This is a genomic window from [Zimmermannella] faecalis ATCC 13722 (assembly GCF_000381765.1).
Classification (GTDB): Bacteria; Actinomycetota; Actinomycetes; order Actinomycetales; family Microbacteriaceae; genus Gulosibacter; species Gulosibacter faecalis.
Window position 1 is genome coordinate 1 of the sequence record NZ_KB907080.1, and the last position, 56,586, is coordinate 56,586.

The following is a 56,586-nucleotide window of genomic DNA, read 5'->3' on the forward strand; positions in this document are numbered from 1 at the left end:
AGCTGATAGGCCGTGAGCCGATCCGAAACCGATAAATCTTTCCAACCAGAGGAGATGCCTCCCTGGCACATATCCAGTATTAGCCACCGTTTCCGGTGGTTATTCCAGAGTCTCGGGCACGTTGCTCACGTGTTACTCACCCGTTCGCCACTAATCCACCCCAGCAAGCTGGAGCTTCATCGTTCGACTTGCATGTGTTAAGCACGCCGCCAGCGTTCGTCCTGAGCCAGGATCAAACTCTCCGTAAAAAATTACAACACCCACCCACACCACAAAAGCGCAGGCAAGCTGAGTTCAACCCAGACAACAAAACACCAAAATCAATCTGGCGATCATTATCCAAAATATAAAAGGAACCAAAATAACCAACCCCCAAAAGGGCTAGTCACGAGGTAACCAAAAAAATGGCATATGACAATTTAAAGTGCACACTGTTGAGTTCTCAAAGACCGTTCGCTTCTCATTTTCACGACGCATTGCATCGCTGCTACTAAGAGCTCCTCGGTGTCGACTTGCTTGCGTGTCGGACGATGTCTGACTTGGCTCGCGAGCCGATCTGTTGTTAGGTCTGCAACCTTACCCCGGCGCGCCGTGGCGCGCAAGTGGCCCGAGCGTTGTAGTCTGATCGACTGCGTCGCTCTGGCTGCGACCGCTGCCCCCTTCGCGATTCGCACCAGATGGTGTTTCTTTCGCTGCGGTGGCAACAGATGAATACTTTACGGAGATCCCGGGGGTCGCGCAAATCGCTCCAGCATCCCGGGCGTGTCGCCAGTGTTTACCTGGGAAGGCGTGATTTCGACGGAAAACGATCGCGGGGCGGGAGAGCTCGCTGCTCCCCCGCCCCGCGTCGATATCGTCGGAAAACTTACCGAACGATGGCACCCACGAGCGTCTTCTTGCCGCGCCGAATCACCACGGCGCCGCCGGCGAGCAGATGTTGTTCACCGAGCACCGCGTGCTCATCGTCGACCTTCGCCTTGTTGATCGTCACCCCGCCCTGCTTGATCGCACGGCGTGCTGCCGAAAGTGAGCTTTCTGCCTCGGTCGCGACAAGCAGCTCGGCGACCGACTGCCCGAGGGTCGCCTCGACGTGCGGGAGCTCGGCGATTGCCTGACCCAGCACATCCTCACCGAGGGCGGCGAGATCTCCGTTGCCGAAGAGCGCCTCCGACGCGTCGATCGCCGCATCGGTCGCCTCATCGCCGTGCACCAGTCGGGTAACCGCCGATGCGAGCGCGCGCTGCGCCGAGCGGCGGAACGGTTCGTCAGCAACCTGCTGCGCAAACTCCGCGATTTCCTCACGGTTGTAGAACGTGAAGATCTTCAACCGGTCGACGACGTCGCGGTCATCGGTGTTGAGCCAGAACTGGTAGAACGCGTACGGCGACGTGAGCTCGGCATTGATCCAGATGGCGTTGCCCTCGGACTTGCCGAACTTCGTTCCGTCGGAGTTCGTGATGAGCGGGGTACCGAGCGCGTGTGCCGGCTTACCCTCCGCGCGACGAATCAGGTCGACGCCGCCGACGAGGTTGCCCCACTGGTCGGAGCCACCCGTCTGCAGCTCGAGCCCGTACCGGCGATTGAGCTCGAGGAAGTCAAACGCCTGCAGAATCTGGTAGCTGAACTCCGTGTACGAGATGCCCGCCTCGGAGTTGAGCCGCGCCGACACCGCATCCTTCTTCAGCATTGACCCGACGCGGAAGTACTTGCCGAGATCGCGAAGGAAGTCGAGCGCACTGAGGTCACCCGTCCAGTCGAGGTTGTTCGCCATGCGCGCGGCGAACTCGCCTTCGAACGACAGGTAGCCCTCGATCTGGTCGCGCAGACCGTTCACCCACTCGGCAACCGTCTCGCGCGAGTTCAGCGTGCGCTCCGACGTCGGGCGCGGGTCACCGATGAGGCCCGTGGACCCGCCAACGAGGCCGATCGGGTGGTTGCCGGCGAGCTGGATGCGCCGAAGCAGCAACAGCTGCACGAGGTGGCCGAGGTGCAAACTCGGTGCGGTCGGGTCGAAACCGCAGTAATACGTGATCGGGCCCTGGTTCATCCGTTCGCGGAGCGCGTCGAGGTCGGTGTGGACGTGGAGGTAACCGCGCCACTCGAGCTCGTCGAGGATGTGGTCGAACGACGGGTCGTTCTGCTGCCAGGAGAGATCACGTTTGGTCACGGCGCTAACGCTACCAACTTCGCCGCCCCACGAGGAAACGACGAGCGCCCCGGATCCGAGGATTCGGGGCGCCGCGACGGATGGGCTACGCGAGCCGCAACCGCAGCTTCTCGAGCTGCGCCCGCACGGACTCAGGTGCCGTACCGTTCACGCCGTTGCGCGACGCAACCGAGCCGTCGATCGTGAGCACCTCGCGCACCTCGGGAGTGAGGTGCGCCGAGACGCCCGCGAAGTCGGCGTCGCTGAGACCGTCGAGATCAACGCCCCGCGACTCCGCGAGCTTCACGAGGCTGCCCGAAATTTCGTGGGCGTCGCGGAACGGCACGTGCCGCTTCACGAGCCACTCGGCAACATCGGTCGCGAGCGAGAAGCCCTGCGGCGCGAGTTCGCGCATCCGCTCACCGTGGAAGACCATCGTGCGCACCATGCCGGTGAACGCTGGCAGCAGCACCTCGAGCTGCTCGAACGAGTCGAACAGCGGCTCTTTGTCTTCCTGCAGATCGCGGTTATACGCGAGCGGCATCGCCTTGAACGTCGACAGCAGGCCCGTGAGGTTGCCGATGAGTCGGCCCGACTTGCCGCGCGCGAGCTCGGCGATGTCGGGGTTCTTCTTCTGCGGCATGATGCTCGAACCCGTCGAGTACGAGTCGTCGAGCGTGAGGAACTCGAACTCCCGCGTGTTCCAGAGGATGACCTCCTCGGCGAACCGCGACACGTCGACCCCCACCTGCGCGAGCACGAACGCGGCCTCGCTCACGAGGTCGCGCGCTGCCGTGCCGTCGATCGAGTTCTCGACCGCCGCCGAGAAGCCGAGCTCGGTCGCAACCGCGTCGGCGTCGAGCCCCAGCGTCGAGCCCGCGAGCGCGCCCGACCCGTACGGCGAGTCGGCGAGCCGCTCCCCCAGGTCGTCGAGACGCGAAAGGTCGCGCACGAGCGGCCACGCGTGGGCGAGCAGGTGGTGTGCGAGCAGCACCGGCTGCGCGTGCTGCAGGTGCGTGCGCCCCGGCATGATGACGTCGAGGTTCGCCTCGGCCTGCCCCGAAATCGCCTCGACGAGGTCGCGCAGCAGCTGCCGCAGCTTCGCCGATTCGTCGCGGATGTACATGCGCACGAACGTCGCGATCTGGTCGTTTCGGCTCCGGCCGGCACGAAGCTTGCCGCCGAGCTCGTGCCCCGCGACCTCCATGAGGCCACGCTCGAGCGCCGAGTGCACATCCTCATCTGCCTCGGCGGCGACGAAGCGGCCGTCGGTGACGCGCGCCTCGAGCTCGTCGAGCGCCGCGTGCATGTCGGCGTTCTCTTGCTCGGTCAGGTACCCCGCTGCCGCGAGCGCGTTCGCGTGCGCCCGCGAGCCCGCGAGGTCGTAGTGCGCGAGTTTCCAGTCGAACTGCGTCGACTTCGACAGCCGCGCGAGCTCGGGCGACGGGCCGCCGGCGAAGCGGCCACCCCAGAGGGCGCCGTCTTCGCCGGCCCGTGACGTCGAGTCGCTCATGCCCTACAGCTCGGGCTGGTCGCGGCGGGCAGCGATCTTCGAGGGCAGCGAGTGCAGCTCGATGAAGCCGCGCGCGGCGTCCTGGTTGAAGGTGTTGCCGGTGTCGTACGTCGCGAGCGAGTAGTCGTAGAGCGATTCGTCGGAGCGGCGACCCGTCACGACGGCACGGCCCTGGTGGAGGGTCATGCGCACCTCGCCCGTGACCTTCTCCTGCGTGTGATCGATGAACGTGTCGAGCGCGCGCTTGAGGCCGCCGAACCAGAGGCCGTCGTACACGAGGTTGCCCCACTCGATCTCAACGCCCCGCTTGTAGCGGTGCACGTCGCGCTCGAGCGCGAGGTCTTCGAGGTGCGTGTGCGCCTCGATGAGCGCGATCGCGCCGGGAGCCTCGTAGATCTCACGCGACTTGATGCCAACGAGACGGTCTTCGACCATGTCGAGGCGGCCAACGCCGTGCTGGCCGGCGAGCTCGTTCATGCGCTCGACAATCTGGAGCATGCTGAGGCGCTCACCGTTGATCGAGACGGGCGTGCCCGACTCGAACGCGAGCGTCACCTCGGTGGCCTCGCGCGGGGTCGTCGGGTCCTGCGTGTACTCGTAGAGGTCTTCGATCGGGCCGTTCCACGGGTCCTCAAGGAACCCGGTCTCGACCGCGCGGCCCCAGACGTTCTGGTCGACCGAGTAGGGCGACGCCTTCGACTGGCGAATCGGGAGGTTGTGCTCGCCGGCGTACTCGATCGCGACGTCGCGCGTGAGCGACAGGTCGCGGATCGGCGCGATCGACGTGAGCTCGGGCGCGACGGCCGCGACTGCGGCCTCAAAGCGCACCTGGTCGTTGCCCATACCGGTGCAGCCGTGCGCGATCGAGTTCGCGCCGAGCTCGCGAGCGGTGCGCGCGAGGTGGCGGGCGATGAGTGGACGCGAGAGTGCTGACACGAGCGGGTAGCGACGCTGGTACATCGCGTTCGCCTTGAGGGCAGGCACGAGGTAGTCGTCGGCGAACTCGTCGCGGGCGTCGATGACGACGGCCTCGACGGCGCCGCAGTCAAGCGCACGCTGGCGAATCTGCTCGAGGTCCTCGCCCGCCTGCCCGACGTCGATCGCCAGCGCGATGACCTCTCGGCCGGTGCGCTCCTTGATCCACGGGATGGCGACGGAGGTGTCAAGGCCTCCCGAGTACGCGAGCACAATACGCTCAGTCATGTTGCTCCTTCTGGATGGGGTGGTCTGGCATAAGTCTAGGCGCCGGGCAGTGATCTGCCCGGCGCCAAATCGGCAGCTAGGCCGGAAGCTCGACGCCGCGCGCCTGCGCAAGCAGCCACACGAGCAGCGCCTTCTGGGCGTGGAGGCGGTTCTCGGCCTCGTCCCAGATCGCCGACTGCGGGCCGTCGATCACGTCGGCGTCGACCTCGTAGCCGCGATCGGCAGGGAGGCAGTGGAGGAAGATCGCGTTGTCCTTCGCGTGACCCATGAGCTCCGCGGTCACGCGGTACGACTCGAATGCGGCAACGCGCTCGGCACGCTCCTCCTCAAGCCCCATCGACACCCAGGTGTCGGTGACGACGACGTCGGCGCCCGCGACGAGCGCCGCCGCGTCGGTGCCGACCTCGACCGAACCGCCCTGCTCGGCCGCGATCTCGCGCGCCCGGGCGACGACGTCCTCGCGGGGCAGGTAGCCCTCGGGCGACGCGACCGCGACGTGCATGCCGGCGAGCGCGCAGGCAAGCAGGTACGAGTGGCCCATGTTGCTCGCGCCGTCGCCGACAAACACGAGCTTTTGCCCGGCCGTCGCGCCGCGGTGCTCACGAATCGTGAGCAGGTCGGCGAGCAGCTGGCACGGGTGGAAATCGTCACTCAGCGCGTTCACGATCGGCACTCGCGCGCCCTCAGCCATCTCTTCCAGGCCCGACTGCGCGTACGTGCGCCACACGATCGCCGAGACCATGCGCTCAAGCACGCGCGCCGTATCCGACGGGGTCTCCTTGCCACCGAGCTGGCTCGACGCCGTCGTGAAGATGAGCGGGCTGCCGCCGAGCTCCGAAACCCCGACGTGGAACGACACACGCGTGCGGGTCGAGCTCTTGTCGAAGATCACGGCCACCGACTGGGGCCCCTCGAGCGGGCGCGCGAGGAATCGGTCACGCTTGAGCTTCGCCGCGAGGTCGAGAATCGTCGACTGCTCGGCGGCGGTGACATCGTCGTCGCGAAGGAAGTGGCGGATCATAGGGAGCCTTTCGGGTTGGGTGGCGCGGCTACGAGGAGACCTCGGTGCCGAACCCGTCGGTGGTGAAGATTTCGAGGAGCGTCGAGTGAGCGACGCGGCCATCAATGATCGTCGCACGGGAGACCCCGCCGTCGACCGCCTCGAGGCAGGCCTGCGCCTTCGGGATCATGCCCGACTCGAGCGACGGCAGCAGTTCGCGCAGCTCGTCGCTCGTGATCGTCGACGTGAACGACGAACGGTCGGGCCAGTTGCGGTACAGCCCCTCAACGTCGGTGAGCATCACGAGCTTGCGCGCGCCGAGCGCTACCGCGAGCGCGGCGGCGGCGCGGTCAGCGTTGATGTTCAGCGCCTTGCGGGGCTGGTCGACGTCGCTCGCAATTGTCGACACGACCGGGATGCGCCCCGCGGCAATGTCGGCCGCGACAACCTGCGGGTTCACGGCGACGATCTCGCCGACGTGGCCGAGGTCGACCGGGTTACCGGCCGCGTCGGTCGTCTTGCGGCGCGCCTGGAACAGCCCCGCATCTTCCCCCGACGTGCCGGTCGCGACCGGCGCGACGTCGTTGATCGCGGACACGAGCTCGCGGGCCACCTGTCCACCGAGCACCATGCGCACGACCTCCATCGCCTCACCGGAGGTGTACCGGTACCCGGCGCGGAACTCCGACTCGATACCGAGGCGGTCGAGCATCCGAGAGATGTGCGGGCCGCCGCCGTGCACGACGATGGGCTTCACGCCGGCGTAGCGCAGGAACGCGATGTCCTGCGCAAACGCCTCGATGAGCTCGGGGTCGATCATCGCGTTGCCGCCGAACTTCACGACGACGATCTCGCCGCGATACTGCTGCATCCACGGGAGCGCCTCGATGAGCGTCTCGACCTTCGCGGTCGACGCGGCGAGCCACGGGAGGGTGCTGGAAGCCATGCTGCCTTTTCTGCCTACGACGAGTAGGCGCTGTTCTCGTGCACGTAGTCGTGCGTGAGGTCGTTCGTGAGGATGCTCGCCGAGGCGTCGCCCGCGTGCAGGTCGATGCGCACCTCGGTCGCGCGCGGCGTGAGGTCGACCGTGTCGACCGGTGCGTCGGGCGTACCCGCGCGGCACACCATGATGCCGTTCATTGAGACATCGATCACCTGCGGCTCGAACTTCGCGTCGGTCGTGCCGATCGCGGCGAGCACGCGGCCCCAGTTCGGGTCGTTGCCGAAAATCGCGGCCTTGAAGAGGTTCGAGCGGCTCACCGCGCGCGAGACCGCGACGGCCTCGTTTTCGGTCGCGGCCCCGACCGTCGTGATCGTGATGTCATGGCTCGCTCCCTCGGCGTCAGCCTGCAGCTGCCGCGCGAGGTCCTGGCAGAGGTCGACGAGGAGCGCCGTGAACTCGGCCGTGTCGGGCGTCACTCCGCTCGCACCCGACGCGAGCAGCGCGACGGTGTCGTTCGTCGACATCGCGCCGTCGGAGTCGAGGCGATCGAAGCTGAGGCGGGTCGCCTCGCGCAGGGCGGCATCGAGTGCCGGCGACTCGAGGTCGGCGTCGGTCGTCACGACGACGAGCATCGTTGCGAGGCCGGGCGCGAGCATGCCCGCGCCTTTGGCGATCGCGCCGATCGCGTATCCATCACCCTCGCGTAGCGCCGTCTTCGGCACCGAGTCGGTCGTGAGAATGCCTGCGGCCGCGTTCGCCGACGCGGCCTCGTCGCTCGCGAGCTCGGCCACCGCGGCGTCGACTCCCCGCAGCACCCCGGCGCGGAACGTCTCGTCGCCCGAGCCGATGAGTCCCGTCGAGCACACGATGATGTCGTCGGGCTGCAGCTGCAGCCGTTCGGCGGCGCGCTCCGCGGTGAGCCGCGTCGTGTCGGCGCCGAACTCGCCCGTGAAGCAATTCGCGCCACCCGAGTTGAGCACGATTGCCGAGGCCGCACCGTCAGCGACGATGCGGCGCGACCACGTGACCGGGTGCGCCTCGCAGCGGTTGCTCGTGAACACCGCCGCGGCCGCCGCCGACGGGCCGTCGTTTACGACGACGACGACATCGCGACCGCCGCTCGCCTTCAGGCCGGCTTCAACCCCGGCGGCACGGAATCCTTTTGGCGCGGTAATGGTCACGGGGCAACTCCGTTCACGGGCAGGGCGGTCGCCTCGTCGAGGCCGAGCGCGAGATTGGCAGACTGGATCGCGGCGCCGGCGGTGCCCTTGCCGAGGTTGTCGATTGCGCTGATCGCAACGAGCCGGCCGGCGCGCTCGTCGATGCCGACGGCGAGCTGCGTGCGATTCGAACCGAGCACATCGCCCGTGCGCGGGTAGCGGCCGTCGGTGAGGTACTCGATGAAGCCCTCGTCGCCGTAGGCCTCGCGGTACACGTCGTCGATGCGGGACTGGTCAACACCCTCGGCGAGCGCGCCCGAGACCGTCGCGAGAATCCCGCGGGCCGTCGGCACGAGCACGGGCGTGAACGCGAGGCGCACGTCGAGGCCGGATGCGCGGCGGAGGTTCTGCCGGATCTCGGGGTTGTGGCGGTGGCCACCAAAGGCGTTGTACGGGGCGATGTTGCCCATGAGTTCGCTGCCGAGCATGCCCACCGACGCCTTCTTGCCAGCGCCGGATGGGCCGACCGCGAGCACCGCGGCGAGGTCGATCGCCCCAACGAGGCCAGCGCGCAGCGCCGGGGCGAGCGCGAGCGTCACGGCCGTGACGTTGCAGCCCGGCACCGCGATGCGCGAGGCGCCCGGCAGGTTGGCGCGCTGTTTGCTGCCATCGTCGAGTACCAACTCGGGCATGCCGTAGGTCCAGGTGCCCGCGAACTCGCCCGGGTAGTAGTCGACCCAGTCTTGTTCCCGCTCGAGGCGGTGGTCGGCGCCCGCGTCAACGACGAGCGAGGTGTCGTCGCCGAGCTCAGACGAAATCGCCGCGGACTTGCCGTGCGGCAGCGCCAGGAACACGACGTCGTGGCCGCGCAGGTGCTCGGCGTCGGTCGGCTGCAGCTCGAGGTCGCCGTACGAGAAGAGGTGCGGGTGAACCGCACGCAACGACTGACCCGCCTGCTGGTGCGCCGTGACCGTGCGCACGTCGAACTCGGGGTGATTCGCGAGCAGCCGGAGGAGCTCGCCTCCGCCATACCCACTGGCCCCAGCGACCGCTACCGAATACGTCATAGTCGTCATCCTACGCGGGGCGGCGCCTAGGCTAGGGAGCGATGACTTCCTCGGTAATTAGCGACGCGCGCGCCCGAGAACTGCGCCGCGACTTCCCCATTCTTCACGAGCAGGTGCACGGCGACCCGCTCGTCTATCTCGACTTCGGGGCGACCGCGCAGCGCTCGAGCGCCGTGCTCGAGGCGGAGCGCGAGTTCCTCGAGCACCGCAACGCCGCCGTCCACCGCGGCGCCCACGAGCTCGCGGCACTCTCGACGAGCGACTACGAGGAGTCCCGCGACATCGTCGCGCGCTTCGTCGGCGCCGACGCCGACGAGATCGCCTGGCAGGCCGGCGCGACCGATGCGCTCAACACGGTTGCCCTCGGCATCGCGGCGGCGTCACGCGGACGGGGCGGCGACGACTCGGTGCCGCTACGGCTCGGCCCCGGCGACGAGATCGTCGTAACCGAGGCCGAACACCACGCGAACCTCGTGCCCTGGCAGGAGCTCGCGCTCGCGACGGGCGCGACGCTGCGCTGGATTCCCGCGAACGAGCGGGGCACCTGGTCGATCGATGACGCCCGCGCCGTCGTCGGCCCCGCGACCCGGGTGCTCGCGTTCGCGCACGTCTCGAACGTCACGGGCATGATCGCCCCGGTCGCCGAGCTCGTCGAGCTCGCCGCTTCGGTCGGAGCGATCACCGTGCTCGACGCGTGCCAGTCGGTGCCGCACCGCCCCGTCGACTTGCACGAGCTCGGCGTCGACTTCGCCGCGTTCTCGAGCCACAAGATGACCGGCCCGAACGGACTCGGCGTACTCTACGGCCGCCGCGAGCGCCTCGCGCAGCTCCCGCCCGCCCGCACGGGCGGCTCGATGATCGAGGTCGTCACGATGGAGGCGACCACCTTCATGGATCCGCCGACCCGCTTCGAGGCCGGCACGCAGGCCGTGCCGCAGGTCGTCGGCCTCGCCGCCGCGTGCCGCTACCTCGACCGCGTCGGCATGGCGTCGATTCGCGACCACGAGGAAGCGCTGGGCGCGCTCATGGTCGAACGCCTCGGCGCGCTCGAGGGCGTGCGGGTGCTCGGCGACGACGCGTCGGTGGCCCGCTCGGGCCTCGCCGCCTTCACGGTCGACGGCGTGCACTCGCACGACGTGTCGCAGTTCCTCGACGCGCGCGGCATCGCCGTGCGCGGCGGACACCACTGCGCCCAGCCGCTGCACCGCCGGCTCGGACTCACCGCATCGACCCGCGCCTCGACCTACCTCACGACTACGACCGACGAGATCGACGCGCTGATCGACGCCCTCGGCGACGTACGCGCCTACTTCGGGGCCAATCGATGAGCGGGCTCGACTCGCTGTACCAAGACCTCATTCTCGACGCGTCGAAACGGCGCACGGGTGAGGGGGAGATCGAGCCGTTCGATGCCGAGCACTTCGAGAAAAACCCGTCGTGCGGCGACGAGCTCCGCCTGCGGGTGCGAGTCGAGGACGGCCGCGTGGCCGAGGTCGGTTGGGTCGGCGACGGCTGCTCGATCTCGATGGCGTCGGCCGCGATCATGGTCGAGCAGCTCACCGGTGCCTCGGTCGAGCGCGCCCGCGAGGGCGTCGAGGTGCTCCGCGGCATGCTCCGCTCGCGCGGGAACGCGACGCTCACCGACGACGAAGAAGAGCTGCTCGGCGACGCGATTGCATTCGAGGGCGTCGGCAAGTACGTCATGCGTGTGAAGTGCGCGATGCTCGCGTGGGTCGCGCTCGAAGCCGCCCTCCGCGAGGCCGGGTAGGCCAACGCTGCTGGAAACCCCAAAATGGGTGGGGCATAACCGACCTGGTCGGTTATGCCCCACCCATTTTGGGGTTTGCGTCCGTTTCGGGACGGAAGGCGGCCTATGCGCGAATCGTCGCACCGAAGCGGGTCGCAGCCTCGGCGGCGCCGGCTTCCTTCGCCTCGGTCGCCTCGGCGGCCGTGAGCGTGCGGTCGTCGGCGCGGAACCGCAGCGCGAACGTGAGGGACTTCTCGCCCTCCTCGAGCCCGCGGCCGCGGTAGTCGTCGACGAGGCGGATGTGCTCGAGCAACTCCCCCGCCCCGGCGATGACCGCGTCGCGCACGTCGGCCGCCGCGATCCCGGCGTCGACCACGAGCGAGAGGTCCTGCGTCGCGGCCGGGAAGCCGACAATCGTGCCGGCCGAGACGTGACGCTCGGAGTGCGCGAGCAGGGCGTCGACGTCGAGCTCGACCGCGCCGACGACCCGCGGCAGGTCGTGCGACTCGGCAACCTCGGGGTGCAGCTCACCGGCGAAGCCGATCGAGTGTTCGGCGCCCGCCGCATCAACGACGAACACCTCGGCGCAGCGGCCGGGGTGGAACGCCCCGTGCGTGCCCTGTCGCACCCGCAGTGTCGCCGCGGTCGCGAGCGCGACCCGGTCAAGCACCTCGAGCGCGTCCTGCCACCCGAACGCCACGGCGTCGAGGCCGGGCTGCTTCTCGGTGCGCTCACCGACGAGCATGACGGCAAGCGAGTACGGCTGCGGCGGGATCCCGTCGTTCAGCTCTGCGAGCTTCTCGTCGCTCGGGCGCTCCGCGACCGGCGGCAGCTCGGCAACGCCGTACTCTCGGCCAGGCTCGGGACGGAACACGCGTCCGAGCTCGTAGACCGCAACGTTCGGGCGACCGCGCGACACGTTGCGGTGCGCGACGCCGGCGAGCCCGGGCAGAATGCTCCGGCGCAGCCAGGCGGTCTTCGCGTCCATCGCGTTCGCGAGCTTCACCGACGGCAGCGGCGTGCCGTCGGGCGACGAGAACAGCGTGTTCTCGGCCTCGGTGACGAACGGGTACGAGAGCACCTCGACCGCGCCGGCCGCGGCGAGCACGTCGCTGAGCTGGCGGCGAAGCGCCTGCTCGCGGCTCGGGCCGTGACCGCTCGTCGCCTGCGGCACAACCGAGGGAATCCGGTCGAACCCGCGCAGGCGGCCGACCTCCTCGACGAGCGTGACGGGCTCGGTGAGGTCGCCGCGCCAGGTCGGCGGCGTGACCGTGAGCACGTCGTCGCCCTCGACGTCGCAGCCGACGGCGAGGAGCGCGTCGACAATCTCGGCCCGCGAGTAGTCGATGCCCATGAGCTGGCTCGGCAGCGACAGCGGCAGGTCGATCGACTCGGGCTGTTCGGGTGTGCCGAGCAGCGAGCCGGCCGCGGCGAGCGTGCCGCCGGCGAGGTCGACGAGCAGCTCGGCGACGCGCGCTGCCGCGAGCTGGGTCACGGCCGGGTCGACGCCGCGCTCGAAGCGGCGTGACGCCTCCGACGGCAGCTTGTGCCGGCGGGCCGTGCGCGCGATCGACACCGAGGCGAACGTCGCGGCCTCGATGAACACGTTGGTCGTCTCGTTCGTGAGCTCGGTCTCGGCGCCACCCATGACGCCCGCGAGACCGATCGGCCCGCGGTCGTCGGTGATGAGGATGTCCTCGTCGCTGAGCTCGCGATCGCGACCGTCGAGCGTCGTGAGCCGCTCGCCCGCCGTCGCGCGACGCACGTGGATGCCACCGCGCAGCTGGTCGAGGTCGTAGCCGTGAATCGGCTGGCCGAGCTCGAGCATGACGTAGTTCGTGATGTCGATGAGCAGCCCGAGCGAGCGGATGCCCGCGAGCCGAAGGCGGCCCGACAGCCAGCTCGGCGTGGGGCGGGTGCCGTCGACGCCCGTGACGACGATGCCGGCGAAGACCTCGCTGAGCGGCTGATCACGCACGGCGCGCTCGTCGGCGACGGTCACCGGCACGCGCACGTCGGTGGGCGACGGAGCGAGCGCGGCGCTCGCGATCGCCGCGAGCTCGTCGCGCAGCGCCGGGTCGTGGAAGTCGGCGTCGGTCGCGTGCGAGTACTCGCGGGCGAGGCCGCGCATCGACATCGCGTAGCCGCGGTCGGGCGTCACGTTGACCTCGACCGCAACGTCGTCGAGACCGAACAGCGGCAGTGCGGGCTCACCGATCTCGCCGCCGAGACCGAGCTTGTTCAGCACGATGATGCCGTCGTGGTCGTCACCGAGGCCGAGCTCGCGCTGCGACGCCATCATGCCGTCGGACGTGTGCCCGTAGGTCTTGCGGGCGGCGATGTGGAAGTCGCCGGGCAGCACCGAGCCGGGCAGCGTCACCACGACGCGGTCGCCGACCTCGAAGTTGTGGGCGCCGCAGACGATGCCGCGCACGTCGGCACCGCCGTCGGCCGCGGGCTGCCCGTCGGGGGCGACCCGCACCTGGCACCAGTTGATCGTCTTGCCGTTCTTCTGCGGCTCGGGCGTGCGCTCGAGCACCTCGCCGACGACGATGGGGCCCGACAGCTCGCCGCCGTGGATTGCCTCGTCTTCGAGCCCGACGCGCACGAACGCGTCGAGCACGTCCTGCGGCGTCGCCTCGTCGGCAACCTCGACGTACTCGCGCAGCCATGAAAGGGGAATACGCATCCCTAAATCACCATTCCAAACTGTTCGCTGAAGCGCACGTCGCCCTCGACGATGTCGTGCATGTCGGTGAGGTCATTGCGGAACATGAGCGTGCGTTCGACGCCCATGCCGAACGCGAAGCCGCGGAATTCCTCGGGGTCGAGCCCCGCCGCGCGCAGCACGTTCGGATGCACCATGCCGCAGCCGCCCCACTCGATCCACCGGGGTCCGCCCTTCGCGAGCGGGTGCCAGATGTCCATCTCGGCGCTCGGCTCGGTGAAGGGGAAGTAGTTGTTGCGCAGGCGGATCTTCGCCTCGTCGCCGAACATCTGGCGCGCGAAGTGTTCAAGCGTGCCGCGCAGGTGGGCCATCGACAGATCGCGGTCGATCGCAATGCCCTCGAACTGCGTGAACACGGGCGTGTGCGTCGCGTCGAGCTCGTCGGTGCGGTACGTGCGGCCGGGCGCGAGCACGTAGAGCGGCGCGCCCCGCTCGAGCAGCGAGCGCATCTGCAGCGGCGACGTGTGCGTGCGCATGAGCAGGTGGCGGTCGACGGGGTCGACGAAGAACGTGTCCTGCAGCGCCCGCGCGGGGTGATCGGCGTCGAAGTTGAGCGAGTCGAAGTTGTACCACTCGCTCTCGAGCTCGGGCCCGTCAACGATGTCCCAGCCCATGCCCATGAAGATGTCACTCACGCGGTCGCGGAGCATCGTGAGCGGGTGGCGCGCACCCGAACGCTCGCGCGCGTGGAAGGCCGTCACATCGACGCGCTCCGCCTCGAGCCGCTCGGCAGCCTCGGCCGCAGCGACCTCGGCCTCGCGCGCCGCAAACGCCTGGTTCACGCGCCCACGCGCCTGCCCGATGAGCTGGCCCGCTGCCTTCTTCTGGTCGTTCGGCACGTCGCGCATCGACGCGTTGAGCGTCGCGAGCGCCGAGCCCTCGCCGAGGTGCGCCGAGCGAACCTGCTTCAGCGCGGCCGCGTCGGCAGCCGCCGCGATCGCCTCGAGGGCCGCGGTCTCGGCGGAGCCGACCGCTTCTGGGGTAATCGGATGTTCTTGACTCACCCGGCAATCCTATAGGCCCGCGGGCCGCACGCACGGGCGCGTCCGGGCGAGCATGAGCGGATGCGCAGCCCAGCCAGGCGCGCATCGTCCGGCCGCGCTACCTGGGCGCCTTGCCCTCGGCCGCGCGACCGGTCATGCCGTCGGCTTGACCGATCGAGAGCAGCGACGTGTCGACGCCGATCTGGCCCGGGGGCGGCGTCTGCTTCGGGCCGCCGCGCTTGTTGCCCTTGCGCTTCGCGCCGACGGCCTGCTGTGCATTGCCGCGGGCGAGGCGTCGCGCGAACCAGCTCAGCGTGAGGTTCACAGCGAGGTAGATCACGAGCGTGACGAAGAAGAACGAGAACGAGTACTTGCCCGAACCGAAGTAGTCCTTCATCGTCGTCGAGGTTCGCAGCAGCTCGGGGTACGCAACGATGTACGCGAGCGAGGTGTCCTTCAGCAGCACGACGAGCTGGGCGACAATGATCGGCAGCATCTGCTTGAACGCCTGCGGGAATTCGATGAGGAACCGCGTCTGCAGGCGCGTCATTCCGAGCGACAGCGCCGCCTCGGCCTGGCCGCGCGGGAGCGACGCGATGCCGCTTCGCAGCGCCTCGCCGATGATCGCGCCGTTGTAGATCGCGAGCGCGCCGACGACGGCGGGGTACGCCCCGACCGAAAGGCCGAGCATGATGAACAGCATCATGAGCAGCACGGGCATGCCGCGCAGGAACTCGAGGGCGACCGTGACGGGAATGCGGATCCAGGGCGAGCGGGCCATGCGGCCGAGCGCGAGCAGCACGCCGAAGATGAGCGCGAGCACGGCGGCGAGGCCGGCGGCCCGCAGTGTTCCGAGCACGAGGCCGCGCCAGAGCAGGCCCTCCCAGACCTCGCCGGCGTCGTCGGGGTCGACGAAGATGTCCCAGCGCGAGGCGTCCCAGAGACCGTCGAGCACGGCGCCGCTCGCGGTCGTGCGAGGTTGGCCGAGCGTGAAGATGAACCAGCCGAGGAGGATGACGATGACGGCGCTGACGATCGCCGAGATGAGCCGCGAGGTGCGGCGGGTCTTCGGGCCGGGGGCGTCGTAGAGAACTGAGGCGCTCATCGCAGCACCGCCACCTTTCGCTCGATGTACCCGGCCGCGAGCCCGAGTGGAATGGTGATGACGAGGTAGAAGAGCGCGATGCCCGCGAGCAGCGGTACGACCTGGTCACCGTTCTGATTGGCGAGCACCTTCGAGACCGCGACGAGTTCGACGACGCGGAAGCCCGAGGCGACCGACGTGTTCTTCGTGAGCGCGATAAAGACGTTGATGAGCGGCGGCACGACCATGCGCATCGCCTGCGGCATGACGATCGACACGACCGTCTGCGAGAAGTTGAGTCCGAGCGAGCGAGCCGCTTCGGCCTGCCCGAGCGGCACGCCGTTGATACCCGAGCGCAACGCCTCGGCGACGAACGGCGAGGTGTACACCGAGAGCGCGATCACGGCGCCGAGGAACGACGGTACCCCGAGCTGCAGCACCGGCAGCACGATGATGATGAGGAAGAACACGAGCGTGAGCGGCGTATTGCGCACGAGCTCGGTGTAGGCGGTCGCGGTCACCCGCAGCGCGCCGATCGGCGAGATGCGCATGAAAGCGATCAGCATGCCGATGAGCGAGGCGCCGATGCCGCCGTAAATCAGCAGCAGGAGCGTCTGGCTGAAGCCTTCGAGCACGTAGCCGAAGTTCGAGAGTATGGCTTCCATCGATTCCCGTTCGGAGCTTCTCGGTGGTGGATGCGCGGGGCGGCGCCAGTGCCGTGTTCGGCGCCGCCCCGTGCAGATCAGGCTCCGGGTCGCAGTCGCGTCAGCGAGGTCGCGACCCGGATGCTTGGGCTAGTAGCGGTCGACGGCCGGGGGCTCGGGCGTCGGCAGGATGTCGCCGACGGTCGAGGTCCAGGCTTCCTCCCAGGCGCCATCGCCGTACGCCTCTTCGAGCGTGTCGTTGATGAAGCCGCGGAAGTCATCGTCGCCCTTTTCGAGGCCGATGCCGTAGGGCTCCTCGGTGAAGGTGCCCTCGGTGACCTCGAACTCGCCCTCGTTCTGGTCGACGAGGCCGGCGAGGATCACGTTGTCGGTCGTGAGCGCGTCGGCCTCACCGGTGCGGATGGGCTCGAGGCAGTCGGAGTACTTGTCGACGGTGATGACGTTGTCCGTGTACTCACGGATGTTGTCTTCCGAGGTCGACCCGGTGACGGTGCAGATCGTCGCGTCGCCAACCGACTCGGGGTCGGCGCCGTCGATGCCGAGCGGGTTACCCGTCGGCACGAGGAACGACTGGCCGGCAACGTAGTACGGGCCCGCGAAGTCGATGACTTCCTTGCGCTCGTCGTTGATCGTGTAGGTCGCGATGACGAGGTCAACCTGACCCTGCTCGATGAACGGCTCGCGGTTCTGCGAAACCGTTTCCTTCCACTCGATGTTGCTCGGGTCGATGCCGAGCTTCGCGGCGATCAGCTTGCCGATCTCAATGTCGAAGCCCTCGGGGGTGCCGTCGGGGCCCTGCAGACCGAACAGCGGCTGGTCGAACTTCACGCCGATCGTGATCTTGCCGGCCGCGTTGAGTTCGGCCATCGTCGTGCCCTCGTCGAACGTGACGTCGGTCTCAACCTCGGGTTCGCTGCCACCGCCCGAGCATCCCGTCAGCACGAGTGCTGCCGTTGCCAAACCGGCGAATGCGGTAAATGCCTTCTTGAATCTCACTGGTACTCCTTTGTCAGTCACGTCGGTGAGGTCGTGATTCGAGTGAGGGGATTGCGATAGTGCGAAATTGAGTTTGTGGTTGGCGCAGCCTCTGTGCTGCGCCCGCGATTACGGCAGGATTTTCGAAAGGAAGTCTTTCGCGCGATCCGACTTCGGCGCCGTAAAGAATTCGTCGGGCGACGCCTCTTCGACGATCGCGCCGTCGGCCATGAACACGACTCGGTCGGCCGCCTTTCGGGCGAAGCCCATCTCGTGCGTCACCACGACCATGGTCATGCCCTCTTTCGCGAGGGCGACCATGACGTCGAGCACCTCGTTGATCATCTCGGGGTCGAGCGCACTCGTGGGCTCGTCGAGGAGGATCAGCTTCGGGTTCATTGCGAGCGAGCGGGCGATCGCGACGCGCTGCTGCTGTCCGCCCGAGAGCTGCGCGGGCATCTTCTGCATGTGGTCTTGCACACCGACGCGGGTGAGCAGTTCCTTCGCGCGCTTCTCGGCCTCGGCCTTCGAGGTCTTGCGCACCTTGATCTGCGCGAGGGTGACGTTCTCGAGCACGGTCTTGTGCGCGAAGAGGTTAAACGACTGGAACACCATGCCGACGTCGCTGCGCAGCTTCGCGAGCCCCGCGCCCTCTTCGGGCAGCTTAACGCCGTCGATGAGAATTTCGCCCTCTTGAATAGTTTCGAGGCGATTAATGGTGCGGCACAGCGTGGACTTTCCGGAGCCCGACGGCCCGATCACCACGACAACTTCGCCACGGTTCACGGTGGTGTTGATGTCTTTGAGTACGTGGTTTTCGCCGTACCACTTATTGACGCCGCGCATTTGCACCAGTGCTTCGCGCGGTGCTTCGTTGTTCTTCGTTGAACCCGAGGTCATGGCACAACACTACGGCCTCAGGGTTGCCCAACGGGAATCGGCCGCCTGCCGTTATCGACTTGTGACCGCAGTTGCGCAGACGTTTGCGGAATTCCGATTACAAAGTGTCAGCGGCCGCGCTGCGAAAACGCGGTTTCGTAGAGGCAGACGCTCGCGGCGGTAGCCAAGTTCATCGATTCGGCCCGACCGTAGATCGGCACGATCAGCGTGTCGTCGCACTGCGCGAGCACCTCGTCGGGCAGGCCGTGCGCCTCGTTACCGAAGACCCAGGCCGTCGGCTCCGCGAGCAACTCGCGCGCCTCGACGAGGTCGCGACCCGAGATGTCAGCCGCGAGCACGCGCATCCCCGCCTGCTTCGCCCGCACCGCGGCGTCGTCAAAGTCGGCCTCGACGGCGATCGGCAGGTGGAAGATCGACCCAGTGCTCGCGCGCACGACCTTGGGGTTGTAGAGGTCGACCGTGCGGCCCGTCAGCACAACGGCATCGGCGCCAGCGGCGTCGGCGACGCGGATGATCGTGCCGAGGTTGCCGGGGTCGCGCACCTCTTCGAGAATCGCCACGAGTTTCGGGGCACCCTCAAACACGCGCTTCAGCGCGGTCGGGAACTGCCTGGCGACCGCAACGATGCCCTGGGGGCTGCGCGTGTCGCTCATCGCGGCCACCGCCTCTTCGCTCGCGAACACGACCTCGTGGCCGGTCTCGCGAATGAGGTCGGCGACGTCACCATGCCGCTCGAGGGCGGTCGGCGTCGCGAACAGTTCGGTGACGAGGTCTGGGCGCGCGAGCAGCGCCTCGCGCACCGCCTGCGGCCCCTCGATAACAAACTCGCCCCGCTCGGTGCGGGCGTTCTTCTGTGAGAGGCGACGCACGTCGCGCACGCGCTGGTTCTTGGCCGATTCGATCATGCGGGGCTCCTTCGAGAAGAACGTGGGTACGGGGTAAGCGGGTGGGATGCGCGAAGGGCGGCCGACCGGGTGGGGTCGACCGCCCTTCGGCGATGCGATGCGCGAACTACGCGGCGGTCTTCGGCGCCGAGGTGTTCTCGGGCAGCGCGGCCTTGGCCGACGCGACGAGCGCGGCGAAGGTCGCGGGCTCGTTCACCGCGAGGTCGGCGAGGATGCGGCGGTCAACACCGATACCAGCCAGGTTGAGCCCCTGGATGAACCGGTTGTAGGTGAGGCCGTTCGCACGGGCCGCGGCGTTGATGCGCTGGATCCAGAGGCGACGGAAGTCACCCTTGCGGTCCTTGCGGTGGTCGTAGTTGTAGACAAACGAGTGGATGACCTGCTCTTTTGCCTTGCGGTACAGGCGCGACCGCTGGCCACGGTACCCCGAGGCGCGGTCGAGGATAGTACGACGCTTCTTCTGGGCGTTGACTGCCCGCTTCACACGTGCCATTGCAGTGTTCTCCTAAGTTCTAAGTTCGGAACGGGCGGGCTTACTTGCCCAGCAGCTTCTTGACGACCTTCGCGTCCTGCGGAGCGAGGACCTGGTCCTTGTTGAGGCGAGCCTTGCGCTTGGCCGACTTCACCTCGAGGTTGTGGCGCATGCCCGCCTGCTGCTTCCGGACCTTGCCGGTTCCGGTGAGCTTAAAGCGCTTCTTCGACCCCGAGTGGGTCTTCTGCTTCGGCATCAGTTCTCCTTGGTTTCCGTTGCTGCGGCCTCGGCGGAGTCGTTCGACTTCTCCTCGGCTGCGGCGTTCTTGGCGGCGCGAGCGGCCTGCTTCTGCTGGGTACGGCGAGCGTTCTGCTCTGCCTTCGCCTCGGACTTGTTCTTGACCGGGGCGACGATCATGACCATGTTCCGGCCGTCCTGCTTGGGACGGTTTTCGGCGGTGCCGAACTCGGCGACATCCTCAGAGAACTTCTGCAGCAGCTTGATACCGAGCTCGGGACGCGACTGCTCGCGACCGCGGAACTGGATCATCGCCTTGACCTTGTCCCCAGACTCAAGGAAGCCGATGGCCCGCTTGAGCTTGGTTTCGTAGTCGTGATCGTCGATCTTGAGACGGAAACGGACCTCCTTGAGGACCGTGTTCGCCTGATTGCGCCGGGCTTCTTTCGCCTTCTGCGCGTTCTCGTACTTGAACTTGCCGTAGTCCATGATCTTGGCCACGGGTGGGTTGCTGTTCGGAGAGACCTCGACGAGGTCGAGGTCTGCTTCCTGCGCAAGGCGCAGCGCGATCTCAATCTTGACGACACCGACCTGTTCGCCGCCGGGCCCGACAAGCCGGACCTCGTTCACACGAATTCGGTCGTTGGTGCGTGGTTCGCTGATGGATGGCTCCTCTGTTCGCGTGTGAATAACTTCACGGTTGGGTGAAACTTCAGATCGTCTCACCAGTGCACACCGCGATCACACACGGCCACTCCCCTCACGAATCGCTGCGCTACTGCGCGGTGCTCGCGGCGTTCGCATCGCAATGCGTTCGCACGGGGCTAGTGGGAAACCCGGTAACCTTGGGCGGTATGCGCGGGTGGGACGAATCCTCTTGTCTCAGAGTCTGCCAGGCAGACACCAGCGAATAGCTTATCAGCAGTTTTGTTCGGAAGGAACCCCAGGTGACCGATTCAACCTCCCCCGCAACGCCCGACGCGCACGAGGGCCACGAGCACCTCGACGCTGCGCTTCCCACGACGGGCCTGCAGGAGGAACTCGACACCCAGGTGCGCGACATCGCCGAGGTCCCGGCGGTCGAACTCATCACGACCGTCGCGGTGCACCTCATGAGCGCCGCCGCCGTGCACCTCGGCCTCGCCGAGGAAGAGGAGCCCACGGTCGACCTCGACGAGGCGCGCAAGGTGATTCAGGCGCTCGCGGGCCTGCTCACCGCATCCCTCCCCTACCTCGGCGACCAGCACGCGCGCCCGCTGCGCGACGGCCTGCGCTCGCTGCAGCTCGCGTTCCGCGAGGCATCGCCGCGGCCCGACGCCGTCGGCAAGGGCCCGGGCGAGGACCTCACCGGCCCCGTCTTCGCGTAGCGATTAGCAGGGGCCGGACGCGCGCCCGTCGGATCAGCCGAACGCGCGCGCCTCAGCCCGCAGGCGCCACTGGCCGTGCGCCTCGAGCAGCAGACAGCCGACCGCGGCGATGATCCCGACGCCGATGAGCACGGGGGCGTCGGGCCACGCGAACCCGAAGAACCAGACGGTGAGGGGGAAGAACAGCGCGGCGATGAACACCGCGATGCTGCCGAGCATGACGAGCGCGAGCAGCGGCTTGAACGGTCGGCACACGAGGCCGAGCACCCACAGGCTCGTCACCGCGAGCACGAGCGCATTCGCGGTCTGCTGCTCCGCGAGGTCTTGTTCGAAGTGCCGCCCAAGCAGCGTTGACGCGATCAGGGCGAGCGTGATGACGATGCCGGCGGGCACCGCGAACTGGAGCGCCCGGCTGAAGAACCCGGGAACGTAGCGACGCGAGTTCGGCAGCAGCGCGAGCACGAACGCGGGCCAGCCGATCGAGATGCCGTCGAGCAGCGCCATCTGTCGTGGCTCGAACGGATACGGCCAGGCGAGGGCGCCGAACACGAGCGCGATGAGCACGGCCCACGACGTCTTCGAGAGGTAGAGCTTCGCGAGGCGCTCGATGTTCGCGATGGCCTGGCGGCCCTCGACGACGATGCTCGGCATGGCCTGGAACTGGTTGTCGAGCAGCGTCATGCGCGACACGGCGCGCGAGGCGCCCGAGCCGTGGCCCATCGCGATGCCGAGGTCGGAATCCTTCAGCGCGAGCACGTCGTTCACGCCGTCGCCGGTCATCGCGACGACGCGACCCTGCGCCTGCATCGAGTGCACCATGTGGCGCTTCTGCGCCGGCGTCACCCGCCCGAACACGCGGTTGTTCGCCATGATCTCGCCGAGCTCGGCCGGGTCGTCGGGCAGCGTGCGCGCGTCAATGCCGTGATCGTCGTCGCCGATGAGGCCGACGCGGCGGGCGACCGCGGTCACCGTTCGGGGGTCATCGCCCGAGATCACCCGCAGCGAAACGCCCTCATCGGTGAAGTACCGCACGGTGTCGGCGGCGTCTTCGCGCACCCGCTCTCGGAGCGCGATGATCGCAACGCCGACTCGGTCGTCGCGCAGCACGTAGTCGCGTGCCTCGGCCGCCGTGAGGGGCGCTTCGCTGTGGCAGAGCGCGAGCACGCGCTGGCCCTCGTCACTCAGCGTCGCGACGCGGTCGAGCAGATCGGCGTCGGTAGTAGGGCGCAGGATGATGTCGGGCGCGCCGAGAATCCACGTGCCCGCCGCGTCCTCTTCGGTGATCGAGATCGCCGACCACTTGCGCTGCGAGGTGAAGGGCACCTCGCGCTCGACGGTCGCCGCGAGGTGCGCCGGATATTCGGTCGCAAGGCAGTTTGCGGAGTCGTTTGCGTCGTCGCCCGCGGCGATCGTCGCGAGGGCCCGCTGCCAGCCGTTCGCTGCCTGCGGGGCCGGATGCGCGGAGTCGTACGCGACGCCGCCCTCGGTGAGCGTGCCGGTCTTGTCGAAGCAGAGCACGTCGACCCGAGCGAGGCCCTCGACGGCGTGGAGCTCCTGCACGAGCACCTTCCGGCGCCCAAGTTTGAGCGCGCCGGCGGCGAACGCGACCGAGGTCATGAGCAGCAGCCCAAGCGGCACCATCGCGATCGCGGCCGCGACCGCACCGACGGCGGCATCGCGCCACGCGCCCGACTCGATCGCGTACTCCCAGCCGCCGAACGCCATGACCTGGCCGTTGATCGACACGAGCATCGCCGGCAGCAGCAGCCAGGCGACGATGCGGAGCACACGGTTGATGCCCGAGCGGATCTCGGAGTTCACGAGCGAGAACCGCTTCGCCTCGGCCGTGAGCTTCGCCGCGAAGGAGTGCGCACCGACCCGGGTGACGCGCGCGTGGCCAGAGCCCGCGACAACGAAGGCGCCTGAGAGCAGTTCCTCGCCCGCGGCCTTGTCGACCGCATCCTCCTCGCCCGTGAGGAGCGACTCGTCGAGCTGCAGCCCGGAGCTCGTGAGCACGATCGCGTCGGCCGGCACCTGATCACCCGAGCGCACAACGATCACGTCGTCGACGACGAGGTCCTCGCGCGAGAGGTCGGCCAGCTCACCGTCGCGCATCGCCCGCGCGTGCGGCGCGTTGAGTACGCGCAGGTTGTCGAGCTGGCGCTTCGCCGAGTACTCCTGCCAGATGCCGATGATCGAGTTCGCGACGGCCGAGAAGCCGAAAATCGCATCTTGCCACCGACCGAGCACCGCGAGCAGCGCGAACGACGCGACCACGATGCCGTTGAAGAGCGTGAAGACGTGCGTGCGCAGAATCGCCCACATCGACCGGCTCGACGTCGACGGCAGCTCGTTGCGTCCGTGCTCAGCGCGCGAGCGCTCGACCTCTGCCGTGGTGAGCCCCTCGAGGCGGGTCGGGGCGACGGTTGCGGTGGCGGGCTGCTCCACGGAGTCCTCGGTGTTCGTCAGATCGCGCAGGGGCGATGGCGTCGTGTTCGGGGTCACTCGGCGAGATTAACGACGCCGGAGTCGGCGGAACAATCCTGCCTTCGGTGGTCGAGTATCCGCCGAAGGTATCGAATCTTCTGGCGCGGGGGTCGCCGCGGCCCGCAGCGGGGTGAGTTCGAGGGTGTCGACACACTCGACGAGCTCGGGCCGCTCGGCGACGCTCGCCTGCACCCGCGCGATGACGCCCTGCACGGTCGTCTCGTCGACGTCGTGCGGGAACACGAGCCCGAGGCGAACCTCGGGGCCGGCGAGTCGCGACTCGACGTCGCCCGGAACGAGATCGACGCTCACGAGCTCGGGATTCGCCGCGAGCACGGCGTTCGCGAACCCGATGACCCGCTCGTCTTGCCACGGCAGCTCGTACGGGACGTCGCGGGCGATCGCCCAGACGCCGGGGCGGCGAATTGCCGTCTCGGTCTCGCTGCCGGGGTCGAGAATGATGAGCTCGCTGCCCTCATCGACCACGGCGAGCGCGGCCTGCCGCGAGCCGACCGGTACGGGGCGCGCCTCGGCGTTCCAGGCCTGCATCGCCGCGACCGACGTGAACATCGGGACGATGCCGCGGCCATCGGGCGCGCGCACCGTCACGATCGAGAGGTCAGCCTGTTTGTCGACCTTGACGCCGGCCTCGTTCTCGCCCTCTTCGCCAAGTTCGGCGACGAGCGGGATGAGCAGGCGCGTATCGCGCAGGGCGTCGACGACCGCGGTGACCGGCACGCGGCGGGTGCGGAAGTCCTCGAGCGCCTGCGCGAGGGCCTCGGGCGCCGTGCCGTCGTCGTTCGACCACTGGTTCTCACTAAAGCTGCGGCCGGCCCATGGCTGGCCCGCGGAGTCGGTCAGGTGACCCCGCAGGTGCTCGGGAAGCTCGGGCACGACGCGGCTCAGTCGCTCGCGACGTCGAGTGCCTGGCGAAGCGTGAACGCGCCCGAGTAGAGCGCCTTGCCAACGATCGCGCCCTCGAGGCCGAGCGGCACGAGCTCGCGCAGCGCGGCGATATCGTCGAGGTTCGCGACGCCGCCCGACGCGATGACGGGACGGTCGGTGCGCTCCATAATCTGCTTGAGCAGCTCGAGGTTCGGACCCTTCAGCGTGCCGTCCTTCGTAACGTCGGTCACGACGTAGCGCGCGCAGCTTGCGTCTTCGAGGCGGTCGAGCACGGTCCAGAGGTCGCCCCCCTCGCGGGTCCAGCCCCGAGCCGCGAGCGTCGTGCCGCGCACGTCGAGGCCGACCGCGATGAGCTCGCCGTAGCGGCTGATGACGCTCGCCGCCCACTCGGGGTTCTCGAGCGCTGCGGTGCCGAGGTTGACGCGCTTCACGCCCATGTCGACGGCGCGCTCGAGCGAGGCGTCGTCGCGAATGCCGCCGGAAAGCTCAACCTGCACCTTGTCGCGCAGTGAACGAATGACGCGGCGAATGACGGCGCGGTTCTCGCCGCGGCCGAACGCCGCGTCGAGGTCGACGAGGTGAATCCATTCGGCGCCCTGTTCGGCGAAGTCGGCGGCGGCATCAACCGGGTCGCCATACGTGGTGGCCGAGTCAGACTCGCCCTGCACGAGGCGTACGGCCTTGCCATCGGCGATGTCGACGGCGGGGAACAGCGTCAGCTCCGGCTGCGCACTGAATTCACTCAATTGACTTCCTTGGTCACTCAATAATTTCGGGCCACAGCGGGCCCGTTCGCGCTGACCAGCCTAGGGGATATCCGCCGACCGTTCCGAAAGCGGGCCCGCCACGCGTTCCGGCGGTCGCTGGCGATGCTAGAGCGTGCCGAGCCAGTTGCGCAGCAGCTGGATGCCAGCCTCGCCAGACTTCTCGGGGTGGAACTGGGTCGCCGAGAGCGGCCCGTTCTCGACCGCCGCGAGAAAGCGCTCGCCGTAGGTCGCGTACGTGACCCGAGGCGGTGCCGCGCTCGGCACGAGCTGGGGAATGTCGAGCTCGGTCGCGGCGTACGAGTGCACGAAGTAGAAGCGCTCGGCCTCGATGCCCGCGAACAGGCGCGTTCCCTCGGGCGCATCCACGGTGTTCCAGCCCATGTGCGGGAGCCGGGGAGCGCGCAGCTCGCGCACAACGCCCGGCCACTCGGCGAGGCCCGGCGTGCCGGCCGCCGTGTCGGGCGCATCCTCGTTCCACCAGAACTCGTCAGCGTTGTGGGCGTGGATGCGCTCGGTGGCCTCGGGCTCGGCGGCGTCAGTCGCGCCCTCCGTCGTCTCGCCTGCCTCGGGGAGATCGATTCCCTCGACGCCGCGTTCGAACATCACCTGCATGCCGACGCAGATGCCGAGCACGGCACGACCGCCGGCGAGGCGACTGCCGATAATGCGGGGGCCGTCGGCGCGTGCGAGGCCCTCCATGACGCTCGCAAAGCTGCCGACGCCGGGCACGAGTAGGCCGTCGGCCGCGACCGCGCGGTCGCGGTCGGCCGTGAGCTCGACGTCGGCGCCAGCACGCTCGAGTGCCTTGACCGCGGAGTGGACGTTGCCGAAGCCGTAGTCGAACACGACGACGCTCGGCCGCGCACCCATCACAGGGCACCCTTGGTCGACGGAATGCCGTCAACCTCGGGGTCGAGGCGCTTCGCGGCGCGGAACGCGCGGGCGAACGCCTTGAACTCGGCCTCGGCGATGTGGTGCGGGTCGCGCCCGCCGAGCACGCGCAGGTGCACCGTCAGTGCCGCGTGGAACGTGATCGCCTCGAACGCGTGCCGCACCATGGAGCCCGTGAAGTGCCCGCCGATGCGGTGCAGCTCGAAGCCCTCGGGCTCGCCCGAGTGCACGAGGTAGGGGCGCCCCGAGATGTCGACGACGCACTGCGCGAGCGCCTCGTCGAGCGGTACGAGCGCGTCGCCGTAGCGGGCGATGCCGCGCTTGTCGCCGAGCGCCTCGCGGATCGCCTCGCCGAGCACGATCGCGGTGTCTTCGATCGTGTGGTGCTCGTCGATGTGCACGTCGCCCGAGCTTTCAACCGTGAGGTCGGTGAGCGAATGCTTCGCGAACGCCGTGAGCATGTGGTCGTAGAACGGTACGCCAGTCGAGATCGTCGACGCGCCGGTGCCGTCGAGGTTGACGCTGAGGCGGATCGACGACTCGCTCGTCGTACGTTCGACGGTGGCGGTACGGGGCGCGGTCATGCGCGGACTCCTTCGGTGAGCTGCAGTTCGGGTCGCTGCGCCGTGATCTCGGCGAGCGCGGTGAGAAAGGCGTCGGTCTCGGCCTCGGTGCCCGCAGTGACGCGCACGCAGTCGGCCGGGCCGGTGTTGCGAATGAGGATGCCGCGGGCGGCGAACTCGTCGAACATCGCGGCCGGGTCGGCCACCCCCGCGAAAAGCACAAAGTTCGCGTCGGAGGGATACGGCCGGTAGCCGAGGCGCTCGACCTCGGTGACGATGCGGTCGCGCTGCGTGCGGATGCGGTCGACCTGCGCGAGCATCGTGTCGCGGTGCTCGAGGGCCGCGATCGCGGCCGCCTGCGTGAGCGCCGAGAGGTGGTAGGGCAGGCGAACGAGCCGCACGGCGTCGGCCACGGCCGGGTCGGCCGCGAAGTAGCCGAGCCGCACCCCGGCGAACGCGAACGCCTTCGACATCGTGCGCGACACGACGAGGCGCGGGCGCCCCTCGAGCAGCTCGAGCGCCGAGGGCGTGCCGTCGTGGCGGAACTCGGCGTACGCCTCGTCGACGATCACGATGCCGCTGGTTGCGTCGTAGGCGGCAGCGATGGTCTCGAGGTCGAGCGGGGTGCCGGTCGGGTTGTTCGGGGTGCACAGGAGCACGACGTCGGGCGACCCAGCCTCGATTGCTGTGCGCACCGCATCCGGAGTGAGTTCGAATCGCGCATCGCGCGGGGCCGCGACCCACTCGCTTCCGACTCCCTGGGTGAGCAGCGGATACATCGAGTAGGTCGGCGCGAAGCTCATGACCTTGCGGCCGGCGCCCGCGAACGCCTGCAGCAGCTGCTGCAGCACCTCGTTCGACCCGTTCGCGGCCCAGATGTGCTCGGGCGTGAGCCCGTGACCGAGGTACTCGGCGAGGCCCGCCCGCAGTTCAGCGAACTCCCGGTCGGGGTAGCGGTTGAGCCCCGGCAGCTGCCGCGAGATGCGCTCGATGATCGACAGCGCGACCTCCTCGGGCACCGAGAAGGGGTTCTCGTTCACGTTGATCGTGATCGGCAGCGGCTCCTGCGGCGCGCCATAGGGCGAGAGTCCGCGCAGGTCGTCGCGAATGGGGAGGTCGTCGATGGAGGTCACCCGGCCATCCTAGATCGGCCCGTCGCTCGCGGGCGCGCCGGATGACCGTGCGCGACGCCACAGGCGCACCGCGGGCACGGCACCCATTCGGAGCGGATGCCGTGCCCGGCACGGTTGGTGGTGGTGCGTGGGCCCCGGGACGCAGCCGTGTCCGCGTCCCGGGGAGCTTGAGTGGCGCAATGTCCGGTTACCCGGAAGGCCTCTGGATGCCCTAGAGGTTCGGCAGCGCGAGCTGCTGGCCCGCCTGCAGCGACGAGCTGTCGAGCAGGTTGAGGCGCATGATCTCGTGCACGACGTCGCGCACGTCGTGGTCGCCCGCGATGCTTTCGGCGATGCTCCAGAGCGTCTCGCCGGCGAGCACGGTGTGCGTTTCGAAACTTTCAGCGGATGCGCTGGCCTGGTGTCCGGCAATTGCGGCCGGTACCTGCGCGATGCCGACGCCGACGCCGAGCGCGACGGGGGCGAGCAGGAGCGCCGTGAGGAGACGTCGACCACGCACGGTGAGACGCATGCGGGGCTGGCGAGTGGCGCCGGTGCTTGCGGTGAGTGCAGTCATGATGATCGATTCCTTTCGATTCGCACGCGGTTCGCATGCGAACATCTGTTCCGAATATAGATTCGAGAAAACCGGAAAGCAAACACTTTTTCGAAGAATCGCTCGACACGCTCGAAAAGGTGTTTGAGTCGGGCGCTGCTGCCACGTACTCTGGCTGCAACGGAACACAGCTGACCACGAGCCTGCGACATGGATTCGTGCACACCAGGAGGACCCGATGGCCATGCGACGCAAGTCCCTCTCCGAACGGCAGCGAAAGGTGCTCTCGTTCATCGCGCAGTTTCAGTACCGCCACGGGTATGCCCCGAGCATCCGGGAAATCGGCGACGAGGTCGGCCTCGGCAGCTCGTCGTCGGTCGCGTATCAGCTGACGCAGCTCGAGAACCGCGGGTACATTCGACGCTCGCAGAACCAGGCGCGCACGATCGAGCTGCTCGTCGAGATGGATGTGCCCGAGGAGCCCGGTGCCCTCTTCTCCCCCGGCCCCGCCGTGAACGTGCCGCTCGTTGGCCGCATCGCCGCCGGCGTGCCGATCACGGCCGAACAGCAGGTTGAAGAGATCTTCCCGCTGCCGCGCCAGGTTGTCGGCGATGGCGAGCTGTTCCTCCTGCTCGTCTCGGGCGATTCGATGATCGACGCGGCGATCTGCGACGGCGACTGGGTCGTCGTGCGCCAGCAGCCCACCGCGAACAACGGCGACATCGTCGCGGCGATGCTCGACGGCGAGGCGACCGTGAAGGTTTTCCGCCAGCGCGACGGCCACACGTGGCTGCTCCCCCGCAACTCGAACTACGAGCCGATCCTCGGCGACGAGGCCCAGGTGCTCGGCAAGGTCGTAGCCGTGCTCCGCTCGGTCTAGCGCCGCACCGACGCCAACGAGTTCGCCCCGGCGTTCGCATGAGTGCGAACGCCGGGGCGAACTCGTTACCGGTCGGGCCTAGTTGTCGGGCTCGTGCCGCGGCAGCGCGAGCACTCGCTCGGGCGCTTCGTCGCCGCGGCCCTTCGGCTTGTGCCGCACGGGCGGCTTCTTGCCCTCGGGCGCCGACCGACCCGCGACGCGATACGGCTCGAACATGCCCATCTGGTCGGGATGCACGCGGGCGCGCAGGTGCGTGCCGTCGGTGTCGTGCGTCTCGCGGAGCACACCGCCCTGATCGTGCAGGAGCGAGACGAGGTCGCCGCGACCGTAGGGCAGCACGAGCTCCACCTCGATTTCGCGCACCGGCAGCATCTCGGCGATGCGCTCCTGCAGCTCTTCGATACCCTCGCCCGTGCGCGCGGAGACGAACACCGAGTTCGGCTCGAGTGTGCGGAGCGCAAGCCGGGTGTCGTGGTCGACGAGGTCGGCCTTGTTGAAGGCGATCAGCTCGGGAATGTCGCGAGAGTCGATCTCGGCGATCACCTCGCGCACCGTGCGGATCTGCCCCGCGGGGTCGGGGTGGCTCGCGTCGACGACGTGCACGAGCACGTCGGAGTCGGCGACCTCCTCGAGCGTCGAACGGAACGCCTCGACGAGCTGGTGCGGCAGGTTGCGCACGAATCCGACCGTGTCGGCGAGCGTGTACGGCCGCCCCTCGGGAGTTTCCGTGCGGCGCACGGTCGCGTCGAGCGTCGCGAACAGCTGGTTCTCGACGAGCACGCCGGCGCGCGTGATGCGGTTGAGCAACGACGACTTGCCGGCGTTCGTGTATCCCGCGATCGCGACCGACGGCACGAGATTGCGGCCACGCTCGGCGCGCTTCGTGTCGCGTGAGGTCTTCATACCGGCGATCTGCCGCCGGAGCTTCGACATGCGGGTGTGGATGCGGCGGCGGTCGAGCTCGATCTTCGTCTCACCGGGGCCGCGCGAACCCATACCGGCGCCGGCCGAACCCACCTGGCCACCGGCCTGGCGCGACATCGATTCACCCCAACCGCGCAGGCGCGGGAGCATGTACTCGAGCTGCGCGAGCTCGACCTGCGCCTTACCCTCGCGGCTCTTTGCGTGCTGGCTAAAGATGTCGAGAATGACGGCAGTGCGGTCGATGACCTTCACCTTGACACGGTCTTCGAGCGCGCGGCGCTGCGACGGTGCGAGCTCGGTGTCGGCAACGACGGTGTCGGCACCCGCCTCGCGCACGATGTCGGCGAGCTCGTCGACCTTGCCGCGGCCGAGATACGTCGCCGCGTCGGGATTCGGGCGGCGCTGCAGCACGCCGTCGAGCACGACGGCGCCGGCCGTCTCACAGAGGGCCGCGAGCTCGCGCATCGAGTTCTCGGCGTCGTCGATCGTGCCGGCGCGGTACACGCCGATGAGCACGACCTTCTCGAGGCGAACCTGGCGGTACTCGACCTCGGTGACGTCTTCGAGCTCGGTCGACAGCCCGTCGAGGTGCTGCAGCGAGCGCCGTTCCTCGCGCTCGAGCTGCAGGCCGTCGGCATCCGACGACGAGGTTGTCGTCGCGTCCTGGAGCGACGTCGCGCGGCGGTCGTCGCGGAACATCGTCGTACGGGCGCGATTGGGTTCGCCGCTCGCGAGCACGCGATCGAGGAGTGACTCGGTGGGGTCGGTGCCGGCAAGGCGCGCGATTACCGCATCAGCCTCGGGGGCAGGGTCGGCCTGCGGCGGACGTCGGAACGCCGCCGTCTCGTGGTCGCCCGCGGCCGCATCGTCGCGGTCGAATTCGGGACTCGTTGCGCCGTTGGCGCCGGAAACATCGTCGTGCATGCTCCTGCCAGCATAGGCGCTGCGCTACGTTCGAGATATGTCTGAGCACTACTTCGCCGAGCAGCCCACAGCGAACGCCGAGCAGCGCGACATCGAGGTCACCCTGCGCGGGCACGCCGTGACGGTCGCGACCGCGAACGCCGTGTTCTCGGCCGACCGGCTCGACAAGGCCACGCGCATCCTGCTCGACGAGGTGCCCGAGCCGCCCGCGACCGGCGCGGCCCTCGACATCGGCTGCGGCTGGGGGCCCATCAGCCTGAGCCTCGGGCTCGCCGCGCCCGACCTCGACGTGTGGGCGCTCGACGTGAACGAGCGCGCCCTCGAGCTCACCGCGACGAACGCGCGCCGGCTCGGGCTCGAGCGCGTGCGCGCCGTCCGGGCGGCCGACGTGCCGACCGACCTCGAATTCGACGTCATCTGGTCGAATCCGCCGATTCGCATCGGCAAGGCGGCGCTCGACGCCCTCATGTTCGAGTGGCTCCCGCGGCTTGCCCCGGGCGGCCAGGCGTGGCTCGTCGTCGGCAAGAATCTCGGCGCCGACTCGCTGCAGCGCCGCCTCGCCGACGGACTCGGCGACGGCTACACGGTGTCGCGACCGACGACGCAGGGCGGGTTCCGCATCCTGCTCGTCGAACGCGACGCGTAGCCGGAACCCGTAGGGAACACCGCCGCCCTGGCTCCTAGGTTGTGAGCACGGATTCGAGGCGGGCGTAGCTCGCCTCCATGCCGTCGACCATGCCCGTGGCGAGCACTGTGTCGCGCAGTTCGTTGTTCGGGTACTCGATCATGAGCGTGAGCAGCGTGGCGCCGTCTTCCTCATAGAACGTGAGGTCGTTCACCGTGCCCTCGCCGGGCATTCCGACCATGCGCTCGGTTGTGACGAGGCGGTGCTGCGGGTCGATGAACAGCAGCTCGCCCTCGAAACCGAACGGCTCGCCTTCCGTGTCGCCGACCGGCTTCCACGAGGTGAGGTACTTCGCGCCGACCGTGGTCGTGAACTCGACCTCGTCAACCTCCCAGCCGTCGGGCCCGTACATCCACTTTCGAATGAGTTCCGGCTCGGTGTACGCGCGCCACACTGCCGAGGCGGGGCCGTTGATGAGGCGCTGCACACGCACGAGCGTGTCGCTGAGCAGCTCGTGCTGCGTGCCCTTGCCTGTGAAAAACTCGCGGAGGTCGTGGAGCACCGTGTCGAGCTGGTTGAACGCGAGCGTCGATCCTTCGATGGCACCCATCGCAACGACCTGCTCGAGCGCTTCGACCGACTCGAAGTACGTTACGTTCGTGAACTTCGTGCCGGTGCCAATCGGCGCGAATTCGTATGTGACGCGCATCTGGGGCATCTCGGTGTTGACGTTGCCGCTGTCGTCGGTGAACGAATCGAGCACGGTGAAGCTCGTGCCCTCGTTCACTTCGACAAACTCCCACTGCCCCGCCGCGAGCTCTCCGTTCGGACCGGTCATGTGATAGCGGGCGCGCCCTCCGGGCTGGAGGTCGAACTCGGTGAAGGTGGCGGGCCAGGTCGGCGGGCCGAAAAAGCGGCTGAGTTGCTCGGGTGTCGTGAAGGCAGCCCAGACGCGGGCGACCGGGGCGTCAAATTCCGCCTCGAGCGTCGTCGTGAGTGCCTCGGCGTCGGTGATGAAGTTGGTGACGGGCATTGCGGATCCTTTGTTCAGCGTCGGCGGTGACGCGCGTTGGGTTCAGGATGCGGTGGTTTCAGGATGCGGTCGAGTCGGGCGCCTCGGCGAGCAGCGCGTCGAGGCGGTCGATGCGGTCGCGCCACATTCGCTCGTACTCGGCGAGCAGGGCACGGGTGTTCGCGATCAGGTCGGGGTTCGCTCGGATGCGTCGTTCGCGCCCCTCGGCGCGCTTGATGATGAGTTCGGCCGATTCGAGCACCGCGACGTGCTTCTGCACGGCCGCGAACGACATCGAGTACTCCCCCGCGAGCTGCGAGACCGACTGCTCCTCGGCGAGGGTGCGCCGAAGAATGTCACGCCGGGTCTGCTGCGACAGTGCGTGGAAAATGCGATCGAGGTGCGCATCGTCGAGAGCGGAATATACAACCATTTGGTTTCACATTAGGTTGTGTCCCGTCGGCCCACAAGCGCCGGTTGCTGGCAATGCCCTGTACGACGGCAGTCAAGCGGAGCCGCTGCGGCCGCCGCGCCTCGTGCGTCCTGCAGCACTCAAAGCAACAATCGCAGGAGGGCGCTCGAGAACTCGAGCTGATAAGGCAGCTCCGCGAGCTCCTCCTCAGCCAACACGAGACCACGCTCCGAGGCCGCCCGAGCAATCCGACCCCGGTCAGGGAATTCTCCGACCTCTGCGTCCCCCTCGGCGCGCAGCGCTCCAACGGCATGCTCGACCGCCTCCGGCAGGGTGAGTGGTTCTCCGAGCGACGAAACGGTGAACCCTCGAGTCTCATCAACATCAGCGCGGTCACCCGATGCGAAGGCGAGGAACTCGGTAATGCTCACACTGAGCAACTCCCCCTCAACCTGTCGCCCCAATTCACACCTCGCACCAAGTGCAATTGGCTTGTCACCTACCGGCATCGAACAACCCAGACCACGCTAAACGCCATTGCCCACCTCGGCCCCAATTGATGACGGCTCTCCTGCCGAGGGCATTCTCGACCAATTCATTAGCTCACCAATCCAATGTCCGGGTTCACGACATAAGCGACAACTTGAACGCGACACCCGGGTCGGAACATCGGCGACACTTCCGCATCCGATACACGCAGATGCAGTGGGAAACCCGGCCACCCTCATCGCGAACTGACGGCAACTTGCGGCGATTTCAGCGGAATCGTTGCGAATTGCCGTCAGTTAGCGGAGGTAGGGATGGGTCGAGGGGCGAGTGGCAGGGGCGAAAACGCAATGAGGCGGGACCCGAACTGTCGCTCATGTCCCGACCCATCACGACCTTGCCATTCCACGATTCGAACCGCTGTCAACTTGGCACACAATTCAAGTTTCGAATTTCCGGCCGGACGGAAGCAGTTGCAGTTATGGAATTTCCGCGGGCGCGGTGGGCCCGTTGGTGCGCTTACGCAGTGGTGCGACGGCGCAGCAGGAGCAGCGCGCCAACACCGATCACCGCTGCGGCGGCGAGCCCAAGCGGCAGCACCTGCGCGCCAGTGGAGGCGAGCGAGTCGCCCGCGTCATTCTTGCCGTTCGCCGGCTGCGTTGCTGCCACGTCGTCGGTGGTTTCCGGAGCGTCGCTCGCGCCCGCGGTGGCGGTCGGCTCGGCAGTGTCGGTCGGCGGCGCGGGTGCAGTCGGTGCCGAGCCCGCCTCGACGGCGAGCGGCACGCGCACGACCGTGCCGGCCTCGGCCACGGTGAGCTCGATCGTCCAGTCGCCGGCGGCCACCTCGGGCACTTCGAACGAGACCTGCGCCGCGCCATCGGCGGCCGCGAACATACCGACCTCGACGCGCTCACCATCGGCCGACACGATTTCCGCCGTCACTGACGTCGCGAGCGGCGTGCCGGCCGACGTGAGGTCGAGGTCGCCGAGCGTGAACTCGACCTGCGCGCCGGGCGCGAGCGGCGCATCCGGGGTCCCGCTCACCTGCGCGGTGCGGCGCGCGAAGTCGGGCAGGAACGGCTCGCCGTCGATCGACGCCTCGAACGCGTCGCGGAGCATGTCGAGGTCGATCCGGCCCGTGTCGGTGCTCGACACCGCGTCTTGGAACACGGGGAAGCCCGTCGTGCCGCTCGCGAGGAAGCCGTACGTGATGATGCCGTACGTCGCGTCGGGGTCGATCGGCGCGCCCTCGTAGTAGAGATCGACGACCTTGTTCCCGACCTCAGCCTCGGGGTCGTACGTGTAGGTGAGGTTGCTCGAGAACGAGATGTGGCTGTAGCTGCCGTCGTCGTGGAACTGCTGCTCGATGAGCGTGCGCACCTGCTCGCCCGTGAGCTCAACGACGAACTGGTTGTTCACGAACGGCATGACCGACTGGAGCTCCGAGTAGCTCACGACCCCGTCGGCGCCGGCCATGAGGTCGGCGCGCACGCCGCCCGCGTTGCCCATGCCGATGTCGGCGCCGTACTGCTCCCCCTGCTCGAGCATGAGGTCGGTGATGAGGTTGCCGAGGGCCGACTCGCCGGGGTAGGTCGTGTCGTCGGCCGCCACGCCCTCGCGGGTGATGTCGGCGCCGATCGTGCCCACCTGCACCTCGCCGAGCACGGCGGCCTCGTCGAGCGCGGCGGTGACGATGTCGTCCACCTCGGCGACGACGGGATACGTCGCAATGAGCTCGTCGACCGGGGTGTCGGTGCGCGGGCGCAGCTCACTCGTGAAGTCGACGACCTCGCCCGAGGCCGGGTCGTACGTGACCTCGATCACCGCGATGTTGTTCATGTACTCGCCGGTCTGCACGACGGGTCGGGTCGCGCCGGTCTCCTCGACCGTGTCGACCCAGTTGTAGACGCGGTGCGTGTGCGCGTTGAGCACGACGTCGACGTCAGCGGTGAGCTCGGTGTCGATGTCCTGCATCAGGCCCGGGTTCGCGCGGGCGGAGTCCCAGGTCGCGCCGTCGGGCTCGCCCGCGGTCGCGCCGTCGTGGAAGTCGGCTACGAGAATGTCGACGTCGTCCTTGATCTGCTCGGCGACGCGGTTGACTGCCTCGACCTCGTCGCCGACCGTGAGGCCGTCGATCGCGTCGGCCGACACGAGGGTCGCGAGATCTGCCGGCGCGGTGCCGATGACGCCGATGCGCAGGCCGCCGCGCTCGATGATGCGGTACTCGTCGAGCACCGTGTCGCCGTTGGCGTCGTAGAGGTTCGCGGCGAGCAGCGGCTGGCCGAGGTACTCCTCGATGCGGGCGACGTCGTCCATGCCCTTGTCGAACTCGTGGTTGCCCGCGGCCGTCGCGTCGACGCCGATCGCGTTCAACACGTCCATGATCGGCTCGTCGTCGGCGATCGACGACGCGAACAGGCTTGCGCCCTGGTTGTCACCGGCGCTGATGAGCACGGAGTCGGGGTTCTCGGCACGCGCCTCCTCGATCGTGCCGGCCCACGGCACCGTCATGCCGCCGATGCGGCCGTGCACGTCGTTGATCGAAATGAGCTGCACCGTGACGGTGCCGTCGTCATTCACGGTCGTGGCGGCGGGATGCTCGGCGGCCTGCGAGATCGCGGGGAAGCTTCCCGCGAGCAGGGCGGCCGCGAACAGGCCCGAAGCGAACTTGGCTGAGGTGCGCACGGATTCTCCTTTTCGGCGTGGTGATTCCGTCACCGTAGCCGCCGTCGGGCAACGGGATATGGCGCACCGGTAAACGGTGAGGCGCTCCCGCTCCCCAGAGCCGGGCGGATACGCGGGTCGGCCGAGTGCGCAGGCTATGCCGAGAGGTCGACCACGCCGTCGAAGACGAGTTCGGCGGCGCCCGCGAGGCCGACGTGTTCGCCCTCTTCGGTGGGGAAAATCCGCACCTGGAGCGTGCCGCCGGGCACCTCGACCTGCCAGAAGTTCGGGGCGCCGGAGCCAGCCCAGTGCCGCACCGCGAGCGCGGTCGCGACGATGCCGGTGCCGCACGAGAGGGTCTCGCCGACGCCGCGCTCGTACACGCGCATCCGCACCCGGCCGACGCCGTCGCGCACGAGCGGATCGCTCGGCACGACGAACTCGACGTTCGCGCCCGCGACCGGCTCGGGGTCGAGCTCGGGGCGACGCGTGAGGTCGAGCTGCTCGAGTTCGTCGGCGCCCGCGAGCGCGACGACGACGTGCGGGTTGCCGACGTCGATGCCGAGGCCGGGCCGTGCGACGTCGAGGCGGCTCGCGTCGACGACGGGCTCGCCGCCCGCGAGTCGCCAGCGGCCGAGGTCGAGCTGGAACCCGCCGGTGCCGGTGCGCTGCACATCCTTCACCCCGGCGCGGGTCGCGATCGCGAGGGTCTCACCCGGCTCGAGCTGCGCGAACCCGCGCTCGGTCAGGAACCGCGCGTAGGCGCGCACGCCGTTGCCGCACATCTCGGCGACCGAGCCGTCGGCGTTGTAGTAGTCCATGAACCACTCGGCCTCGGGTGCGTCGGCGAGCACCGCGGCGCCCTCGGGCAGCCGTTCGCTGCGCACCGCGCGGATGTAGCCGTCGGCGCCGACGCCGAAGTGGCGGTCGCACAGTCGCGCGATTTCGTCGGCGGTGAGCTGCAGCGCGCCGTCTGGGTCGGCGACGATGACGAAGTCGTTTCCGGTCGCCTGGGCCTTCGTGAATTCGATGCGCGTCATGCGGTCATTCTCTCGTATTCGGTTGGAACGTCGTGGGTCAAGCTGGCTCACCGATGCCCGCGTGCGCGAGCACCTGGGCGGCGGCGCCCGGCGCGGTGGCGTCGAGGCGCAGCGCTGAGTCGTAGCGGCGGAACCACGAGACCTGGCGACGCGCATACTTGCGCGTGAGCGCCTGGGCCCGCGAAATCGCCTCGGCCCGCGTTAGCTCGCCGCGCAGCTGGGCCGCGGCCTGCGCGTAGCCGATCGCCTTGCCCGCCGTCGTGTCGTCGCGCAGACCCTGTGCCACGAGCTCGGCCGTCTCGTCGAGAAGCCCATCGCGCCACATGTCGTCGACGCGCGCGTCGAGTCGCTGCACGAGCTCCGCTCGCGGCGTCTCGGCGAGCACCATCGCGGTCGGGCGCCACCAGGAGTCCTGCTCGGGCAGTTGCGCCGAGAACTTCTCGCCCGTCACCTTGATCGCCTCGAGGGCTCGCACGACGCGGCGCCCGTTCTTCGGGTCGATGCGCGCGGCGGCCTCGGGGTCAAACTCCTGCAGCCGCCGAAACAGCATTCCTGGCCCCCACTGCTCGAGCTCGGCCTCGAGCTCGGCGCGCACCTCGGGGTCGCGCCCCGGGAACGAGAGGTCGAAGACGACCGACGCGATGTAGAGCCCCGAGCCGCCGATGAGAATCGGCACGGCGCCGCGGCTGCGAACCGCCTCGATCGTCTCGCGGGCGAGCGGCTGATACCAGGCGACCGTCGCGGGCTCGGTGACGTCGAGCACGTCGAACAGGTGGTGCGGAATCCCCCGGCGCTGCAGCGGCGGGAGCTTCGCCGTGCCGATGTCCATTCCGCGATACAGCTGCATCGCGTCGGCGTTCACGATCTCGGCCGGGCGTCTCGACCGCGCGAGCAGCTCGGCGACCTCGAGCGAGAGCCCCGTTTTCCCGGTGCCCGTCGCCCCGCCGATCACGATGAGCTCGGCGGGCTCGCGGTTCGCTACTGCCACTTCGATGGCGACGACGGTGCGCCGACGCGAATGGTCGGCAGGCCGAGGTTCACGGCGCGGCCACCGCCGGGCGTCTCGATGCCGGTGCCGCACGAGGCCGACTGCGCGGCATCCCACGCGTCGCCGGCGCGCGTGCGGCGGATGCGCAGTGGCGCGTCGCTGTCGGCGAGCAGGTAGCTCGGGGCGCCGTGCGTGATCTCGACCGTGACGACGTCGCCTGGGCGCGGGGCGAGCTGGCCCTCGGGCAGGGCGAAGTGCACGAGTCGGTTGTCTTCGGCGCGGCCCGTGAGTCGGTGGGTCGCGCCGTCTTTCTTGCCCTCATCGACCGAGACGAGCACCTGCTGCGTCGTGCCGACGAGCTTCTCGTTCTCTTCGAGGGAGATGCGGTGCTGCAGCGCGACGAGGCGCTCGAAGCGCTCCTGCACGACCTCCTTCGGCACCTGGTTCGGCATCGTCGCGGCGGGCGTGCCCTCGCGGATCGAGTACTGGAAAGTGAATGCGCTCGAGAATCGCGATGCCTCGACGACCCGCATCGTCTCTTCGAAGTCCTCGTCGGTCTCACCCGGGAATCCGACGATGATGTCGGTCGTGATTGCCGCGTGCGGCATGCGGTCGCGCACTCGGTCGAGGATGCCGAGGAACTTCTTCGACCGGTACGATCGGCGCATCTCGCGCAGGATTCGGTCGGAACCCGACTGCAGCGGCATGTGGAGCTGCGGCATGACGTTCGGGGTCTCGGCCATCGCGTCGATGACGTCGTCGGTGAACGCGGCGGGGTGCGGGCTCGTGAAGCGCACGCGCTCGAGGCCCTCGATTTCGCCGGTGGCGCGCAGCAGCTTCGAGAACGCCTGCCGGTCGCGGAAGTCGACGCCGTACGAGTTCACGTTCTGGCCGAGCAGCGTCACCTCGATCGCACCCTGGTCAACGAGGGCGCGCACCTCACGCAGCACGTCGCCGGGGCGGCGATCCTTCTCTTTGCCGCGCAGCGCGGGCACGATGCAGAAGGTACAGGTGTTGTTGCAGCCGACCGAGATCGACACCCAGCCCGAGTACGTCGAGTCGCGCTTCGTCGGCAGGGTCGAGGGGAACGTCTCAAGTGATTCGAGCAGCTCGACCTGCGCCTCTTCGTTGTGGCGGGCGCGTTCGAGCAGCACCGGCAGCGAGCCCATGTTGTGGGTACCGAAGACGACGTCGACCTGCGGCGCGCGCTCGACGATCTGCTGCTGCTCCATCTGTGCGAGACAGCCGCCGACCGCGATCTGCATCCCCTCGTGCTCGCGCTTGCGGCTCGCGAGCTGGCCCAAGTTGCCGTAGAGCTTGTTCGCCGCGTTCTCGCGCACGGCGCACGTGTTGATGACGATGACGTCGGCGTCATCGGACTCCGCCTCGACGTAGCCGGCGGCGAGCAGCGAGCCGGTGATGCGCTCGGAGTCGTGCACGTTCATCTGACAACCGAGCGTGCGCACGTAGAAGCTCCGCTGCGAGCCATCGGCATTGCGGGAGGCGTCGGACGGAGCGATTGCGGTGGCCGTTTCAGTCATGATTCGGCAATTCTACCGGCGGGTGCAGCCTTCTTTGGGCGCCCCACCGCAGACCCTCACCAGCAGATACAGAAGGGATGCCCGGCCGGGTCGGCATAGACACGGAACCCCTCGGGCTCGGTCACCTCTTCGTGCGCCTGCAGCAGGCGCGCGCCGAGCGCGAGCACCTCCGCCTCGGCCGCGGCGACCTCTCGTTGCTCGACGTAGATGTCGAGGTGGGCCTGCAGCTGTTGACGGCCGGGGTCATCGCTCGGCCAGTCGGGCGCGACGTGGTCGGGGGCGTGCTGCACCGCGACGACCGTGCGACCATCGACCGCGACGGTGAGCCAGTCATCCCAGTCGAACTCGTCGCGCACTTCGCCACCGAACACGGCGGCCCAAAACTCCGCCTCGGCCCAGTAGTCGACGGCATCGAGCGCGACGTAGTGCTGCGTGATCTTCATGGCCGAGAAACTAGCCCTCGGGGCTGGATGCGCGGTGCACGGCTCGCCCAGCCTCGCGGCACGCTGAGCCCGTAGTTTTGACGGCATGGCCGCATCGCTCCGCACTCTGCTTGACCAGCTCGGCAACTCCCGCTCCACGCTCTTCGGCGTCACCTCATCGGCCGCGCTCGCCGCCCTCGCGCTCGTCGAGCCACGGGGCGCATCCTCGACCCGAAAGCTGCTCTACCGCGGCGCGATCGGCGCCGTGGCCGCCTGGTCGGCCATCGCCGCGGCTCGCACCGAATCCTCGCGGCCCATGACCGGCAAGACCCTGGCTTCCGTGGCCGGGGCCGTCGGTGTCGCATCCGCGGCCCTCTCGCCGGTCTCCGAACGGCTCGACGCGAAGCTCGTCGACGCCCTGGCCCGCGGCCGAGTGACCCGGCCTCGCCTCGTGCTCGCCGCGGCGACGGCGGCGCTCAGCGTTGCCGTGTGGTGGTTCGACCGACGCTCGGTCAGCGCCGAGGCCACGCCCGAGCGTTAGCCGCGCGCGGATTCCACGAGGCACTCGACGAACGCGGTCGCGGCCGAGGATTCGCCGCCGCTCGGCGCCGTCACCGCGACGAGTCGCGAGCGCAGCTCGGTGTCGATCGGCACGGCGCGAATCGACGCCGGCAGCTGTTCTCGCACGGTCTCGGGCAACACGGTCAGCCCCTCGCCCGCGGCGACGAAACCGAGCGCGGTCTCTTCGTGCACGACCTTGTGGGCGTAGCGAAGCTGCGCGCGAGCCGCCGCGAGGGCCGCGTGCACGAGGTCGACGAACCCCGCCATCAGGTGGCGCGGGTAGCCGATGAGCGGATGCGCCACCACCTCGGCCGGCGTCACCAGGTCGGCGGCCGCGAGCGCGTGGTCGCGAGGGACACAAACGACGAGGCGTTCGGAGCGCAGCGGGGTCGAGGCGTAGAGCGCGCTCTCGGCGGGGTCGCGCACGACGCCGACGTCGAGCTGCCCCTCCTGCACGCGCTCGATCTGCTCAGACGTGGTGAGCGGCTGGAGCCGCGGTTCGACGTGCGGTCGCAGCTCGCGGAAGCGCCGCAGCCCAGCCGGCAACACGGTGTAGCTCGCCGAGCTGACGAAGCCGATCGACACGCGTCCGCGCATCCCGAGCCGCACCTCGTCGAGCCCGGTCAGGGCTTCGTCGAGCAGCGGCAGCACCTGTGCGAGCCGTTGCTGCAGCTCGAGCCCGGCGGCGGTGAGTTCGACGCGTCGCGTCGACCGGTCGAGCAGCGACACCCCGAGGTCGTCCTCGAGCTTGCGCAGTTGCACGCTCAGCGGCGGCTGCGACATGTGCAGGCGTTCGGCGGCGCGGCCGAAGTGGAGCTCCTCTGCGAGCACCGAGAAGTAGCGAAGCTGCCGCAATTCCATTGCAGCACGATAGCCGAACGCTATGAATAACCGTGACATAGGTATTGGACATCGAACTTATCGGCGGCTGTACTTGACCCACGAGCCGCGACGGCCACGCCCGGTGGTCGCGATGGGCCGAGACAGGTGGGCACACACGATGACAGAGCTGGACTCGACGCAGGTGCTGATTATTGGCGCAGGCTTGATGGGGTCGGCCGCGGCGCATCAGCTCGCGGCCCGCGGCACCGAGGTGGCGGTCGTCGAGCGCGACACCGCGCCGAGCGAGCACGGCAGCTCACACGGCTCGGCGCGCATCTTCCGCTACGCCTATCCCGACCCCTTTTATACCGGCCTCGTCGACCAGGCTCGCGCCCGGTTCTCGGAGCTCGAGCGCCTCGCGGGCCAGCAGCTCATCACGCCCGGCGGCGCCCTCGACTTCGGCGCGCGACGCGACCCGCGCCAGCTCGCCGGGGTGCTCGACGAGGTCGGCATCGAACACGAGCTCCTCCCCGCAGCGGTCGCGGCCGAGCGCTGGCCGGGCATCAACTTCGACACCGACGTGCTCTGGCAGCCGGGCGGCGGCGTCATCGATGCCGAGTCGACCGTGCTCGCGCAGCTGCGCCTGGCCACCGAGGCTGGCGCCCGCGTGCACGAACACTGGGAGGCCGCGAGCGTGCGCCGCGACGGCACCGGCTACGTCGTCACGTCGACGACGGGTGACACGATCCGCGCCGCACAGGTCGTCGTTGCCGCGGGCGCGTGGCTGTCGAAGCTGCTCGCCGAGACCGACCTGCCGAGCGCGTTCGTCGACCGGCTCCCCCGGCCAGTCGTGACGCAGGAGAACGCCTACCACTTCGCCTACCGGGATCCGGCCGACCCGGGCGAGCCCACGCCGGGCAGCGCGACAAGCTGGCCGACGTTCATCCACAAGTCGGAGCACATCCTCACCTACAGCCTGCCGGGTGGCCGCGACGCCGACTTCCGCGGCCAAAAGCTCGCCGAGTTTCTCGGCGGCACCCCGATCGCCGACGGCAGCGCGCAGACGGGCACGATCGACCCCGCGAACCGCGAGCGCATCATCGAGTACGTGCGCGAGCAAGTGCCGGGCCTCGTGCCCCAGCCCTACGCCGAGACGACGTGCCTGTTCACAATGCTGCCTGAGGAAGACTTCCTGCTCGACGCCGCCGAGGGCCTCGTGATCGCTTCGCCGTGTTCCGGTCACGGCGCGAAGTTCGCCCCGCTCATCGGTGAGTTCATCGCCGAGCTCGTCGCGGGCGCGGCCGCGCATCCGCGGTTCGCCGTGACCTCGCCGGCCTGGACGGCGGCCCGATGAGCACGCCCACCGCCGACCTCCTCGCCGAGCTCGCCGACATCGGCCGCGACCCCGTTCGCGGCGGCTACACGCGCCCCGGCCTCGGCGAGGCCGAACTCGAGCTGCGCGCCTGGTTCATGGAACAGGCCGCCCGACGCGGCCTCGAGGTCGAGCTCGACCGGAACGGGATCGTCTGGGCCTGGTGGCTCCCCGAAGGCAGCGACCGCAGCGGTGCCGTGATCACCGGCAGCCACCTCGACTCGGTGCCGGGCGGCGGCGCGTACGACGGCCCGCTCGGCGTCGTCAGCGCGCTGCGCGCTTTCGACCTCCTGCGCGAGGGGGCCGAGTTCCCGACCCGGCCACTCGCGCTCGTCGTGTTTCCCGAGGAGGAAGGCTCGCGCTTCGGCGTGCCCTGCCTCGGCAGCCGGCTCGTCACCGGCGCGCTGACGCCCGAGCGCGCACGCAGCCTCACAGACGCGGATGGTGCGACCTTCCCCGAGGCGGCTCGCACCGCGGGCATCGACCCCGACACGATCGGCCCCGACCCGGAGCGCTTCGCGGACATCCACGCGTTCGTCGAACTCCACGTCGAGCAGGGCCGCGGGCTCGAGGACCTCGGTCAGCCCGTCGCGATCGGCCGCTCGATCCTCGCGCACGGCCGCTGGCACGTCGAGATCCACGGCCGAGGCGACCACGCCGGCACGACGCGAATGCAGGATCGCCACGACCCGATGGTGGCGCTCGCCGACGCGATTCTCGCGGTGCGCGAGGCCGCCGAACAGGTCGACGAGGCGCGCGGCACCGTTGGCCGCCTGCGCGCGATCCCCGGCGGCACGAACGTCATCGCCTCGAGGGCCGACCTCTGGTTTGACCTGCGCCACCGCGACGAATCGGTCGTGCGCGAGCTTCTCGCCCGCATCACCGAGCGCATCCGCGCCGCGGGTGAGCGCGAGGGCTGCACCGTCGAGGTGCACGAGGAGTCGTTCAGCGGCGAGGTTCGGTTCGACCCACAGCTGCGCACCCGACTCGAGGCGGCGCTCCCGGACGCGCCCGTGCTCGACACCGGCGCGGGCCACGACGCCGGCGTGCTCGCGAGCGTCATTCCGACCGGGATGCTCTACGTGCGTAACCCCTCGGGCACCTCGCACGCCCCCGACGAGGGCGCCTCGGACGACGATGCCGAGGCCGGCTCGGTCGCGCTCGCGACCGCACTGGAGGCCCTCATGCGCTAGCCGCGCCACTCCCGCAAGCGCACCGGGACGACCTTTCGCCAGATCGGCAAAAGGTCGTCCCGATGCGCTTTTCTTTTCCCTGATCAGAACGTATTTTCATCCATCATTGTGATCATTTCGTTACCATTTCGAGTTGGTCATAACTTGCTGTTCCACGCAAACTATCTTCAAGTATTCACGCACAGCAAAGGCGGATTGGTCATGGAGACAACGTCAGCGATCAACACCATGTGGGTCCTCGTGACATGCGTGTTCATGGTGCTCATGGTGCCGGGGCTCGCGCTCTACTACGGCGGCATGTCCCGCACGAAGAACGTGCTCAACAGCATCATGATCGTGCTCGGCGGCTTCGCCGTCGGCGCGGTACTGTTCGTGCTGTTCGGCTACAGCCTGATCCTCGGCAATTCGGTCGGCGGCCTCGGCATCATCGGCGACGCGACCGAGGCCCTCGGCATCCAGTCGATCCTCGCGGGCACTCCCGACGAGGGCGTCGCCTCGGCGGTCGCGACGGCCGCGTTCCACCTCATGTTTGCTGGCCTCGCCACCGCGATCGTCGCCGGCGCGATCGAGGGCCGCATGAAGTTCGGCGCCTGGCTGCTCTTCGCCGGCCTCTGGGTCACCCTCGGCTACTTCCCCGTCGCCCACTGGGTGTTCTCGTTCAGCTCCGATGACGGCAGCCACATCGGCGGCTGGATCGTCAACAACCTCGGCGTGCACGACTTCGCCGGTGGCATCGCGGTGCACACGAACGCCGGCGCCGCGGCCCTCGCCCTCTCGATCGTGCTCGGCCGCCGCAAGGGCTTCCCGACCCCCGGGCGTCCCGGCAACGTGCCGTTCATCGTGCTCGGCGCCTGGCTGCTCGCGTTTGGCTGGATGGGCTTCAACGCCGGTTCGACCGGGGCGATGAACGAGTTCGCCGCGCTCGCGATCCTCAACTCCCTCGCCGCGCTCTGCGCCGGCCTCCTCGTCTGGCTCGTCATCGAGCGCAGCCACCGCGGCGCTACCACGACCGCTGGCGCCGTAACCGGCCTGCTGGGTGGCCTCGTCGCCGTCACGCCGGGTGCGGACATCCTCTCCCCCGTCGGCGCACTCATCGTCGGTGGTGTCGGCGCCGCGGTCGCCTACTGGGCGGTCGGCCTCAAGGCGCGCTTCGGCTACGACGACGCGCTCGACGCCGTCGGCGTGCACCTCGTGCCCGGCCTCGTCGGCAGCGCCCTGCTCGCGTTCCTCGCCGACCCGGCCGCCGGCGGCGGCGCGAACACCGAGTTCGTCGGCATCCTCTACGGCGGCAGCTGGTCGTTCCTCGGCTCGCAGCTCATCGGCATGGCCTCGGTCGCGATCTACACCTTCGTCATCTCCTACCTCATCGCCACCGTGCTGAAGCGCACCATCGGCCTGCGCGTACCCGACGCGACCGAGATCTCGGGCCTCGACCAGCCCATCCACGCCGAAACCGCCTACGTCGGCAGCGACGAGCGCTAAGCCGCCGGCCCGACCCTTCAAGCAAAGGACACCCCAGTGAAACTCATCACCGCAATTCTGCAGCCGAGCGTGCTCGTTCCCGTCAAGCTCGCCCTCGCCGAACAGGGCGTCAAGGGCGTCACCGTCACCGACGCCCGCGGCCGCGGCACGCAAGAGGGCAAGACCGAGTTCTTCCGTGGCCAGACCTACACCGTCGAGTTCGTCGACAAGGTGCGCCTCGAGATCGTCGTCACCGACGAGACCGTCGACGCCGTCGTCGCGAACGTTGCCGACGCCGCCAAGACGGGCGAGATCGGCGACGGGAAGATCTGGGTCACCGACGTGCTCTCGGTGGTGCGCGTGCGCACCGGCGAGACCGGCGACGACGCCATCAACTAGCCGACCGCATCCCGCACCGCCGCCAAACTCGCCACCGCGAAACTCGCACCAACAACACCAGGAGATTTCCCCGATGACCTCGTCAACCCGCATCGACATGCTCTACCTCAACGAACCCGACATGATCGCCGCCGGCGTCACCGACATCAACGCGTGCATCGACGTCATGGAAGAGGTGCTCGTGCTCGTCGCCAAGGGCGCGTACCGCATGGCGGGCAACACCGCGAACTCGCACGGCGCGATGATCACGTTCCCCGAGAGCTCCCCGTTCCCCGAGATGCCGACTGACGCGGCCGACCGTCGCTTCATGGCCATGGATGCGTACCTCGGCGGGCGCTTCGACGTCGCCGGAGTGAAGTGGTACGGCTCGAACATCGACAACCGGGAGCAGGGCCTGCCCCGGTCGATCCACCTCATCGTGCTCAACGACCCCACCACGGGCGCGCCGTTCGCGATCATGTCGGGCAACCTCGAAAGCGCCTACCGAACGGCCGCCGTGCCCGGCGCCGCCGCCCGCAAACTCGCGCCCGAGCACGCCGAGTCGATCGGCCTGATCGGCCCCGGTGCCATGAACAAGTCGGCCCTCGACACCTTCGTGAAGGTGCGCCCGAGCCTCACGACCGTGCGCATCCAGGGCCGCCGCCGCGTCACCTCGGAGCGCTTTGCCGACTTCGTGCGCGAGAACTTCCCGCAGTTCACGACGATCGAGGTCGTCGACACCGCCGAGGAGGCCGTGCGCGACTCCGACATCGTGAGCGTCGCGGTGACCGGTCTCGTCGGTTCCGAGAACTACCCGTACATCAACGGCGACTGGATCAAGCCGGGCGCGTTCCTCAGCCTCCCCGCGAACCTGAAGATGGACAAGGACTACACGCTGAGCGGCAAGGCCCGTCTCGTCGCCGACGCGAAGGCGATCTACGAGGCGTGGGCCGAGGAGTACCCGGCACCCTCGCACGAGACCGCGTTTGGCATGATCGGGCTCTACTGGCAAGACCTGATCGACCTCGGCGAGCTCGACGAGGCGCGGGTCGTGAACATCGGCGATGTGCTCGAGGGCACCGCCGAGGGCCGGGAGTTCCCCGAGCAGCCGGTGCTGTTTAGCGTCGGCGGCATGGGGGTTGAAGACGTCGCGTGGGGCAAGACGGTGTACGAGAACGCCTGCAAGCAGGGTCTCGGCACCAAGCTCAATCTGTGGGATGCGCCGCACCTCGCGTAGCTGCGGAGCCTCGCGCGACCGATGCTGCCGTCCCGACCGCACCTCGGGGCGGCGGCATTGTTTTCGGGAGCCGCGGGCCGTACAGTTGCCGATTATGAAGATCTCCTAGTGTCCCGGTTCGCGTGCGGCGCCCCGATTGGCGGCTGGCCCGGCGAACCTTCTCGTTCGACGCATCGCGTCGACGTGTCGCGCGATCGTTGCGCGGAAGGCACAGGAAATTGGCACACACAACCACACTTCATTCGGCGCGCCGCCGGGGCGCTCATCTGCAGGCGCGCGAGCTCACGGTACTTCGTGGCGAGCGGCGCGTGCTCGACCGCTTCGATATTCGAGTCAGCCCCGGCGAGCGGGCGGGACTCATCGGCGCGAACGGCGCTGGCAAGTCGACGCTGCTCTCGACGCTCGCGGGGGATTTCGAGCCGACTGATGGCGAGGTGACCTCCCCCGCCGAGCTCGGCTTTCTGCGGCAGGAGCTCGAGCTGCCCGGCGACACGACCATCGACGACGTCGTCGCGGGGGCCGTCGCGCCGATCCGCCAGCTCGAACACGAGCTCGAGGTCGCGGGTGCGGCGCTCGCTGACGGCGGCGCCGCGGTCGCCGACGAATACGCGCGGCTGCTCGATGCGGCCGAGCAACGTGGGCTCTGGGAGCTCGACGCACGCATCGAGGCCGTGCTCGCCGGGTTGCAGCTCGGCGGGCTCGACCGCGACCGTCCGATCGCGGAGCTTTCGGGCGGGCAAGGGCACCGGCTCGCGCTCGCGGCGCTGCTGCTCGAGCAGCCGACGGCGCTGCTTCTCGACGAGCCGACGAACCACCTCGACGACGCGGCCCTCGAGTTTCTCGCCGAGCAGCTGCGACGGTGGCGCGGACCGGTGCTGTTCGCGTCGCACGACCGGAGTTTTCTCGACGACGTGGCGAACGTCATCGTCGACCTCGACGAGTCACCCGCGCAGGAGGGCATCGCCCACGGCATGGTGCGCGGTCGGCGCTACCGCGGTAACGTGCACGACTACCTCGCGGCGCGGCGGCGCGACCTCGAGCAGTGGCGGCGAAACTACGACGACGAGCTCGCCGAACGAGCACGGCTCGAGCGGGTGATTGGCGTGGATGCGCGCAACATCTTTCACACGACAAAGCCCCGCAGCGAGTCGCGCATGGCCGCGAAGTTCGAGGCCGACCGCGCGGCGAAGACGGTTGGTTCGCGGCTCCGGCAGGCGCGCTCCGCCCTCGCCGAGCTCGACCGTCATCCGGTGCCCGTGCCGCCGCGGCCGCTCGAGTTCGGCGGCTTCGCGCGCGGTCGGGCGCTCGGGAGCGGCACCGCCGCGCAGCTCACGGAGGCCGCGGTCGAGCGGCGACTCGGGCCCGTCTCGCTCGAGTTGGTCGCGGGCAGCCGCACGCTCGTGACGGGGCCGAATGGCGTGGGCAAGTCGACGCTGCTCGGTGTGCTCGCACGTCACGTGCGCGCGACCTCAGGCGAGGTTGCGGTGACGCGCAGCGTCGGGATGCTCGGGCAGGAAGACGTCTGGCCCGACCTTCGGGTGTCGGCCGCCGAGGCGTACCGGCGCGGCCTGCGGCAACCGAGCGCGGCGCCGACGCTCGAGGACCTTGGCCTGCTCGACGAGCCGACGTCGCGGCGGGCGCTCGGCGAACTGTCGTACGGGCAGCGTCGTCGGGTCGCGCTTGCGCCGCTGATTGCCGAGCCGCCCGCGCTGCTGCTGCTTGACGAGCCGACGAACCACCTCGCGATTGATCTCGTCACGCAGCTCGAGGCCGCGCTCGACGGGTACCCGGGCACGATCGTGATCGCGTCGCACGACCGCTGGCTGCGCGAGCGCTGGCGGCACGACGAGCTGCGACTCAGCCCATACGGGCCGCCGCAGCTGCGCAGTGCCGAACGATGAGCGCGAGGCCGGTCGCGATGCCGTCGAAGTCGAGGGCGGAACCGAGGCCGGCGGGATGCTCGGGGCCACCCGCCACGTCGGTCTCGCCGCCGACCGTGGCCGCCGCGCCGCTGCGCGCCGCGGGAACGTGGACGAACAGGGTTGGCTTGGCTCGCTCGTAGAGCAGGTACGCGAGGTGGTTGCAGAGGAAGCCGCCCGCGTCGTCACTCACGCTCGCGGGCAGGCCAGCCGAGCGGAGCTCTTCGACGACCGACTCGACCGCAAAGCGGGTCGTGAGCCGCTCGGGCCCGCCCTCGCGGATCGCCCCGCTCGGTGACGCCCTGGCGTTGTCGGGAATGCGGGCCTCGATGCGGTTCCGACCGTACCGCTCGGGGGTGAGCTCGTCGCGGCGACCGGCCTCCCCCACCCCGATGATAAGGTCGGGCCGCGATTCGGCGACCGCACGGGACAGGGCCGACTCGAGTTCGCCGAACACGACCGGCAGGGTCGCGGTCGAAAGCTCGAGGCCGAGTTGCGACCAGCCGACAGCGAGTCGGGCGACCGCCTCGGCGCTCGCGTTCTCGGTGTCGGCGCCGAACGGTTCGAATCCGGTCACGAGGATGCGCACGCCACGACCTACTTGAAGTACGGGCCCGAGCGGCGCTGCGGCTGCAGCGCGAGGTCCACGACCTGGCTGACGACCGCGCCCGAGAACCCGCGGCGACCCAGATAGCCGTAGAGCCGGCGGCGGGCGACCTCCGGCTCGAGATCCTGGAGGCTCCGCGCCCGCTTGTTCGCGAGTTCGAGCGCCGTATCGAACTCGCTCGCATCGCTCTCGTCGAGGGCGTCATCGATCGTCTCGGTGTCGAGCCCACGCTGCCGGAGCTCGCGCGCCATGCCCGCTTTGCCGAGCCCCTTGCGCGCGAGCCGCCCGTTCACGAGCTGCTCGGCAAGGCGCGCATCGTCGAGGTAGCCGTAGCCGCGCATCCGTTCGAGCACCTCGGCCCGCTGCGAGGCATCGAGCTCGGTCTGCTCGACGAGGTAGGCGTCGCACTCGCGCTCGGACTTCGGGCTGCGCGCGAGCCACTTCGTGAGCCGGGTGACGGCGTCGTCGAGCAGTTCGTCGGCGCTCAGCGCGGAGGCCTCGTCGGCAGGCTCGGGCAGCGCCGTCACGTTGCTCGGCGGCGCGCTCGCGGCGGGCGCCGGGTCGGCTGGTTGCCCACTCGGCTCGGATTCAGCCTCGACCTCGACCTCTGCAATTTTTGTGCGCAGGCGCGCCAGCCGTTCGGCTTTCTCGGCGGCCGTCGGCAGCGCGTCAGCGGTGCTCGCGGGTGCCGAATCCCGACCGCCCGGAAACGCGATGACGTTCGATCGGTCTGGCTCGGTGTTGGTGGGGTCGGTCGACATGTGTCAACTCCTCGTCTCGAAGGTTCGCGGGGACAACGAAGGAGGGCAGGCGCCTCAGCTGTGGCGCCTGCCCTCGGTTCGTTACGCGATGCGTTCGATGATCTCGCCGGTCGCCTCGTCGTAGACGGGCTCGTCGGCCTCGACCTCGTCGCCCTCGCGCACGCCGAGTTTCACGAGAATCTTGTCTTCGATTTCGGCCGCGATCTCGGCATTCGTCTTGAGGAAGCGGCGGGCGTTCTCTTTACCCTGACCCAGCTGGTCGCCCTCGTAGGTGAACCACGAGCCCGACTTCGTGACGATGCCGTGCTCGACGCCGAAATCGAGCAGCGACCCCTCGCGCGAGATGCCCTCGCCGAAGAGGATGTCGAACTCGGCCTGCTTGAACGGCGGGGCCATCTTGTTCTTCACGACCTTGACGCGGGTGCGGTTACCGACCGCGTTCGTGCCGTCCTTCAGCGTTTCGATGCGACGAATGTCGAGGCGCACCGATGCATAGAACTTCAGCGCCTTACCGCCCGAGGTGGTCTCGGGGCTGCCGAAGAAGACGCCGACCTTCTCGCGGAGCTGGTTAATGAAGATTGCGGTGGTCTTCGACTGGCTCAGGCCACCGGTGAGCTTGCGCAGCGCCTGTGACATGAGGCGAGCCTGCAGACCGACGTGCGCGTCGCCCATCTCGCCCTCGATCTCGGCCTTCGGAGTCAGGGCCGCGACCGAGTCGATGACGACGAGGTCGACAGCACCCGAACGGACGAGCATGTCGGTGATCTCGAGCGCCTGCTCACCCGTGTCCGGCTGCGAGACGAGGAGCTGGTCGATATCGACGCCCAGCTTCTTCGCGTACTCGGGGTCGAGCGCGTGCTCGGCGTCGATGAACGCGGCGATGCCGCCCTGCTTCTGCACGTTTGCAATCGCGTGGAGCGTGAGCGTCGTCTTACCCGACGACTCGGGGCCGTAGATCTCGATGACGCGGCCGCGGGGCAGGCCGCCGACGCCGAGCGCGACGTCGAGTGCGACCGAACCGGTGGGAATCGTGTCGACGGGGGCGCGCTCCTCGCTGCCGAGTCGCATCACCGACCCCTTGCCGAACTGGCGGTCGATCTGCGAGAGGGCGGTTTCGAGGGCTTTCTCGCGGTCTTTCGGTGCTGGCATGATGGGTGCTCCTTGAGAGTCGGTGATGTTGTTGCCCACAGGCTGTCGTGCGCTGATAGAGAGCACCGCGACAGGGCTGCGACCGGGTGTGAACCTGATGCCATCAAGCTAGGTTGTGCCTCCGACATTTCCGGCGGCGGGCCAGTTTGATGTGGAAAAGGTCTCCTCCACAGGTCGCACGGTTGACACTACACGGACTCGAACAATGATTCGAACGATATCGGGCGTGTCGCGACGAAGATTCGAACTTGCCAGGCGCGCATCCACCTACGCTGGACTCAGCGACGACCCGCCGACCACCAGGGAGGAGCACCATGGCACCCGCGCCAATCGGACACATGCCGGCCTACGGCGCCGAGCACCTCTCGGTACTCGCAATCACCGTCGTGCTCGCCGTCGCACTCCCCCTGCTCGCAGACCGACAACGCCGCGCACCGCGGCTCGACCGCGCACTGACCGCCTCCGGCTGGGCACTCCTCGTCGTCGCCGTGTTCTGGCTCGCCTGGGGATTCCTCCCGGCCAACTGGAACCTCGCCGAATCCCTCCCATTTCATTTCTCGGATGGCCTGCGGATCTTCGCCGCGGTTGCGCTCATTACCCGCGCGCCGTGGGCCGTGCTGATTGCCTACTACTGGGGCTTCACCCTCAACCTCATGTCGCTCCTCACGCCCGACCTCAACTACTTCGTCGCCCCGGCGCTCGAGTTCACGCTCTATTGGGTGCTCCACGTCGCGGTACTCCTCGTTCCGCTCGTACTCATGGTCGGCGTCGGCCTGCGGCCGACCTGGCGCGGATACGCACTCACCCTGACACTCACGTGCGGCTGGGCTGCGCTCGCGATGCTCGTGAATTCCCTCACGGGCGCGAATTACGGTTATCTCGCGCACGCGCCGCGCGGCGCGTCGCTGCTCGATGCCCTCGGCCCGTGGCCCACCTACCTCCTGTGGGAGCTCGCACTCGTCGCCGTCGTGTGGGCACTCATGACCTGGCCGTTCACGACGCGCCGGTCACTGGCCGCGACCGAGCCGGTCGGGTCAGGTCGATGGCTGCGGGTCGTGTCAGCCTCACGCTGAGACGAGGATTCGAGTTCGAACGACCGGGGTCGACGGCAGCACCGCCACCAGATTTGAGAGTTAGGCTAACCTAACTAAATTGCCTGGATCTCGACCGTCAGGAGCGCGATTGTCTCGTTCGTCTGCCCACCCCTCTCGCATCGTCACGGGAGGCTGAGCGAATGCAACGCCCCTTCGCGGGCTTCACGACCCGCAGCCTCCTCGCCTGCGTCGTGCTCGGCGCGTTCACCGCCGCGTTCGTACACCTCTCACGCGTGTTCGGGGTGCTCCTGTGGTCAACGGCCCCGTGGCTCGGTGCCCCGGCGCCATTTATCCCGTGGTTCCTCACGATCATCCTGGCGGGCATCCTCATCCCCCGCTTCGGCTCGGCCCTCATCACGTCGCTCATCGGCGCGGTGGTCGGCATCGGGTCGATGGCGTTCGTCGCGGGCATCGTCGCCGAGATCGTCTTCACCGTCGCACGCGCACAGCAGCGCCGACGCGGCACGGAGTCCGCGCCAGCCGGCGACCGACGCTGGCTCGTCTGGAGCATCGTTGCCGGCATCGCGATCGGACTCGTGAGCTACGGCATGATGTTCACCGTCGCTGAGTTCCGCCTACTGTCGTCCGACCTCATGCTGCTCGCACTCGGCATCCGGCTCGTCGCGGGCGCCGCCTGGGGCGTTATCGCCTACCTCCTTGCCAAGGCACTCCTTCGGGCCGGCCTGAATCTCGAGGGAACCCGGCGGCGACGCCCCGCCACCGCGAGCAGCACATCCGACTTCCCCGGGGAGCCGATCTGACCGCCGCGGTCGCCGTCCGGGGGCTCCGGGTTAGCTTCGCCGGGCGGCCCGCAGTGCTCGATGGCCTCAACCTCAGCTTCGAGCGCGGCACGTACACGCTGATCGCCGGGCCGACCGGCTCCGGCAAGAGCACGCTCGCGCTCGCAATACTCGGCGCGCTCGAAGACGTCGCCCGCGCCGACGTGGAGGGCGAGGTGCTCGTTGACGGCACCGTCATGACCGAGGCCGACGCCCTCACGCGGGCCCGCCTCGTGAGCGCGGTGTGGCAGCGTCCCGAGGCGCAGCTGTTCCGGTCGACGATACTCGATGAGGTGCGATCGGCCCTCGACTACCGACTCGTGCCGGCGGCCGAGGCGGATGCGCGGGCTCGCGAACAGCTGCGGCTCGTCGGGCTCCACGCGATCGACGAGGAGCGGCACCCGGCGACGCTCTCGGGCGGGGAACGGCAGCGGCTCGCACTCGCGGCCGCACTCCTGCAAGAAGCCCCGGTGCTCGTGCTCGACGAGGCGACGAGCGCCCTCGACCGCGCCGCGACCGACCTGTTCGTGGCGGCGCTCGAACGCGCCCGCGCGACCCGCGACCTCACCGTCATCGCGATTGACCATCGCCCCGACGCGCACCTCGAGGCGGCCGACCGCCTCGTCGTGCTCGAGGCCGGGCGGGTCGCGCTCGACGGGACGCCCGCGAGCGTCCTCGCCGAGCCACACGCGGGCGAGCTCGGGCTGCGCCGCCCCGGCGAACGCTCGCGCACGCTGCCGACGCTCGCCGACGCCCGAACCGAGGATCCCGCGCACGCGACGCTCCGGCTCGACCGGGTCGGCGTGCGGCTCGGCGACTCGGCGATTCTCGACGACCTCACCTGTGCCCTGCCGACGGGCGCTGTCGCCCTCGTCACCGGAGACAACGGGGCGGGCAAGTCCACGTTCCTGCGACTGCTCGCCGACGAGCTTCGCCCGGCGGCGGGCCGGGTCGCACCGCGTGGACGAGCGCGAACCCGCGCCGGTATCGGCGCCGCACCGCAGCACGCCGCCGACCTGTTCTTCACCGAGCGCGTCATCGACGAGGTCGGCACGGTGCTCGCTCGCGGGCGACGCCCCTCCGGCGAGCTGCGCGGCCTCGCTCGCGGCCACCTCGAGCGCGCTGGCCTCGCGGCCGAGGCCGACACGCATCCGCTTCGGCTCTCGGGCGGGCAGCGGCAGCGGCTCGCGGTGTTGCTCGCGACCGTCGCCGCGCCCGGTACCCCGCCAGCGCTCGTGCTGCTCGACGAGCCGACGAGCGCCCAGGATCGCGCGGGCGCCGACCTCGTGTGTGCGCTCATCCAAGCGAACGCTTCAGAGCGCGTCACCATCATCGCGACGCACGAACCCGCCGCGTTCGCATCGTTCGCGACGCACCTGCTCGCGTTCGATCGCATCCCCGCCGAGGTCGACGCATGACCCCGCGGTGGCGGCCGCACCCCTTCGCGGTCGCGTTCTTGCCGGTGCCAGCAATCGTCGCGGTGCTCGTCGCGCCCGGCGTCACGTTCGGGCTCATCTGCGCCGCGGCGTCGGTGGTCGCGATCCTGGCGAAGAGCTGGCGGCTCGCGCTTGTCGCCGCGGCCACGGCCGTGTTGGGCACCGCGATCCTGTGGTTCGGGTTCGCCATGTCGCTTCCCGCCGAGCCGTTCGGCACGCCGAGTGCGACCGTCGACTGGCTCCCGCTGCGGCCGACGGTCGATCAGGCGCTCGCGGCGCTCAGGGGTGCCCTGCGGGTCGTCGTGGTCATGCTGTTATTCGTGGCGGGCTCGGCACACGTTCGCGGCACCGTCTTCACCGATTCGCTGATCCGCTATGTGCGCGTGCCGTATCGCGTCGCCGACGTGATCGCGCTCGGCGCGCAGTTCGCCGTCGGTATTCGCCGCGACGTTGCCGCCGCCCGAGCCATCGCCCGGCTGCGGGCACGCGGCCGAGGGATGGGAGCTGCGCGAATCGGCGCGAGGCTGACCGTGCCTGTGCTCATGGCGTCGTTCCGCCGCGCCGACGAACTCAGCGTCGCGATGGAAGCCCGCGGGTTCGCGGCGCTGCCTGACCGGACGCTCCATTACGCGGTCGCACCGAGGGCGCTTGACGCGGTACTGCTCGCGCTCGGCTGGTGCGTCACGGTCGTAGTCGCCATGGCGGTGCACGGATGAGCGCGGCGAGATCGACAGTCGCCACGCTCGACGAGCTCGTCGGCGCGCGTACCGACATCGACCACAACGGCCGTCGCCTCAGTGTCCGCTCGCTCGGTGGCGCCACCGGTGGTGCCCCCGGCGCGGGTAGCAGCGTGCTCTGGCTCGCGGGAATGGGGATGTCGGCGAACTATCTCGCGCCACTCCACCAACGCATCGCGCGCGAGACTCGCTCGGTACTGTTCGACCGCGCGGGACTCGGGCGGAGCGATCCCGACACGCGCCCGCGCACCCTCGAACGCGCGGCGGATGAGGTCATCGCCGTCCTCGAGGCACTCGAACTCGACGACGCCGTGCTCGTCGCGCACAGCTGGGGTGGGCCGATTGCCCGGGTCGCGGCGGCGCGGGTGCCGCATCGAGTGCGCGCGCTTGTGTTACTCGACCCGAGCGACGAGCACACCCGCGTGGGCGCGCTACTCGCGCATCGTCGGCGCGGCGCGGCCCTCGCCCGCGCGACGCGGCTTGCCGGGATGCTCGGTCAGCTTCGGCTGCTGTGTGCCCGCGGGTACCACCCCGCCGTGCTCGCCGAACTGCGGGCCGTCGACCTCTCCGCGCGGGCGCAGCGCGCCTACCTCGCCGAGCTCGCGGAGTACGAGCGCGAGCTGGATGCGCTGATCGCCGCCCCGCTCCCGCTCGGCGACGTGCCGATCACGCTCGTTTCGGGGCAGTTACTCCCCCGTTCGGGCCGCGTTCGGGCCCGGCGCGAGGCGATGGTCCGGGCCCACGAGGCGAGCGCCCGCGACACATCCGGTGTCCGACTCATCCGC

54 protein-coding genes and 1 rRNA gene (1 of these 55 only partly in view) are annotated in these 56,586 nt (G+C 68.9%); 17 read left to right on the forward strand and 38 right to left on the reverse strand.

What is annotated here, in order from left to right:
- The 8 genes from G328_RS0109105 to argC all read right to left on the reverse strand — a co-directional run.
- Positions 1-248: ribosomal RNA gene (locus tag G328_RS0109105) — 16S ribosomal RNA — on the reverse strand; the annotation flags it as partial.
- A 617-nt stretch (positions 249-865) separates the two neighbouring features.
- Entirely contained in the window at positions 866-2,167 is a 1,302-nt protein-coding gene (gene tyrS / locus G328_RS0109110) for a tyrosine--tRNA ligase (protein WP_019619039.1), read from the reverse strand.
- 85 nt (positions 2,168-2,252) lie between these two features.
- Positions 2,253-3,659 carry an argininosuccinate lyase gene (argH, locus tag G328_RS0109115; RefSeq protein ID WP_019619040.1) on the reverse strand — a complete coding sequence of 469 codons (1,407 nt, stop codon included), beginning with the start codon at positions 3,657-3,659 and terminating at the stop codon, positions 2,253-2,255.
- A gap of 3 nt (positions 3,660-3,662) precedes the next feature.
- A complete protein-coding gene (locus tag G328_RS0109120; protein ID WP_019619041.1) occupies positions 3,663-4,862 on the reverse strand; it encodes an argininosuccinate synthase in 1,200 nt (399 codons plus the stop codon).
- 76 nt (positions 4,863-4,938) lie between these two features.
- A complete protein-coding gene (gene argF / locus G328_RS0109125) occupies positions 4,939-5,883 on the reverse strand; it encodes an ornithine carbamoyltransferase (protein ID WP_019619042.1) in 945 nt (314 codons plus the stop codon).
- A gap of 28 nt (positions 5,884-5,911) precedes the next feature.
- A complete protein-coding gene (gene argB, locus G328_RS0109130; protein WP_019619043.1) occupies positions 5,912-6,808 on the reverse strand; it encodes an acetylglutamate kinase in 897 nt (298 codons plus the stop codon).
- A 14-nt stretch (positions 6,809-6,822) separates the two neighbouring features.
- A complete protein-coding gene (gene argJ, locus G328_RS0109135) occupies positions 6,823-7,986 on the reverse strand; it encodes a bifunctional glutamate N-acetyltransferase/amino-acid acetyltransferase ArgJ (protein WP_019619044.1) in 1,164 nt (387 codons plus the stop codon).
- Positions 7,983-9,032, reverse strand: coding sequence for an N-acetyl-gamma-glutamyl-phosphate reductase (gene argC / locus G328_RS0109140; protein WP_019619045.1), 1,050 nt, complete (start codon positions 9,030-9,032; stop codon positions 7,983-7,985). The genes argJ and argC overlap by 4 nt, the downstream gene beginning before the upstream one ends.
- A gap of 41 nt (positions 9,033-9,073) precedes the next feature.
- Here argC and G328_RS0109145 point away from each other — a divergent pair, with 41 nt between their 5' ends.
- Together G328_RS0109145 and sufU are read left to right on the forward strand one after the other, a co-directional pair.
- The gene (locus G328_RS0109145) at positions 9,074-10,360 is read left to right on the forward strand and encodes a SufS family cysteine desulfurase (RefSeq protein WP_019619046.1); all 1,287 of its coding nucleotides are present in this window, start codon (positions 9,074-9,076) and stop codon (positions 10,358-10,360) included.
- A complete protein-coding gene (gene sufU / locus G328_RS0109150; protein WP_019619047.1) occupies positions 10,357-10,800 on the forward strand; it encodes a Fe-S cluster assembly sulfur transfer protein SufU in 444 nt (147 codons plus the stop codon). The genes G328_RS0109145 and sufU overlap by 4 nt, the downstream gene beginning before the upstream one ends.
- Positions 10,801-10,903: 103 nt before the next feature.
- Here the strand turns inward: sufU and pheT are convergent, their stop codons facing one another.
- From pheT to infC, 10 genes are all read right to left on the reverse strand, one after another.
- The gene (gene pheT, locus G328_RS0109155) at positions 10,904-13,468 is read right to left on the reverse strand and encodes a phenylalanine--tRNA ligase subunit beta (RefSeq protein ID WP_019619048.1); all 2,565 of its coding nucleotides are present in this window, start codon (positions 13,466-13,468) and stop codon (positions 10,904-10,906) included.
- Between the two features lie 2 nt (positions 13,469-13,470).
- Complete coding sequence (gene pheS, locus G328_RS0109160) at positions 13,471-14,511, reverse strand: phenylalanine--tRNA ligase subunit alpha (protein ID WP_019619049.1); 1,041 nt, start codon at positions 14,509-14,511, stop codon at positions 13,471-13,473.
- Positions 14,512-14,608: 97 nt separating this feature from the next.
- A complete protein-coding gene (locus tag G328_RS0109165) occupies positions 14,609-15,595 on the reverse strand; it encodes an amino acid ABC transporter permease (protein WP_019619050.1) in 987 nt (328 codons plus the stop codon).
- On the reverse strand, positions 15,592-16,239 hold the full coding sequence (locus G328_RS0109170) for an amino acid ABC transporter permease (protein WP_019619051.1): 648 nt from the start codon (positions 16,237-16,239) through the stop codon (positions 15,592-15,594). The genes G328_RS0109165 and G328_RS0109170 overlap by 4 nt, the downstream gene beginning before the upstream one ends.
- A 129-nt stretch (positions 16,240-16,368) precedes the next feature.
- Positions 16,369-17,235, reverse strand: a complete 867-nt coding sequence (locus G328_RS0109175) for a glutamate ABC transporter substrate-binding protein (protein ID WP_051082890.1) — start codon at positions 17,233-17,235, stop codon at positions 16,369-16,371.
- A 108-nt stretch (positions 17,236-17,343) separates the two neighbouring features.
- Positions 17,344-18,069, reverse strand: a complete 726-nt coding sequence (locus G328_RS0109180) for an amino acid ABC transporter ATP-binding protein (RefSeq protein ID WP_187325755.1) — start codon at positions 18,067-18,069, stop codon at positions 17,344-17,346.
- 152 nt (positions 18,070-18,221) lie between these two features.
- Positions 18,222-19,019: a TrmH family RNA methyltransferase gene (locus G328_RS0109185; RefSeq protein WP_019619054.1), complete on the reverse strand. Its 798-nt coding sequence runs from the start codon at positions 19,017-19,019 to the stop codon at positions 18,222-18,224.
- A gap of 106 nt (positions 19,020-19,125) precedes the next feature.
- Positions 19,126-19,512 (reverse strand): 50S ribosomal protein L20, encoded by a 387-nt coding sequence (rplT, locus tag G328_RS0109190; protein ID WP_019619055.1) that lies wholly within the window; start codon positions 19,510-19,512, stop codon positions 19,126-19,128.
- A 40-nt stretch (positions 19,513-19,552) separates the two neighbouring features.
- A complete protein-coding gene (gene rpmI, locus G328_RS0109195; RefSeq protein ID WP_019619056.1) occupies positions 19,553-19,747 on the reverse strand; it encodes a 50S ribosomal protein L35 in 195 nt (64 codons plus the stop codon).
- Positions 19,747-20,358: a translation initiation factor IF-3 gene (gene infC / locus G328_RS0109200; RefSeq protein WP_019619057.1), complete on the reverse strand. Its 612-nt coding sequence runs from the start codon at positions 20,356-20,358 to the stop codon at positions 19,747-19,749. The genes rpmI and infC overlap by 1 nt, the downstream gene beginning before the upstream one ends.
- A 317-nt stretch (positions 20,359-20,675) precedes the next feature.
- Between infC and G328_RS0109205 the strand changes: the two genes are divergently transcribed.
- On the forward strand, positions 20,676-21,095 hold the full coding sequence (locus tag G328_RS0109205; protein WP_019619058.1) for a DUF1844 domain-containing protein: 420 nt from the start codon (positions 20,676-20,678) through the stop codon (positions 21,093-21,095).
- Between the two features lie 33 nt (positions 21,096-21,128).
- Here the strand turns inward: G328_RS0109205 and G328_RS0109210 are convergent, their stop codons facing one another.
- The 7 genes from G328_RS0109210 to G328_RS0109240 all read right to left on the reverse strand — a co-directional run bounded on the left by G328_RS0109210 (position 21,129) and on the right by G328_RS0109240 (position 28,398).
- Positions 21,129-23,600: an HAD-IC family P-type ATPase gene (locus G328_RS0109210; RefSeq protein ID WP_019619059.1), complete on the reverse strand. Its 2,472-nt coding sequence runs from the start codon at positions 23,598-23,600 to the stop codon at positions 21,129-21,131.
- 9 nt (positions 23,601-23,609) lie between these two features.
- Positions 23,610-24,476: an SseB family protein gene (locus G328_RS14975; protein ID WP_019619060.1), complete on the reverse strand. Its 867-nt coding sequence runs from the start codon at positions 24,474-24,476 to the stop codon at positions 23,610-23,612.
- Between the two features lie 8 nt (positions 24,477-24,484).
- Complete coding sequence (gene priA / locus G328_RS0109220) at positions 24,485-25,234, reverse strand: bifunctional 1-(5-phosphoribosyl)-5-((5-phosphoribosylamino)methylideneamino)imidazole-4-carboxamide isomerase/phosphoribosylanthranilate isomerase PriA (RefSeq protein WP_019619061.1); 750 nt, start codon at positions 25,232-25,234, stop codon at positions 24,485-24,487.
- Between the two features lie 126 nt (positions 25,235-25,360).
- Entirely contained in the window at positions 25,361-26,125 is a 765-nt protein-coding gene (locus tag G328_RS0109225) for an imidazole glycerol phosphate synthase subunit HisH (RefSeq protein ID WP_019619062.1), read from the reverse strand.
- The gene (gene hisB / locus G328_RS0109230; RefSeq protein WP_019619063.1) at positions 26,125-26,730 is read right to left on the reverse strand and encodes an imidazoleglycerol-phosphate dehydratase HisB; all 606 of its coding nucleotides are present in this window, start codon (positions 26,728-26,730) and stop codon (positions 26,125-26,127) included. The genes G328_RS0109225 and hisB overlap by 1 nt, the downstream gene beginning before the upstream one ends.
- Entirely contained in the window at positions 26,727-27,842 is a 1,116-nt protein-coding gene (locus tag G328_RS0109235; protein WP_019619064.1) for a histidinol-phosphate transaminase, read from the reverse strand. Before G328_RS0109235 ends, hisB begins: the two co-directional genes overlap by 4 nt.
- A 211-nt stretch (positions 27,843-28,053) precedes the next feature.
- Positions 28,054-28,398, reverse strand: a complete 345-nt coding sequence (locus G328_RS0109240; protein WP_026339780.1) for a LysM peptidoglycan-binding domain-containing protein — start codon at positions 28,396-28,398, stop codon at positions 28,054-28,056.
- 217 nt (positions 28,399-28,615) lie between these two features.
- Here G328_RS0109240 and lexA point away from each other — a divergent pair, with 217 nt between their 5' ends.
- Entirely contained in the window at positions 28,616-29,257 is a 642-nt protein-coding gene (lexA, locus tag G328_RS0109245) for a transcriptional repressor LexA (RefSeq protein ID WP_019619066.1), read from the forward strand.
- 78 nt (positions 29,258-29,335) lie between these two features.
- Here the strand turns inward: lexA and hflX are convergent, their stop codons facing one another.
- Entirely contained in the window at positions 29,336-31,105 is a 1,770-nt protein-coding gene (gene hflX / locus G328_RS0109250) for a GTPase HflX (RefSeq protein ID WP_019619067.1), read from the reverse strand.
- A gap of 37 nt (positions 31,106-31,142) precedes the next feature.
- On the opposite strand from hflX, the gene G328_RS0109255 reads away from it, so the two are divergent.
- Entirely contained in the window at positions 31,143-31,751 is a 609-nt protein-coding gene (locus tag G328_RS0109255; protein WP_019619068.1) for a class I SAM-dependent methyltransferase, read from the forward strand.
- Between the two features lie 34 nt (positions 31,752-31,785).
- On the opposite strand, the gene G328_RS0109260 is transcribed toward G328_RS0109255, so the two are convergent.
- From G328_RS0109260 to G328_RS0109295, 8 genes are all read right to left on the reverse strand, one after another.
- A complete protein-coding gene (locus G328_RS0109260; protein WP_019619069.1) occupies positions 31,786-32,763 on the reverse strand; it encodes an SRPBCC family protein in 978 nt (325 codons plus the stop codon).
- A gap of 58 nt (positions 32,764-32,821) precedes the next feature.
- On the reverse strand, positions 32,822-33,175 hold the full coding sequence (locus G328_RS0109265; protein WP_019619070.1) for an ArsR/SmtB family transcription factor: 354 nt from the start codon (positions 33,173-33,175) through the stop codon (positions 32,822-32,824).
- Positions 33,176-33,294: 119 nt separating this feature from the next.
- Complete coding sequence (locus tag G328_RS15935) at positions 33,295-33,585, reverse strand: hypothetical protein (protein ID WP_154651561.1); 291 nt, start codon at positions 33,583-33,585, stop codon at positions 33,295-33,297.
- 574 nt (positions 33,586-34,159) lie between these two features.
- Positions 34,160-36,325, reverse strand: a complete 2,166-nt coding sequence (locus G328_RS0109275) for a bifunctional metallophosphatase/5'-nucleotidase (protein WP_019619072.1) — start codon at positions 36,323-36,325, stop codon at positions 34,160-34,162.
- Between the two features lie 134 nt (positions 36,326-36,459).
- A complete protein-coding gene (gene dapF, locus G328_RS0109280) occupies positions 36,460-37,344 on the reverse strand; it encodes a diaminopimelate epimerase (protein WP_019619073.1) in 885 nt (294 codons plus the stop codon).
- A gap of 37 nt (positions 37,345-37,381) precedes the next feature.
- A complete protein-coding gene (gene miaA / locus G328_RS0109285; RefSeq protein ID WP_019619074.1) occupies positions 37,382-38,332 on the reverse strand; it encodes a tRNA (adenosine(37)-N6)-dimethylallyltransferase MiaA in 951 nt (316 codons plus the stop codon).
- Positions 38,323-39,873, reverse strand: coding sequence for a tRNA (N6-isopentenyl adenosine(37)-C2)-methylthiotransferase MiaB (miaB, locus tag G328_RS0109290; RefSeq protein ID WP_019619075.1), 1,551 nt, complete (start codon positions 39,871-39,873; stop codon positions 38,323-38,325). The genes miaA and miaB overlap by 10 nt, the downstream gene beginning before the upstream one ends.
- Positions 39,874-39,929: 56 nt before the next feature.
- Positions 39,930-40,316, reverse strand: coding sequence for a VOC family protein (locus G328_RS0109295; RefSeq protein WP_019619076.1), 387 nt, complete (start codon positions 40,314-40,316; stop codon positions 39,930-39,932).
- An 85-nt stretch (positions 40,317-40,401) separates the two neighbouring features.
- Here G328_RS0109295 and G328_RS14985 point away from each other — a divergent pair, with 85 nt between their 5' ends.
- Positions 40,402-40,836, forward strand: coding sequence for a hypothetical protein (locus G328_RS14985; RefSeq protein ID WP_019619077.1), 435 nt, complete (start codon positions 40,402-40,404; stop codon positions 40,834-40,836).
- Here the strand turns inward: G328_RS14985 and G328_RS0109305 are convergent.
- On the reverse strand, positions 40,833-41,717 hold the full coding sequence (locus tag G328_RS0109305; RefSeq protein WP_019619078.1) for a LysR family transcriptional regulator: 885 nt from the start codon (positions 41,715-41,717) through the stop codon (positions 40,833-40,835). The genes G328_RS14985 and G328_RS0109305 overlap by 4 nt on opposite strands.
- Before the next feature lie 139 nt (positions 41,718-41,856).
- Here G328_RS0109305 and G328_RS0109310 point away from each other — a divergent pair, with 139 nt between their 5' ends.
- The 6 genes from G328_RS0109310 (at position 41,857) to G328_RS16510 (ending at position 49,220) form a co-directional block, all read left to right on the forward strand.
- Entirely contained in the window at positions 41,857-43,032 is a 1,176-nt protein-coding gene (locus tag G328_RS0109310) for an FAD-dependent oxidoreductase (protein WP_019619079.1), read from the forward strand.
- Positions 43,029-44,243 (forward strand): allantoate amidohydrolase, encoded by a 1,215-nt coding sequence (locus G328_RS0109315; protein ID WP_019619080.1) that lies wholly within the window; start codon positions 43,029-43,031, stop codon positions 44,241-44,243. The genes G328_RS0109310 and G328_RS0109315 overlap by 4 nt, the downstream gene beginning before the upstream one ends.
- A 201-nt stretch (positions 44,244-44,444) precedes the next feature.
- A complete protein-coding gene (locus tag G328_RS14990) occupies positions 44,445-45,725 on the forward strand; it encodes an ammonium transporter (RefSeq protein ID WP_019619081.1) in 1,281 nt (426 codons plus the stop codon).
- A gap of 36 nt (positions 45,726-45,761) precedes the next feature.
- Positions 45,762-46,103, forward strand: coding sequence for a P-II family nitrogen regulator (locus G328_RS0109325; RefSeq protein WP_019619082.1), 342 nt, complete (start codon positions 45,762-45,764; stop codon positions 46,101-46,103).
- A 73-nt stretch (positions 46,104-46,176) separates the two neighbouring features.
- Positions 46,177-47,319 carry a tyramine oxidase subunit B gene (locus G328_RS0109330; RefSeq protein ID WP_019619083.1) on the forward strand — a complete coding sequence of 381 codons (1,143 nt, stop codon included), beginning with the start codon at positions 46,177-46,179 and terminating at the stop codon, positions 47,317-47,319.
- Positions 47,320-47,537: 218 nt separating this feature from the next.
- Positions 47,538-49,220 carry an ABC-F family ATP-binding cassette domain-containing protein gene (locus G328_RS16510; protein ID WP_051082892.1) on the forward strand — a complete coding sequence of 561 codons (1,683 nt, stop codon included), beginning with the start codon at positions 47,538-47,540 and terminating at the stop codon, positions 49,218-49,220.
- On the opposite strand, the gene G328_RS0109340 is transcribed toward G328_RS16510, so the two are convergent.
- The 3 genes from G328_RS0109340 to recA form a co-directional block, all read right to left on the reverse strand.
- On the reverse strand, positions 49,177-49,827 hold the full coding sequence (locus G328_RS0109340; protein WP_019619085.1) for a pyroglutamyl-peptidase I: 651 nt from the start codon (positions 49,825-49,827) through the stop codon (positions 49,177-49,179). The genes G328_RS16510 and G328_RS0109340 overlap by 44 nt on opposite strands.
- A gap of 8 nt (positions 49,828-49,835) precedes the next feature.
- Positions 49,836-50,606, reverse strand: a complete 771-nt coding sequence (locus G328_RS15940; protein ID WP_019619086.1) for a regulatory protein RecX — start codon at positions 50,604-50,606, stop codon at positions 49,836-49,838.
- Between the two features lie 81 nt (positions 50,607-50,687).
- The gene (recA, locus tag G328_RS0109350) at positions 50,688-51,755 is read right to left on the reverse strand and encodes a recombinase RecA (protein ID WP_019619087.1); all 1,068 of its coding nucleotides are present in this window, start codon (positions 51,753-51,755) and stop codon (positions 50,688-50,690) included.
- A 314-nt stretch (positions 51,756-52,069) separates the two neighbouring features.
- Here recA and G328_RS15005 point away from each other — a divergent pair, with 314 nt between their 5' ends.
- The 5 genes from G328_RS15005 to G328_RS15015 all read left to right on the forward strand — a co-directional run.
- Positions 52,070-52,828, forward strand: a complete 759-nt coding sequence (locus G328_RS15005) for a YwaF family protein (RefSeq protein WP_110463833.1) — start codon at positions 52,070-52,072, stop codon at positions 52,826-52,828.
- Between the two features lie 161 nt (positions 52,829-52,989).
- Positions 52,990-53,610, forward strand: coding sequence for a membrane protein (locus G328_RS0109360; RefSeq protein ID WP_019619089.1), 621 nt, complete (start codon positions 52,990-52,992; stop codon positions 53,608-53,610).
- Between the two features lie 53 nt (positions 53,611-53,663).
- Positions 53,664-55,046 (forward strand): ATP-binding cassette domain-containing protein, encoded by a 1,383-nt coding sequence (locus G328_RS15010; protein ID WP_019619090.1) that lies wholly within the window; start codon positions 53,664-53,666, stop codon positions 55,044-55,046.
- Entirely contained in the window at positions 55,043-55,780 is a 738-nt protein-coding gene (locus G328_RS0109370) for an energy-coupling factor transporter transmembrane component T (RefSeq protein WP_019619091.1), read from the forward strand. Before G328_RS15010 ends, G328_RS0109370 begins: the two co-directional genes overlap by 4 nt.
- Positions 55,777-56,586 carry the 5' portion of an alpha/beta fold hydrolase gene (locus G328_RS15015; protein ID WP_019619092.1) on the forward strand. 117 nt of this gene lie beyond the right edge of the window, so only the first 810 of its 927 coding nucleotides appear in the window; it begins with the start codon at positions 55,777-55,779; its stop codon lies off the right edge, out of view. The genes G328_RS0109370 and G328_RS15015 overlap by 4 nt, the downstream gene beginning before the upstream one ends.

What these genes read in the sequence shown, in the direction of transcription:
- argH (WP_019619040.1), bottom strand. Translation starts at nt 3,659, where the DNA reads ATGAGCGACTCGACGTCACGGGCCGGCGAAGACGGCGCCCTCTGGGGT.
- G328_RS0109120 (WP_019619041.1), bottom strand. Translation starts at nt 4,862, where the DNA reads ATGACTGAGCGTATTGTGCTCGCGTACTCGGGAGGCCTTGACACCTCC.
- argF (WP_019619042.1), bottom strand. Translation starts at nt 5,883, where the DNA reads ATGATCCGCCACTTCCTTCGCGACGACGATGTCACCGCCGCCGAGCAG.
- argB (WP_019619043.1), bottom strand. Translation starts at nt 6,808, where the DNA reads ATGGCTTCCAGCACCCTCCCGTGGCTCGCCGCGTCGACCGCGAAGGTC.
- argC (WP_019619045.1), bottom strand. Translation starts at nt 9,032, where the DNA reads ATGACGTATTCGGTAGCGGTCGCTGGGGCCAGTGGGTATGGCGGAGGC.
- G328_RS0109145 (WP_019619046.1), top strand. Translation starts at nt 9,074, where the DNA reads ATGACTTCCTCGGTAATTAGCGACGCGCGCGCCCGAGAACTGCGCCGC.
- sufU (WP_019619047.1), top strand. Translation starts at nt 10,357, where the DNA reads ATGAGCGGGCTCGACTCGCTGTACCAAGACCTCATTCTCGACGCGTCG.
- pheT (WP_019619048.1), bottom strand. Translation starts at nt 13,468, where the DNA reads ATGCGTATTCCCCTTTCATGGCTGCGCGAGTACGTCGAGGTTGCCGAC.
- G328_RS0109165 (WP_019619050.1), bottom strand. Translation starts at nt 15,595, where the DNA reads ATGAGCGCCTCAGTTCTCTACGACGCCCCCGGCCCGAAGACCCGCCGC.
- G328_RS0109170 (WP_019619051.1), bottom strand. Translation starts at nt 16,239, where the DNA reads ATGGAAGCCATACTCTCGAACTTCGGCTACGTGCTCGAAGGCTTCAGC.
- G328_RS0109185 (WP_019619054.1), bottom strand. Translation starts at nt 19,019, where the DNA reads ATGATCGAATCGGCCAAGAACCAGCGCGTGCGCGACGTGCGTCGCCTC.
- rplT (WP_019619055.1), bottom strand. Translation starts at nt 19,512, where the DNA reads ATGGCACGTGTGAAGCGGGCAGTCAACGCCCAGAAGAAGCGTCGTACT.
- rpmI (WP_019619056.1), bottom strand. Translation starts at nt 19,747, where the DNA reads ATGCCGAAGCAGAAGACCCACTCGGGGTCGAAGAAGCGCTTTAAGCTC.
- G328_RS0109225 (WP_019619062.1), bottom strand. Translation starts at nt 26,125, where the DNA reads ATGGGTGCGCGGCCGAGCGTCGTCGTGTTCGACTACGGCTTCGGCAAC.
- hisB (WP_019619063.1), bottom strand. Translation starts at nt 26,730, where the DNA reads ATGACCGCGCCCCGTACCGCCACCGTCGAACGTACGACGAGCGAGTCG.
- G328_RS0109240 (WP_026339780.1), bottom strand. Translation starts at nt 28,398, where the DNA reads ATGACTGCACTCACCGCAAGCACCGGCGCCACTCGCCAGCCCCGCATG.
- lexA (WP_019619066.1), top strand. Translation starts at nt 28,616, where the DNA reads ATGGCCATGCGACGCAAGTCCCTCTCCGAACGGCAGCGAAAGGTGCTC.
- hflX (WP_019619067.1), bottom strand. Translation starts at nt 31,105, where the DNA reads ATGCACGACGATGTTTCCGGCGCCAACGGCGCAACGAGTCCCGAATTC.
- G328_RS0109255 (WP_019619068.1), top strand. Translation starts at nt 31,143, where the DNA reads ATGTCTGAGCACTACTTCGCCGAGCAGCCCACAGCGAACGCCGAGCAG.
- G328_RS0109260 (WP_019619069.1), bottom strand. Translation starts at nt 32,763, where the DNA reads ATGCCCGTCACCAACTTCATCACCGACGCCGAGGCACTCACGACGACG.
- G328_RS0109265 (WP_019619070.1), bottom strand. Translation starts at nt 33,175, where the DNA reads ATGGTTGTATATTCCGCTCTCGACGATGCGCACCTCGATCGCATTTTC.
- dapF (WP_019619073.1), bottom strand. Translation starts at nt 37,344, where the DNA reads ATGACGCGCATCGAATTCACGAAGGCCCAGGCGACCGGAAACGACTTC.
- miaB (WP_019619075.1), bottom strand. Translation starts at nt 39,873, where the DNA reads ATGACTGAAACGGCCACCGCAATCGCTCCGTCCGACGCCTCCCGCAAT.
- G328_RS0109295 (WP_019619076.1), bottom strand. Translation starts at nt 40,316, where the DNA reads ATGAAGATCACGCAGCACTACGTCGCGCTCGATGCCGTCGACTACTGG.
- G328_RS14985 (WP_019619077.1), top strand. Translation starts at nt 40,402, where the DNA reads ATGGCCGCATCGCTCCGCACTCTGCTTGACCAGCTCGGCAACTCCCGC.
- G328_RS0109305 (WP_019619078.1), bottom strand. Translation starts at nt 41,717, where the DNA reads ATGGAATTGCGGCAGCTTCGCTACTTCTCGGTGCTCGCAGAGGAGCTC.
- G328_RS0109310 (WP_019619079.1), top strand. Translation starts at nt 41,857, where the DNA reads ATGACAGAGCTGGACTCGACGCAGGTGCTGATTATTGGCGCAGGCTTG.
- G328_RS0109315 (WP_019619080.1), top strand. Translation starts at nt 43,029, where the DNA reads ATGAGCACGCCCACCGCCGACCTCCTCGCCGAGCTCGCCGACATCGGC.
- G328_RS14990 (WP_019619081.1), top strand. Translation starts at nt 44,445, where the DNA reads ATGGAGACAACGTCAGCGATCAACACCATGTGGGTCCTCGTGACATGC.
- G328_RS0109330 (WP_019619083.1), top strand. Translation starts at nt 46,177, where the DNA reads ATGACCTCGTCAACCCGCATCGACATGCTCTACCTCAACGAACCCGAC.
- G328_RS15940 (WP_019619086.1), bottom strand. Translation starts at nt 50,606, where the DNA reads ATGTCGACCGACCCCACCAACACCGAGCCAGACCGATCGAACGTCATC.
- recA (WP_019619087.1), bottom strand. Translation starts at nt 51,755, where the DNA reads ATGCCAGCACCGAAAGACCGCGAGAAAGCCCTCGAAACCGCCCTCTCG.
- G328_RS15005 (WP_110463833.1), top strand. Translation starts at nt 52,070, where the DNA reads ATGGCACCCGCGCCAATCGGACACATGCCGGCCTACGGCGCCGAGCAC.
- G328_RS0109360 (WP_019619089.1), top strand. Translation starts at nt 52,990, where the DNA reads ATGCAACGCCCCTTCGCGGGCTTCACGACCCGCAGCCTCCTCGCCTGC.
- G328_RS0109370 (WP_019619091.1), top strand. Translation starts at nt 55,043, where the DNA reads ATGACCCCGCGGTGGCGGCCGCACCCCTTCGCGGTCGCGTTCTTGCCG.